Origin of the sequence: Actinophytocola sp. (assembly GCF_036402745.1) — a bacterium.
In the GTDB taxonomy this organism is placed as follows: domain Bacteria; phylum Actinomycetota; class Actinomycetes; order Mycobacteriales; family Pseudonocardiaceae; genus Actinophytocola.
This window is the reverse complement of sequence record NZ_DASWSJ010000145.1, coordinates 1-51,438: the sequence shown is the minus strand read 5'-3', so window position 1 is coordinate 51,438 and position 51,438 is coordinate 1. Positions and strand designations below refer to the sequence as shown.

Genomic DNA, 51,438 nt, shown 5'->3' with positions numbered 1-51,438 from the left:
GAGGCGCCATCCGGCCTGTTCCACGCCACGGTCGAGTGGCACATCCTGCGCACCGGTCTGGAGTGGACGTTCCTGCGCGCCGGCGGGTTCGCGACCAACACCCTGGGCTGGGCCGAGGAGATCCGCGCGGCGGACCGCGTCACCTGGGTGTACGGCGGGGCGGGCCGGTCGATGATCCACGAGGCCGACATCGCCGCGGTCGCCGCGCGGGCGCTCACCGAGGACGGGCACGCCGGGGCGCGTTACGAGCTGACCGGTCCCGGGGTCGTGACGCAGGAGGAGCAGGTGCGGCTGATCGGGGAGGCGATCGGCCGGGACCTTCGCTGGGTGGAGCTGTCCGAACAGGACGCCCGGGAGCGGATGCGGGAGATGGGCTGGGCGCCGGAGTTCATCGACGGCGGGCTCGCGCACTGGGCCCGCATCGTCACCGACCCCGAGCCGGTGACCGGCACGGTCGAGGAGGTCACCGGGGCGCCCGCGCGCCCGTTCGCCCAGTGGGCACGCGAGCACGCGGACGTCTTCCGGTGAGTCAGCAGCGGACCTTGACCTTCTTCAGGTTCGCGGGCAGCACGGGCGGGCCGTCCAGCGGGGCCGGGTCCTCCGGTGTGGGCTGGACGCCGCCGGCCGCCACCTTGTCCACTGTGGCCAGGCCGCTGTCGCCGATGGTGCCGAAGATGGTGTAGTTCGGCCGCAGGTAAGCGTTGCCGTAGACGAGGAAGAACTGGCTGCCGTTGGTGTCCGGGCCGGCGTTGGCCATCGCGAGCGTGCCGCGCGGGTAGATCTTCCGCGCGCCCGTCGGGTCGGTCGGCGCCGGCTCGAGGCCGACCGGCAGTTCGTCCTTGTACTTGTAGCCCGGGCCGCCCTCGCCCGTCCCGGTCGGGTCGCCGCACTGCAGGACCTCGAGCGTCGGGTACGTCGTGAGCCGGTGGCAGGTGGTGCGGTCGTAGAACTCGTGCCGCGCCAGGTGGACGAAGCTCTGCACCGTGCAGGGCGCGATCGCGCGGTCGAGCCGCAGCGGCAGCGGGCCCTGGTTGGTGGAGACGTCGACGCGGACCGTGCCGCGGTCGGGCGTCCGATGTGGATCGGGCGGCAGCGGCACCGGTCGCGCGGCGGGCTCGTCGGGGGTCTTCGTGTAGCCGCAGGGGCCGTTCGTCGAGTCGTGCCGGTCCGCGGTGGCGGTGGTGGCACCGACGGCGAGCGCGGCCGACGCGAGTGCCGCGACGACGGTGGCGACGACGGCGGCGGTGGCGACCTTCCGGATCACAGGGATCTCCTCTCCCGGTTGGGGGCGAGGCAGTGTAGGACGCGTGAGCGATCGGGCACCAGGTGTGCCGGCCGGTCCCTATGCTGGCTCCCCATGACGAACGACGACATCGCCCGCGCCGTCCTCGACGGCAACTCCTACGTCGTGCTCGCCACCGCGGACGCGACCGGGCTGCCATGGGCGTCGCCGGTGTGGTTCGCGCACGAGGACTACCGCGAGCTGTTCTGGGTCTCGGCGCCCGGGACGCGGCACTCGGCCAACCTCGCCGTGCGACCGGAGCTGGCGATGGTCGTGTTCGACTCGACGTGCGCGTCCGCCGACGCGCAGGCCGTCTACCTGACCGGCACCGCCGCGCAGGTCAGCGACCCGGCCGTGGTCGAGCGCGGGATGGCGGTCTTCTCCCGGGTGGCGGTCTCCCAAGGGATGGCGCCGTGGGGGACCGACCGGGTCACCGGCGACGCGCGGCTGCGGCTGTACCGGGCCCAGGTCGCCGAGCACTCGATCCTCGACCCCGCCGCGACGATCGAGGTGCGGGTGCCGGTCAGTCCGTAGCGCCGGCTACCCGGGCTGACCGCCGGCGTCCCGGAGACCGTCGGCGTCGGCGCGCCGCCGAGCGGAACGCCTGGGACCCGCCGGCGATCCGGCGGATCGTCCGGGCGGGTCCCGACCGTCGTTCGTACCAGTCCGCGATCTCGTCATGGGCCGCGGTCGGCATGGGTCAGCGCGGTGGCTGCGTGCCGTTGGTGGCGTTGCGCACCTTGACCAGCGCGTTGTCGATCTGGCCGTGGTACTTGCCCTTGGTCCGCTTGTCGACGAACTCGCCGGCCTTGGCGGCCATCTTGTTGACCTTGTCCGGGTTCTTGCGGATGTAGCTGCGTGCCGCCACGGCGGTCCCGGCGAGAGCGGTCAGCTTCCTCAGCAGAGGCATGGGGCCCGTCCTTTCGTCTCACTACCCCAACGGACTACCCACCCCTCGGAGTTCCTAAGCCAACGTGTCGGAAAGAGTTGACATGTCGGAGATCTCCGACATATGTTGGTCCGGTGATCGACGACGTGCTGTTCACCGCCATGGCCAACCCGGTCCGCCGGCGGTTGCTGGAGCTGCTGCGCGACGGCTCGATGACCGCCGGTTCGCTCGCGGCCCGGTTCGAGCTGAGCCGGCCGGCCGTCTCCGAGCACCTGCAGGTCCTGCGCCGCGCGCGGCTCGTGCGTGAGGAGGTGCGTGGCCGCGAGCGCCACTACCACCTCACCGCCGCGCCGCTCGCCGCCGTGAGCGACTGGCTGCACCCGTTCGAGCGCTACTGGCGCGATCGCCTGCGCACCCTGGCCGACGTACTCGAGGAGGACACCGATGACTGAGACCATCCACGTGGACCAGTTCCTGCCCCGCCCGCCCGCCGCGGTGTGGCGCGCGCTCACGGAGCCGGACCGGCTCGCCCGCTGGTGGGCGGCCGGCGACATCGCGCCGGTCGTGGGGCACACGTTCACCCTCGACATGGGTGCCTGGGGCGCGGCCCGGTGCACCGTGACCGAGGTCGAGCCGGAACGCCGCCTCAGCTACACGTTCGCCGAGTCCACAATGGACTGGACGCTCACGTGGCGGCTCGTGGCCGAGGGCACGGGCACCCGCCTGTTCGTCGAGCACGCGGGCTTCGACCTGGCCGACCCCAAGCACGAGCAGGCGTTCCGGGGCATGTCCCGCGGCTGGGTGGGCACGGTGCTGCCGCGGCTGCTGCGCGAGCTGGAGCAGGTCAGCGCGCCGTGACCAGCCACGCGGCGCCGCCGAAGGACACGCCGTCCGGGGTCTCCCGGGCGGCGTAGGCCTCGCGCAGCGCCGCGCGCCCGGCCGCGGCCGGGTCGGCGGCGGTGAGCAGGTGGCGCCGCACCCGCCAGCAGACTCTCCTCAGTGTCCAAAGTGTACGGATCGGGCGCCGGTGCGGTGACCGCGCTCGACGGGGTCTCGATCGCCTTGCCACGCGGCACGTTCACCGCCGTCATGGGTCCGTCCGGCTCGGGCAAGAGCACCTTCCTGCACTGCGCGGGCGCGGGAGTTCGGGTTGACCGAGTCGCCGCTGCCGTCCGTGCCGCCGCTGGTGTACCTGGGGATCCTGGGCGTGACCGCACTGCTGGGCCTGCTGGCAATCGGCATCCCGGCCCGGGTGGCGTTGCGGGCCCGGCCGGTGGACGTGATCGGCCTGCGGGAGTGAGGGGCCTCACCCGCCCGGGCCGCCGGGTAACTGAATCGTGACAGTGGCGGAGCGTCCACGCAAAGGGGCGGCCGCAGGCTGGGCGCCATGGTTGACAGATCCGAGTCTTGGACCAGGGAGCTCGTCGAGCTCGCCGCGTTGTTCCTCGCCGTCGCGGTGGCGGACATGTTCGCCAACTCGCTGGCGCACCAGCCGGCCGGCGCGATCGTGCTCGTCGGGATGGGGGTGTTGCTCATCGTCTGCGCGGTGGTGCACCGGTGGTGGCGGCACCGGCCACCGCGGGTCGCCGCGGCCGGCGGGGAGGCGACCGGGGAGGCGAACGGGGAGGCGCGGGCAGAGGTGACCCGGGTGTGGCGGGTTCGGGCGACCGTGCGGGACACGCCCGGGTCGCTCGCCGCGCTCACCGCCAGCCTCGCCGGCCACGGCATGAACATCCTGTCCGTGCAGGTGCACGCCGTGCCGCACCGGGCGGTCGACGAGTTCCTCGTGGAGGGCCACGGCACGGCCGCCGAGATCGTCGCCGCCGCCGAGGCCGGGGGTGGGCGCGACGTCACCGTGGAGCCCGCCGACCCGCACGACCTCGTCGACATCCCCACCCGCGTGCTCACCATGGTCACCCAGGACGTCGTCGCCGGCGTCGACCTGCCCCGCTCGATGCGCACCCTCCTCGGCGACTGCGAGCTGCGCTGGGAGGCCACCGGCGAGCCCAGCGAGGGCCCCGACGGCACGACCCTCCGGCTGGCGGATCCTGAGGGCGGCCTGCTCACCGTCAGCCGGCCCGAGCCCGCGTTCACCCCGGCCGAGTTCGCCCGCGCGCGGGCGCTGCTCGACCTCGACCGGGTGCTCGCCGAGCGGATCCGGGAGCACCGCACGAGCGTGCTGCTCGCCTCCGGGGCCGAGCTGGCCGTGCGCCAGGCCGGTGGCGCCGACCTCGCCGGCATCGTCGCCATGCACGAGCGGTGCAGCGACCGGTCCCGCCGGCAGCGCTACCTCGTCGGCACGGCGCGGCCCTCGGTGGCCGACCTCGCGCGGATGGTCAACCGGCGCAACGGCCAGACCCTCGTCGTCGAGCACCCGGACGGGGACATCGTGGCCATGGCCAACCTCGTCTGGGACGGCGACACCGCCGAGGCCGCCCTCCTGGTCGAGGACGCGTGGCAGCGCCAGGGCATCGGCACCGCGATGCTCCGCCGGCTGACCACCGCGGCGGCCACCAGCGCGGCGGGCAGCGCCTACGCCGTCACCGAGCTGACCAACACCCCGATGATGCGCACGCTGCGCCGCGCCGGCGCCGAGCTGGACCGGGTCGAGCTGGGCCTCGCGCACATGACGATCCGACCCCGCTGAACGCGAGCGTGGGCAGCGTGGCCCGCGCGTCCGCGCCGCGGCGGGATCCATGCGTCACTCCGGGAGTTGCCGGCCCTTTGTCTCGGGGCAGAACGGGACCACGAGCATCCCCACGACGTAGATCAGCCCGACCACCGCAGCCGCCGTGCCGTAGCCGCCCAGCCCGGCGATGATCGAGCCGGCCAGCAGCGGGCCGAGGAACGCGACGAACCGCGCCGCGTTGAACACGAACGCGGCACCCGTCGCCCGCAGGTGGGTGGGGTAGAACTCCGGCAGCCACACCGGCATCCACGTGTACTGGCCCAGCGTGAAGAAGCCGTTCACCGCGCACAGCACCAGCACCAGCGTGAGATCCGACGTCCACAGGAACAGCACCGGCGTCATGATCAGCGACGCGGCGAAGTAGGTGAACACCGTCCCCTTGCGACCGAACCGGTCCGCCGCGAACCCCAGCGAGATGTAGCCGGCGATCGCGCCCACGTTGTAGATCATGCCGGCCGTCGACGCGTAGCTCTGCGGGTCGTGGCCCTCCGCGGCGGCCTTGCTGCCGACGTAGGCCGGCACCCACGTCGAGATGCCCCACCAGGCCAGCGTGGTCACCGTCGACATGATCGAGCCGAGGATCGTCAGCCTGCGCAGCGTGGGATCCGTCAGGATCTGGCGCAGCGTGAACCGGGTGTACCGGCGTTCCGCGGTGGACAGCGACGACCGGGCCTGCAGGTCGGAGCGCCGCCGCGCCACCTTCGTCCACTTCTCCGACTCCGGCACGCTGCGCCGCAACCACAACGCGAACAGCGCCGGCAGCACACCCAGCAGGAACATGTACCGCCACGACGAGGCACCGAGCGGTGCGATGAAGTGCCACGCCGCGGACGCCACGAAGAAGCCCAGCCCCAGCCCGCACTGCATCAGCCCGGCGGCCTTGGCCCGCGCGTGCGCCGGCCACATCTCCGCCACCAGCGACGTGCCGGTGCCCCACTCCGACCCGAGCGTCACGCCGGTCAGGAGCCGCAGGATGAGGAACGACTCCCAGTTCCACGCGAACGCCGACAGCCCGGTGAAGATCGAGTACAGCGTGATCGAGATCAGCAGCACCTTCCGGCGCCCGAGGTAGTCCGCGACGACGCCGCCGACGATCCCGCCGAAGCCCCAGCCCAGCAGGGTCATCGCGATCGTCAGTCCGATGTAGAACGGCAGGTTGCCGGCGGCCTGCGGGTGGAGCTGCTTGATCGCCACCCCGGCGGTGAGGATCAGCGCGTAGGTCTCGAAGCCGTCGAACAGCCAGCCGAGGTTCGCGGCGATCAGCGCACGCCACTTCGTCCGGTCCAGCGATCGGTACCAGGCCTGCTGCGTCTCCCGCACTTCGGTCATCGTCGACTCCTATGCCGTGCCACGCATGCGCCGGCTGACCGCCGTCTCCGCACGCGTGACGACCCAGTTCACCACGAACCCCAGCACCCCTGCGATCGTGAGCAGCCCGTACACCTGCGCGGACAGGAAGTTCGACTGCGCGGCGCCGAGCACGGCGCCCAGCCCGTTGACCCGCGTGACGATCTCCACCAGCAGCGTGATGATCAGCGCCAGCGGGGCCGCCACCCGCACGCCCAGCAGCACCGCGGGCAGCAGCGCCGGGGCGAGGACCTTCGTCAATCGGTCCCATGTGGACAGTCCCAGCGTGCGGGGCGTGTCCAGCAGCACCGGGCTCAGCGAGCGCCGGGCCGACCGGCAGGTCAGCAGGATCGGCCACATCGCCGGCAGCACCACGACCACCAGCTTCATCTGCGCCGTGTAGCCCAGCACCAGCGCGGCCACCGGCACCAGCGACGCCGCCGGCAGCGCGCGCAGGAACTCCAGGCTCGGCGACAGCGCGCGGTCCACCGGCCGGCTCGCGCCCACGAGCGTCCCGATCACCGAGCCGAGCACGGTCGCGATGGCGAGCCCCACCAGGAACGTCAGCGACGTCTGGCCGATGGCCGGCGCCAGCTTGTCCGCGGCCACCAGCGGCCGCACCCCGTCGACCCACGTGGACGGCGGCGGGAAGTACGGCGAGGCCGGGTCGCCGGCGAGCTGCCAGCTCACCAGCAGCACGACCAGCGGCAGGAGCCCGCGCACCGGCGTGCCGCCGCGCGACGGCTTCGGACTGGTCATGCTGTCTCCCCGGACGAGGCGAGCTGGCCCCGGAAGGCCACCCGCGCCAGACCCATCACGAGTCCGTTGAGGACGATCCCGGTGACGCCGATGACGAACACGGCGGCGAACATCTGCGCGGGCTGCAGCGCCTGGCCCTTCGCCACGAGCAGGAAGCCCAGCCCGGCCGGGTTGCCGACCATCTCCGCGACCAGCGTCAGCACCAGCGAGGTGGACAGGCCCAGCCGCAGCCCGACGACGATCGATGCCGTGGCCGCGGGCAGCCGGATCTTCCACAGCACCGCCGCCCGGGACAGCCGCAGCACCCGGCCGGCCTCCACCATCCGCTGTTCGGTGCGCATCCCGCTGATCGTGTTCAGCAGGATCGGCCACAGCGCGGCGTAGAAGCCGACCATGATCTCGGTCTGCACGGAGAACCCGTACAGCAGCACGGCCACCGGCACGAACGCGACGATCGGCAGCGCCCGCAACGCCTCCAGGCTCGCCATCGAGTACGTCCACACCGGACGGACGAGGCCGAGCACCGCGCCGGCCGCCACGCCGGCGACCCCGGCGATCGCCCAGCCGGACAGCGCCGCGAGCAGCGTGTGCCCGAGCGCGGTCACCAACTCGCCGCTGCCGAACAGCTCGCCGAGCCCGGTGGCCACGTTCGTCGGCGGCGGCAGGTAGGAGAAGCTCAGGACGCCGGTCCGCACCAGGAGCTCCCACAGCCCGAGCCCCAGCACGAACACCGCCGTGCCGGGCAGGTTCAGCCGCCTAGCCATGGGCGGGTTCGCCCACCGTGTGCCCGAGCGCCTCGTACACCTCGTGGCGCAGCGCCAGGTAGTCGGCGCGTTCCTTCGTGGTGATCTGGTGCCGGGGCCTGGGCAGCGGGATGTCCAGCGACAGCCCGATGTTCGCCGGGCTCCCGCGCAGCACCACCAGCCGGTCGGACAGGTACACCGCCTCCTCCACGTCGTGCGTGACGAACACGACCGTGGTCCCGGTGAGCGCCTGCACCTGCTGCAGCTGGTCCTGCAGCGACGCCTTCGTCATCGCGTCCAGCGCGCCGAACGGCTCGTCCATCAGCAGCACCCGCGGCCGCATCGCCAGCGCGCGGGCGATCTGCACGCGCTGCTGCATGCCGCCGGACAGCCGCCACGGGTACTCGCCGGCCCGGTCGAGCAGGCCCACCATCGTGAGCGCCTCGTCGACCCGCTCGTCCCGCTCGGACCTCGGCAGCGACGCCTCGATGCCCAGCGCCACGTTGCGCCGCACGGTCCGCCACGGCAGCAGCGAGTGCGCGTAGTCCTGGAACACGGTCACCACGCCCTCCGGCGGCCCGGTGATCACCGTGTCGTCGCAGCGCACCTGCCCGCCGGTGGCCGGCAGCAGCCCGCCGAGCACCCGCAGGAGCGTGGTCTTGCCGGAGCCGGACGTGCCGAGGACCGACACGAACTCGGCCTTGTCGATCGACAGCGCCACCCCGTGCAGGACGTCCACCGGGCCGGCCGCGCCGGGCAGCGTGACCGACAGGTCCGAGCAGGAGATCGTCGGAGTCATCGTGATCCCATCGGTTCGGTGGCCGCCAGGTTCTCGCGCACCCACGCGGTGTCCACAACGGACCCGTACTTCAGCTGGATGTCGAACAGGTTCGCCGCGTGCGCGAACGCGGACCGGTCGAAGCACGCGTCCTCCGCGACCAGCACCCGGTAGCCGTGCGAGGCCGCGTCCACGACCGTCGCCCGCACGCAGCCCGACGTCGTCGTGCCGGCCACGATGAGCGTGTCGACCTGGTGGCGGGTCAGGTAGGTCAGCAGCGGCGTGCCGAAGAACGCGCTCGCCTTCGCCTTGCTCACCACGTACTCGTCGGGGCGGGGCCGCAGCTGCGGCGGGAACGGCGCCTCGTGCACGCGCCGCGCGAGCTCGGGGTCCTGGCTCAGCTTCACCGCGCCGCCGACGAACACCGAGTCCGCCGCCGAGCCGCACGTGAGCACCCGGGGGATGCCCAGCTCCCGCGCGGTCTCCAGCAGCGAGACGATGGCCGGCAGCCGCGTCCAGCCCATCTGTCCGCAGCCGGTCGGGTACTCCGTGTCGAGAAAGGACAGCGTCACGTCGATCACGAGCAGGCAGGGCCGCTCGCCGAGGTCGACCGGCCCGCCGAACCCGTTGGCCCGCAACCGGTCCAGCTCGCCGGGCGGCACGAACTCGTCCCAGACGGCCATGATCAGTTCCGCGCCGCGGTGAGCGCGCCCAGGTCGACGTCGCCGGAGAACCCGTCGGCGTCCTTCATGGCCCGCAGCCAGACCTTCAGGTCGTCGGGGCGGATCTCGGTCGTGTAGGTCGGCAGCACCGCGGCCTTGATCGCCGCGTCCGGCAGGCCGGTGTACTTCTTGAGCACCTCGCGCGCCCTCGGGTCGTTGGCCTTGATGAACCGCTGGGCCTCGTCGAGCGCGGCCCGGAAGTCCTTCAGCACGCCGGCGTTGCGCGCGGCGAAGTCCTGCTTGGCGATCCACAGGATGGCCGACAGCTCCGGCGCGAGCTTGAGGTACGGGTCGCCGAGGTTCACCGCGTTCTCGTCCCGCAGCACGTTGGTGGCGAACGGCATCACGGTCTCCACCGCGTCGACCCGCCCGGCGGCGAGCTGGTCGGCCTGGGCAGGCCCGTCCACCTGGACGATCTTGACACTCGCCGGGTCGACGCCCTCCTGCTTGAGCCACGCCTTGGTGGCCGTGTGCGTGGTGCCGGTCTCGGTGAGCACGCCCAGGGTCTTGCCCGCGAGCTGCTTGATGTCGGTGACGCCGGACCTCTTCGAGCCGATGACGAAGCCGGTGGGGTTGTTCTCGACGTCGAGGGTGGCGCCGGACACCTGGGTGACCGGGATGCCCTGCTGGGCCGCGGCGATCACCGTGGTCGGCACCGACAGCGCGACGTCGAACGAGCGGCCGAGCGTGCCCGGCAGCGTGCCGATGTTCTCCACCTTCGTGAACTCGACCGTCAGGTTGTGCTTCGCGAAGATCCCCTCGGCGATCGCCACCTGGACGGGCAGGGCGGCGGCGTTGGAATTGTGGGCGATGCGCAGCGTGCGCGGGTCGCCGTCGTTGGCGTTGCCCTGGCCGGCGGCGCAGCCGGCCGCGCTCAGCGCGAGCAGGCCGGCGATCGCGATGGTGGCGAGACGGGGGATGGCCATGGGGAAGACTCCCTGGTCCTCTATACGACACTCGTTGTCTTGTGGAGCGGATGCTAGGAGTGGTAAACGGGGGAGTCAAGGTCTGTTTCGATCCTGTTTCGTCCTGCTTGACACTCCGGCGACCCGCTCTTAGTGTCTCGTTGACAGGACCACTCGTCTCCTATGGCGGTCTACATGAAACTTGCGTCCGAGTTCTCCGTCCCCGCGGCACCCGACAAGGTCTTCCCGCTCTTCTTCGACCCGGAGACCATGCGCGGCTGCATCCCGGGCTGCGAGGAGCTGGAGCGGGTCGACGAGAAGAACTACCGGGGCCGGCTGGTCAACGAGGTCGCGCACGTGCGCTTCTCCGCCGGGTTCTCCGCGGCCATCGCGTCGGTGACCGACGACGCGGGCGACAAGCAGGTCACCGCGGTGCTCAAGGGGGAGGACCGCAAGCTCGGCAGCTCGATCAAGATCGACGCCCGGCTGACCGTCCGGCCCACCGGCGCCGGCCGGGACGCCTCGGTCGTCGGCTACGAGATGGACATGGCGCTGTGGGGCAAGCTCGGCCGGCTCGGCGAGCCGATCATCCGCCGGCGCAGCCGCGAGGTGGAGCTGGAGTTCGCGAGGTCGCTGGCCATCGCGTGCGGTGCCCCGGTCGAGGACCTGCCGCCGACCAAGGCCGCGAGGAAGACCGCCCGCGTGGTCCCCACCGTCGCCGGCACGGCAACCGAGACGGTCGGCGCGCCGGCGGACACCCAGCTCGCGGCCGCGGCGACGCGGAAGCTCGCCGTGCTCGCGACCGTCACGTCCCTCGTGGCGCTCGTGGTCGCCGTGTTCCGGCGGGGGCGTTGATGCCCGCGCTGCACCGGCCGGGCTCGCTGGACGAGGCCGCCACCCTGCTGTCCACTTTGGACAACCCGATGGTGTACGGCGGCGGCACGGCCATCCAGATCCTGGTCAAGCAGGGCATCCTCTTCGCGGACAACTTCGTCGACCTCGCCACCGTGCCCGGCCTGCGGGACATCGCCGTGGACGCCTCGGGCGTCACGGTCGGGCCGATGGTGAGCCTGCGCCGGATGGAGACCGACGAGCGGGTCCGCGCGACCGCGCCGCTGGCCGCCGCGGCCTACCACCAGGTCGCCAACCCGCGGGTGCGCAACACCGCGAGCGCCGGCGGCAACCTCGCGCACGGCGACTACCGGCTCGACCCGCCCACCGCGCTGCTCGTGCTCGGCGCCATCGTGCGGGCCACCTCGGTGCGCGGCACCCGGGACATCCCGGTGCGCGAGTTCTTCACCGACTTCCAGCAGACCGCGCTCGAGCCCGACGAGCTGGTGTCCGGCATCCGGATCCCCAGCCAGCCGGCCGGGTCCGCGGGCCGGTTCGTGAAGAGCTCCTCGCTGGGGGAGAACGACTGGCCGTGCGCGTCGGCCGCCGTGCTCGTCGCCGGCCGCACGGTCCACATCGGACTCGGCGCGGTGGCGCCGACGCCGCGGTACGTCTCGTTCGACGCCACCGGGATGGACGACCAGCAGGCCGTGGACGCCGCGCTCGAGGTCGTCGAGCCGGAGCTCGACCCGATCCCGGACGTGCGGGGCGGGGCCGGGTACAAGCGCAGGCTCGCGCGGGTCACGGTCGAGGACGCGGTCCGGGCCGCGTGGAAGGACCCCGCGTGGAGGGACACAGCGTGGAGGGACACCGCGTGGAAGGACACAGGGAATGCTTGAGCAGGGGTGGGTCGGTGGCCGGCGGGCGCGGTTCGACATGGTCGGCCGGGTCCGCGGGCTCGTCTCGCACGTCGGTGACCAGCCGGTGGGCGCGGGCGCGCACGTGGCGCTGCACCGTGGCACCCGGCCGCACGCGCTGATCTCCGCGGTGCACGTCGAGGACGCGCTGGCCATGCCCGGCGTGTACGCCGTCGTCACCGGCGCCGACCTGCACAAGCAGCTCGGCGACCGGCTGCTCACCGGCCCGGCGTTCGCCGACCAGCCGGGGCTCGCCTACGACAAGGTGCGCTACGTCGGCGAGCCGGTGGCCGCCGTGCTCGCCGCCGACCTCGCCGCCGCGCGCGCCGCGGCCGACGCGGTCTGGGTGGAGTACGAGGAGCTGACCCCGGTCTACGACCTCGCCGACGCGCTCGAGGGCACCGCGTACGTCCACGACGAGCTGCGGCCGTCGTCGGTGTTCGGCGACCTGGGCCACCTGCGGGGCGTGCGGGACACCAACGTCAACTACGAGTACAACCTGCGCCACGGCGACGCGGCCGCCGCGCGGGCGGCCGGTGCGCACACGGTCACCGGCGAGTTCTGGGCGCCGCCGACCCACCACGTGCCGATCGAGCTGCCGTGCACGATCGCGTGGGTCGACGCCGGCCGGCTGGAGATGCTCTCCACCACGCAGACCCCGTCCTACGTCCGGCAGACGATCGCCGACCTGCTCGACCTGCCGCTGTCCCGGGTCCGGGTGACCACCCGCCCGCTCGGCGGCAGCTTCGGCGCCAAGATGTACGACCGGCTCGAGCCGCTGGCCGCCGCGCTCGCGTGGACCACCGGGCGCAAGGTCCGGCTCGTGGCCTCGCGCGAGGAGTCGTTCCTGCTCACCACCCGGCACGGGGTCGGCGTGACGTCGAGCATGACCGCCGACGCCGAGGGCGACCTGGTGAGCGCGATCGCCGACGTCCGCTACGACACCGGCGCCTACGCCGACGTCGGGCCGCGCATCGCCGCGAAGTCCGGCATGGTCGCGCCCGGCCCGTACCGGATCGCGAACGCGACCGTGCGGTCCCGCTGCGTCTACACGAACAAGCCCTCCGCGGGGCCGTTCCGCGGGTTCGGCGTGCCCCAGGTGACCTGGTCGCACGAGTCGCTGATCGACGAGCTCGCCCACTCCCTCGGCGAGGACCCGTACGCGTTCCGCCGCAAGCACCTGCTGCGCGAGGGCGACGAGGCGCCGATGGGCACGCGGATGCACAGCGCGGACTTCGTCGGCTGCCTCGACGCGGTCGCGAATGCGATCGGCTGGTCCGAGCCGCTGGACCGGGGCACCGGCCGGATCCGCCGCGGCCGCGGGGTCGCGGTCGGCGTGAAGGCCGTGCTGACGCCGACGATCGCGAACGCGGTGCTGCAGCTCAACCAGGACGCGTCGGCCACGCTGCTGATCAGCACGGTCGACATGGGCCAGGGCAGCGACACGATCATGGCCCAGATCGCCGCCGACGTGCTGCGGATGTCATCCGAGCGCATCCACGTGGTGCGTGCGGACACCGACGCCACCCCGTACGACACGATCACCGCCGGCAGCCGGTCGACCTACCACACCGGCAACGCCGTCCGCCGGGTCGCGGAAGCCATGCGGGGCAAGCTCCTCGGCCTGGCCGCCGAGCGGTTCGGCGTGCCGGCCGGGGAGGTCTCGCTGACGCCGGACGGCCTGCGTCACGCGGACGCCGAAGTGTCCATTTCGGACCTTGTGCACAGCCACTTCGGCGCGCGCGGCGCCACGCTCACCACCGAGGCCAACTACACCTCCGACTGGGTGCCCTACGACAAGGAGACCGGCCGCTCGGCGAAGGTCACCGAGCACTGGTTCGCCGGCGCGATCGGCGTGCGGCTCGCGGTCGACACCGCCACCGGCCGGGTGCACCTCGAGCATCTCGCGGTCGCCGGTGACGTCGGCAGGGCGATCAACCCGCGGCTGGTGGAGCAGCAGCTGTCCGGCGCGGCGATCATGGGCATCGGGCACGCGTTGTTCGACCAGCTGGTGCTCGACCAGGGCCAGCTGATCAACGGCACGCTGCTGGACTACCAGCTGCCGTCCATCAAGGACCTGCCCGACGAGCTGACCCCGATCATCGTCGAGAGCCCGCACGACACCGGCCCGTTCGGCGCGAAGGGCGTGGGGGAGACCGGAATCCTCGGCGTCGCCCCGGCCATCGCGAACGCGATCCGGGACGCGGTCGGCGTGCGGCTCACGACGTTGCCGATGACGCCGGAGTCCGTCGTGGCCGCGCTGGAGGAGAGGGCATGAACCGGATCACCCTGACCGTCAACGGCGTCCGGCACCAGGTGGCCGTCGCCGACGACACGCTGCTGCTCGACGTGCTGCGCGAGAAGGTCGGCACCACGAGCGTGCGCGAGGGCTGCGGGGTCGGCGCGTGCGGTGCGTGCACGGTGCTCGCCGGCGGGATGAGCGTGTCCAGCTGCCTCGCGCTGGCACTGCGCTACGACGGCGCGGAGATCACCACCGCCGAGGGCCTCGACGAGAACGACGACGTGGTGTCGTCCTTCGTGGACTGCGACGCGGCCCAGTGCGGCTACTGCATCCCCGGGTTCGTGCTGATGTCCCGCGAGCTGCTCGCGGAGAACCCGCGTCCGAGCGAGCAGGAGATCACCGACCACCTGGAGGGCAACATCTGCCGGTGCGGCACGTACCCGGAGATTCGCAAGGCCGTCGCGACCGCCGCCGAGCGGAGGTCACCCCGATGAGTACGGTGCTGCTCCTCCATTCCCTCGCGATGTCGGGTGAGCTGTGGCGGCCGCTCGTCGAGAAGCTCGAGCCGCACGCCCGCGTCGTCGCGATGGACGCGCGTGGGCACGGTGAGTCCGCATGGGACGGATCGGCGTTCGCCATCGAGGACCTGGCCGGGGACGCGGCCGGGCTGATCGCCCGGCTGGGCGACGGCCCGGTCGCGGTGGCCGGCATGTCGATGGGCGGCTGCGTCGCGGTCTCGCTGGCCGGCACCCACCCGGACCTGGTGAGCCGCCTCGTCCTGGCCGACACCACGGCGACCTACGGGCCCGGCAAGGCGGCCGCGTGGGCGCAGCGGGCCGGCGACGCGATCGGCAAGCCGCGGGACAAGCAGCTGGAGTTCCAGCTGGACCGGTGGTTCTCGCCGGACTTCCTGGAACGGGAGCCCGTCGAGGCCAAGCGGCTCGCGGACCTGTTCCTCGCCACCGACTCCGGCGCGCACGCGCAGGCCTGCCTCGCGCTCGGCGCGTTCGACGGCACCGCGATGCTCCCGTCGATCACCGCCGACACGCTGGTCGTGGTCGGCGAGCACGACTACGCCACGCCGCCGGCGATGGCGAGCGCGCTGGCCGACGGCATCCCGCGGGCGCGGCTGCGGGTGTTCGAGGGCGCGCGGCACTTCAGCCTGTTCGAGGCGCCCGGGGCACTCGACCTCGTGGCCGCCCACCTGCTCGGGGAGGTCCGATGACCGACCTGCGCGGCTGGCTCGAGCGCGTCGAGTCCTTCGGCGAGCTGCGGCACGTCCGCGGCGCGCACTGGGACACCGAGCTCGGCGCGATCGCGGAGCTGAGCTACCAGCGCCCGCACCCGAAGGCGATGCTCTTCGAGGACATCGCGGACTACCCGGCCGGCCGGGTGCTCACCGGCAGCACCGGCTCGGCCCGCCGGCTCGGCCTCACCCTCGGCCTCGGCGACGACCTCGACGACGCGGGTCTCGTGGCGGCGCTGCGCGGCAAGCCATCGACCTGGGCGCGGGCCGCCGCCGACCATCCCACCGAGACGGTCACCGACGCCCCGCTGCTGGCCAACGTCGTCGAAGGCCCGGACGTCGACCTGCTGTCGCTGCCGGTGCCGCGCTGGCACGCCGGCGACGGCGGCCGCTACGTCGGCACCGGCTGCCTGGTGGTCACCCAGGACCCGGAGACCAAGGACATCAACGGCGGCTGCTACCGGATGGAGGTCGTCGACGAGGGCCGCTCGGCCACGATCAACGCCGTCCCCGGCAAGCACGGCGCCCAGCACGTCCAGCGCTGGTTCGACCGGCACGGCAAGGCCCCGGTCGCCGTCTCCTTCGGCCACCACCCGGTGCTGCTGGTCACCGGCGGCACCGAGGTCCCGGCCGGCACCTCCGAGCTCGAGTACGCCGGCGCGATCCTCGGCGAGCGGCTGCCGGTGCTGCACGGCGAGCACACCGGCCTGCCGATCCCCGCGGGCAGCGAGGTCGCGATCGAGGGCTGGCTGCGGCCGGACCACCTGCGCGACGAGGGCCCGTTCGGCGAGTGGACCGGCTACTACTCCGGCAAGCGCCGCCCGGCGCCCGCGCTGGAGATCACCCGCATGTACTACCGGGACGACCCGATCCTGCTCGGCGCGCCGCCCGGCAAGCCGCCGCACGACTACTCCTACATGCGCACGGTGATGAAGTCCGCGATGATCGAGGACGCGCTCGTCGGCGCCGGCGTGCCCGGGGTGCGCGGCGCGTGGGCGCACGAGGCGGGCGGCGGCCGGCTGTTCATCGCGGTGTCCATCGAGCACCGCTACGCCGGCCACGCGAGGCAGGTCGGGCACCTGGCCGCGCAGCTGCCGGCGGCGGCGTACATGAACCGGTTCGTGGTGGTCGTCGACGACGACATCGACGTGGCCGACCTCAACGAGGTCGTGTGGGCGATGTGCACCCGCTGCGACCCCAAGCGGGACATCGACATCATCGACGGCACGTGGGGCAGCAAGCTGGACCCGATGCTGGTCGAGGGTGCGCCGCCGTACAACAGCAGGGCCGTCATCGACGCCTGCCGGCCGTTCGAGCGGCGCGCCACGTTTCCCGCGGTGTCCACAGGCGACCCCGACTACCTAGAGTCGGTGCTGACCAAGTGGGCGGAGGTACTCGCACCGTGACCCGGGCGAGCTGAGCAGACAGGGGAATGCGACTGTGGCGAGCGACGTGCCGGCGGTGTCGTCGGCGGTGCGGATCCTGGAGCGGCTGGCGGCGGAGTGGCCGCATGCGGTGGCGCCCAAGGATCTCGTGACCGAGCTGGGCCTCAACCGCAGCACCTGCTACAACATCCTCGCCACGCTGCAGCGCGCCGGCTGGGTCACCACCACCGGCGAGCGGGCCGGCTGGATGCTCGGGCCGAAGCTGCTCACGCTCACCGGCGTCACCGACACCATGGGCAACGCCGTGGCCCAGCAGGAGATCGACGAGCTGGCCCGGCGGCTCGGGTTCGTGGTGTTCGTGGTCGAGCCGGACGGCTCCGGCGGGTACGTGGTGACGGTCAAGGCCGAGCGGCAGCTGGGCGTGCGGGTGACCGTCGGCGTGGGGGAGACGTTCCCGTTCTCCGCGCCCGCGCTGATGCAGGCCTACCACGCGTGGCAGCCGGCGGACCAGGTCGACGAGCTGGTGGACCGGTTGGGGCTCAAGCACTTCACCCCGCACACGATCACCGACCGGGAGGCGCTGCGCGAGGCGCTCGCGAGGACCCGGGAGCGCGGGTTCTCCACCAGCATCCAGCAGTACGACATGGCGCAGAGCGGGGTCGCGGCGCCGGTGTTCGACAAGCGCGGGCAGGTGGTGCGGGTGGTGTGCTCGCTCGCGTTCTTCACCGAGCTGCACCAGGACAACGCCGCCCGGATCGGCGCGCAGGTCAGCGCGTGCGCCGAGCGGATCACCGCGCGCACCGGAGGACGGCGGCCGGTGTCATGAGCGAGCTTGCGAGCGAATCGGTTTCACTGAGCGAGCTTGCGAGCGAATCGGTGTCAGAGGGCGAGCTTGCGAGCGAATCGGTGCCACAGGGCGAGCTTGCGAGCGAACCAATGTCACTGAGCGAGCTTGCGAGCGAACAATCAACACAGGGCGACCGCGAGCGGCTTCACCGAGCCCCCGAGGGGTCGTCGTGAGCCCGGCCGCGCGCCGCCGTCCCTGGCTCGTCGGTGTCACCGGCGCGAGCGGCACGCCCTACGCGGCGGCGATCCTGCGTGGCCTGCTCGACGCGGGCGAGGACATCGACGTGATGGTGAGCCAGGCCGCCCGCCTGACGCTGCTGGACGAGACCGGGCGGTCGGTGCGGGACAAGCACTGGCAGGCGGATCTGGCCGGCTGGCTGGGCCGGGACGTGGCGGGGGTGCGGTACTGGCCCGCCGGCGACCTCGCCGCCGGTCCGTCGTCCGGGTCGTACCGGACGAAGGGGATGATCATCGTGCCGGCCACGACCGCGACCGTGGCCGCGGTGGCCACCGGTGCCACGTCGAACCTCATCCAGCGGGCCGCGGACGTGACGCTGAAGGAGCGCCGCCGGCTCGTGGTCGTGTTACGTGAGACACCCCTGCGTTTGTCCACTTTGGACAACCTGCGGGCGCTGGCGGCGGAGGGCGCGGTGATCATGCCGGCCAGCCCGGCGTTCTACGCGGGCGCGCGGGACGTGGCCGCGTTGGTGGACTTCATGGCCGGGCGGGTGCTCGACCAGTGTGACGTCGACCATGACCTCTACCTGCGCTGGGAAGGTACGTTGGGGGCGGCCCGTTCGGGGGCGGAGTGGGGAGCGCGTGTCGAGCAGCACTGAGCAGACGACTGTGCCGGCGGAGGCCGCGCGCTCGTTGCGGCTGTTGCAGGTGGCGGCGTTCACCAGTTCGTTCGACCGGCTGATGATCGCGTCGATGCTGGTGGTGATCGCCACCGAGCTGCACGGCTCGGTGGAGTCGGTCAGCCAGGCGGCGGCGACGTACTTCCTCTGCTACGGCATCGCGCAGATCTGCTGGGCGATGGTCTCCGACCGGCTCGGCCGGGTCCGCACGATGCGGCTGGCGCTCGCGTTCGCCGCGGTCGGCGGCCTCGCCTCGGCGGCGGTGCCGGACGTCGGCTGGCTGGTGGCCGCGCGGGGGTTGACCGGCGCGTGCTTCGCCGCCGCGATCCCCAGCGCGCTGGTCTACATCGGCGACACGGTGCCGGTGCGGGTGCGCCAGGCGCCGTTGACCGACCTCATGACGAGCACCGCGGTGGGCATGTCGCTGGCCACCGTCGGCGCGGGTGCGCTGGCCGACTTCACGAGCTGGCGGGTGGCGTTCGCGTTGACCGCCGTGGTCGCCGCGGTGCTGTCGGTCGTGATGCGGCGGCTGCCCGAGCCGGTGGTGGCGGCGCCGGCGCCGGTGTGGACGTCGCTGCGCGCGGTGCTGGTGAACCGGCCGGCGCTGCTCGTGCTGCTGCTGGCGCTCACCGAGGGGCTGGTGCTGCTCGGGCCGCTGACGTTCTTCCCGGTGGTGCTGCACGCGAGCGGGCTGAGCGTCACCGTGGCCGGCCTGCTGACCACGGCGTACGGCGCGTCGGTGCTGGTGTTCGCGCGGGTGGTGAAGGCCCGGTCGCGGAAGATGGCGCCGGCGATGCTGATCCTGGTGGGCGGCTCGCTGGCGGTGCTGGCCTACCTGCTGCTGACCGTGTCGCACGCGGTCGTGCCGGTGGTGGCCGGCACGGTCCTGCTCGGCGCGGGGTGGGCGTTCATGCACTCGACGCTGCAGACGTGGGCCACGGACATGGCGCCGAATTCGCGGGCCACGGCGGTGTCGCTGTTCGCGACGATGCTGTTCACGGGCAGCGCGCTGGGCGCGGCGTTCTTCGGCCCGCTGGTCGACGCGGGCAGCTTCCAGCAGATCTTCGTGATCACCCTGGTGGTCGCGGTCCCGCTGACGATCACCGCCACGATCGGCCGCCACCGGTACGCCACCCGCGGCCACTGACGCGGCTCAGGACTGGCCCAGGTTGGTCACCAGGTTGACGGCCACGGCGAGGATCCCGGTCCCGAACACGTAGGACAGCATCGCGTGGCCGACGGCGACCTTCCGGATCCTGGTCTGCGTGAGCTCGGTGTCGGACACCGCGAAGGACATGCCGACCGTGAAGGCCAGGTAGGCGAAGTCGCTGTAGGCCGGGGGCTCCTTCTGCTTGAAGTCGATCCCGCCGGCGTCCGGTTCGTCGACGTAGTACAGGCGGGCGTACTTCAGCGCGAAGACCGTGTTCACCAGCGCCCACGACAGCGCCACGCTCACGACACCGAGGATCACCGAGACCACCGCGATGCCGTCCTGGCGGCTGCTGGACTGGACCAGGGCGGCGACCACGGCGGAGAGGCTGGCCACCGCCGCCAGCAACACCCAGGTGTCGGTGGTCCGGGACGTGGCCTCCTCCTCGGCGAGCTGTTCGGTGCCGGTCTCGTCCTGCCCCCAGCAGACCCGCCACACCCAGGTCACCGCCACGGCCGCCGCGATGATCCAGCTGACGAGCGGCAGCAGCTGCGGCGCCCCGAGCAGCGCCACGCCGGCACCCGCGACGAGCCCGGCACCGACGCTGACCAGGGCGCGCCGGGCGGAGAGGATCGGACCCGAGTGGAGCGGGGGAGTGGACTGCGGCTGCGTCACGGCGGACTCCTTGGGGTGGATCCCTGGCACCTGGTCGAGGCGTGCTGGGGGGTGTACCCACCGGAGGCCGTCCGGATCGTGGCAGCGCCCACCGACGGTTTTCGTGCCCCGGCGCAGTCCGCCGGGGCGGAGTTGTCTCCCGGATGACAAGAAACAGCCCGCGGGATATCCGTGACCGACGGTTGCGCCCGACCGGCCTAGCATCGGATGATCTGTGCGGCTCCCGGGAGGCTCGATGATGCGCCGTCTGTCCAGTGTCGTGGTCGCGGTGGTGTCCGTGTTCGTGGTCGTGTTGTTCGCCCTCGCCACGCCGGCCGCGCAGGCGGCCCCCGCGGCCGGGCCGGAGACGTCCAGCTTCGTCGTCGCGGCGGGCTACTCGCTCGGCCATCCCGACGCGAGCCCACCCGGCGCCAACGACTGGTCCTGCCGGCCGGGTGCCGCGCACCCGCGGCCGGTCGTGCTCGTCCACGGCACCTGGGAGAACCGGTACGACAACTGGGCCAAGCTGGCGCCCGTGCTGAAGCGGGACGGCTACTGCGTCTTCGCGCTGAACTTCGGCGACACCGACGAGGACCTGGCCAGCGTGCCGCCGGTCCTGAAGGGCACCAGCGACATCCGCCGGTCGGCCAAGGAGCTGGCCACCTACGTCGACCAGGTGCTCGCCGCCACCGGCACGTCCCAGCTGGACATCGTCGGGCACTCGCAGGGCGGCATGATGCCCCGCCAATACCTGCGGTTCGAGGGCGGCACCGGCAAGGTCGCGACCCTGGTCACCCTCGGCTCGACACACCACGGCACCACGCTGGACGGCATCGGCACGCTCGCCCGCACGCTGGGCGTCATCGGGCTCAGCGGCCCGTTCATCGGCGTCGCCGGCGAGCAGCAGGTCCGCGGCTCGCAGTTCCTCGCCGACCTCAACGCCGGCGGCGACACCGAGCCCGGCGTGCACTACACGGTGATCGCGACCCGGTACGACGAGATCACCACGCCGTACGACTCGACGTTCCTCACCCCCGGCCCCGGCGCGACCGTCGACAACATCACCCTCCAGGACGGCTGCCCGCTCGACCTGTCCGACCACCTCTCGATGTCCTACTCGCCGCGCGCGATCGGCTACGTGCGCCGCGCCCTCGACCCGGCCGCCGGCGCGCCGCCCTGCCTGCCCAACCTTCCGGTCGTCTAACGGCAAACCTGATGTGAGGGAGCCGCACGGGAAGGGCCGGACCCTCGGCGTGCTCGACGCGTCGACCAGCGCCGAGGGGCTGCTCGACGGCGACGTGACCGCCCTCGGCACGTGGGTCCGCCCCGCCGCCGCGGCCGAACCGCCACCCGCCGCCGGTTGCGGTGCCGGTCGGCAAGCGTTTGCTGGTTCTCGGGGCGGTGGTCGGGTCGGTGGTGGTACTTGCCCGGCGGCTGCGGCGATGATCGGATGGTCGTCGACATGACCGCGACCCATCCGAAGCCGACCGTGCCCGCCGTCGCGCGCGCGGCGCGAATGCTCGAGGTGGTGTCCGCCAGTGCGAGCGGCATGACGCTGAGCGAGATCGCCCGGGCCATCGACGCACCCAAGAGCAGCTGCCTGTCCGTGTGCACCACGCTGGTCGAGTCCGGCCTGCTCGTGCGCTCCAGCGCCGGGACCTACCAGCTCGGCTGGAAGGTCGTCCAGCTCGGCCGGGCCTACCTCGCCCGCTCGGACATCGCCACCGAGTTCCGGCGGGTGGACACCGAGCTGGGCCTCCTCGCCGAGGACACGATCGTCCTGTCCCTGTTGGACGGTCGCAACGTGCTCTACGTCCACACCCGCGCCGGCAGCCGCCCGGTGGCCATCCACTACGAGATCGGCATGCGCCTCCCCGCCCACTGCACGGCCAGTGGCAAGGCCCTGCTCGCCGCCCTACCGCCGGCGACCGCCGCCGCGTTGTACGCCGACGACACCTTCGATTCCCTGACCCGGCACAGCATCACGTCGATGCCCGTCCTCGCCCCCGAGCTGGAGCGGATCCGCCAGCGGCGCTACGCGATCGACGACGAGGAGACCGCACTCGGGATGGTGTGTTTCGGGGCGGCCATTCTGGGGGCTGGGGGGCCGGTCGGGGCGTTGAGCGTCTCCATGGTCAAGGCCGCGGCGGACGGGGGGCGGGCGTTGCGGGCCGTGGAGGCGTTGTTGCGGTTGGCACAGGCGTTGACGGCTCGGCTGGGTGGGCCTGTCCTGGAGCTTGGTCCTGTGGAGCCGCCCTCGCTTTACCTGGGCTCCCGCCACTGAGTTCCTTGCTCGCTCTGGCGTAGCAAGCTTGTGCTGCTCGCTTCGCGTCGCTCGGGTGTTGGCTACTCGGCCTCTGCCAAATCGCTCGGGCGGATGCGGAACACCTGTAGGTGCAGGTTGTAGTACTTGTCCGTCTCACCGACCCAGGCCATGCCCAGCCGTTTGGCGGTGCCGATCGCCCGCGTGTTGTTGGGGCGGGCCACCGCGAACAGCTCGTCGATCTCCTGGGTGAAGGCCCACTTGATCAGCGCGGTCCCGGCCTCCGCCGCGTAGCCGTGGCCCCACTCCTCCGGGCGCAGCTGCCAGCTCAGCTCCAGGTCCTCCTCGTACGGCGGCAGCAGCCTGATGCCCAGCCCACCGACCACCGCACCGTCATCCTGGCGCTGGACGGCCCAGCGGCCCCGGGGCGGCATCATGTTCGGCTGCGCCTCGATCCACGCCTGGAGCACCGCGCTCATCGCCGACTCGTCGTCGACCTGGCCCATCGCCGGGGTGAGCCACCGGGTGACCTTCTCGACGCCGTAGATGGCCAGCGCGGCCGGGGCGTCGGCCGGCTCCCACTCGCGCACGACGAGCCGCTCGGTGGTCAGCTGATTCATGACCCCGAGATTACTCAGTTCAGACCCCCGGCGGAGGCGACGCAGCCCGCGGGGTCGTCCGTGCTTGACACCGGGCACCGGACCCTGTAGACAACTCCTCGGTTATAGAACTAGGCGGTTATGGAAGGTGTGCGATGAACTGGACGCTCGAGGTGGTCGTGGTGCCGGTGTCCGATGTGGACGATGCCAAGGAGTTCTACGCGTCGCGCATGGGCTTCGGCGTCGACCATGACAGTGACTTCGGGCCGGAGCTGCGGATCGTGCAGCTGACGCCCAAGGGGTCCGGCTGCTCGATCGTCATCGGCAAGGGGGTGGGGGAGATGGCGCCGGGCTCGCTGCAGGGCCTGCAGCTGGTGGTCCGCGACCTGCGTGCCGCCCGCGCCGAGCTGGTCGAGCGCGGCGTGGACATCGGCGAGGTCCAGGTCGCCGGGCCGGGTGGCTTCCGCCCGGCCAGGGACGACGACGACCTCAACAACCAGGGCTTCGCCTTTTTCGCCGACCCGGACGGCAACCGCTGGTCGGTCCAGCAGATCACGGCCCGCTAGTCCACCTCCCTGGGATTTAAAGTGTGCGTTGCGTTCCGGCGGATGGTGCGGGTTTCGGGGTGGGTGGTGGCTGGGTGCCGTCACGGTCCAGTCCGCCTCCCCGGGATTTAAAAGTGTGCGTCGCGTCCCAGCTAATAGTGCGGGTATCGAGGTGGATGGTGGTTGGGTGCCGTCACGGTCCCCTGAGGGTTCCGGTGGTCAGTGGATGACTTCAACACGATGATCTACGAGACAGGCCTTGGTGACCGCGACAGGCTTCGTCGCCGGGCTCGCTGAGCTGAGCACCCGGCGGCTGGCTCCGCGCGGCCGGCGCGAAGGACCGGGCGCGGCTGCTGACGTTCCTCGACACCCACGCGGCGGCGATGCCCCGGACCACGCTCCGGCACGCGATGGAGCACCTCGGCCCGACCCTGCGCACGCACTGCCGCGGTCTCACGTCCTAGGCGCGGGCGCGGAGGCGGCGCAGCATCCGGGCGTCCTCGAAGCCGACCGCGCGGGCGGCCGCGTCCATCGTCGCGCCGTGGCCGAGGAGGTGTTCGGCCCGCTCCAGGCGCAGCAGGTGCTGGTAGCGCAGTGGCGTGAGGCCGGTCGCCCGGCCGAACTGGCGGGTCATCGTGCGCGGGCTGCACCCCGCCGCGGACGCCAGCTCGGTCAGGAGCAGCCGGGACGCGAACCGGGCGTCGATCAGGTCCTGGACGCGGTGCACGGTCTCGTCGACGTGCGAGCGGTGCCGCAGCAGGGCGCTGGCCTGCGGCTCGTCGCCGTTGCGGCGGGCGTAGACGACCATCTCCCGCGCGACCCGGGCCGCGTCGCCCGGGCCGTGCCGGGTCGCGATCAGGTGCAGGGCGAGGTCGATGCCGCTCGCGATGCCGGCCGAGGTCGCCACCCGGCCGTCGACCACGTAGAGCACGTCGCGCACGACGCTCGCCTTCGGGTGCCGGGCGGCCAGCTCGTCCTGCAGGTCGTGGTGGGTCGTGCAGCGCCGGCCGTCGAGCAGGGCCGCCCGGCCGAGGGCGTCGGCACCCGCGCACACGCTCGCCACCGTGCCGCCCGCCGCGTGGTGGGCACGCAGCCGGTTGAGCGTGGCGCGGCTCAGCCGGCCGGTGCCGCTCAGCTCGGGCGCCCGCCAGCCGGGAACGACGATCAGGTCATCCGCGGACAATTCGGGCCAGGAAAGCGACGCGGCGATCGGCAAACCCTGGGCGGTCACGATATTCGTTCGCTCGGCCACGTAGTGCAACGAATACTCGTGCCCGAGATCCGCCGCGGCGAAGAACGCCTGGGCCGGCCCGGCGAGGTCGAGCAGGTGCACACCCGGCACGAGGAGAAAGACGACGTTGCTCACGATCTGGTCAGGATACCGCCGATCACACCGGCCACCGTCGACACCGTGGCGAACCGGCCGGCGAGGGCGTACTCGGTGCGCTCGACGACGGCCGCGGCGGGCAGCGTGCGCGGGTCGGCGAGCAGCTCCTCGACGGTCCGGTCGGCCGGCGCGGACCAGTGCGGGATCGGGAACGTCGCGGTCGCGTCGGTCACGAAGGTCACCGCGTACCCGAGGTCCGAGCCGACCCGCGCGGTCGTCTCGCAGCACTGCTCGGTGCGGATCCCGCACACGGCCAGCTCACGCACACCGCGGCTGACCAGCAGCTGCTGCAGGTTGGTCGTCGTGAAGGCGTTGTGCGCGGTCTTGGTCAGCATCGGCTCGCCGGCTCCCGGGCGAAGGCCGTCGATCGGGCGCACGTGCCCGGCGGCGGGGTCGAACACCGTGCCGGTGCCGGGCTCGGCGTGCAGCACCCAGACCACCAGGTCACCGGCCGCCCGCGCCGCGGCCACCAGTTCGTCGACCCGGTCCACGATCGCCGGGTTGGACACCGTGCGCCACAGCGGCCGGACGCGGAAGGACTCCTGGACATCGACGACGAGAAGGGCTCTGTTCACCCGGAAAGTGTGCCGCCGCAAAGGCGCCGCGGGAAGGTATCATCGAGCCATCGGCCGGACCGATCTGGTCAGAATCCGGAAAATGCGAATGTAGCCAGCAGGTTACGGAACCGTCGATTCTGAAACTAATCTGAAGGCTCGAGCGACATTCGTAGCGGGATCCTTTGGGGAACACATGGCGACAAGCGGGTGGGAGTGGCCGGTGGAGCCGGTATACGAACGGATGCCGGATTTCGGCATTTTGCTCCTCGAACGGGTCGACCCGGACGCGGCGGCCTGCTGCTGGTCGATCATCGCCGACTGGGAGTGGGAGAACCGGGTCCGGCAGGACGCCTGAACTCCGTGAGCGCAGCCCGTGGCCTGGCATTTTGGCCACGCAGGAGCGCCGCGCGGTAGGAGCTTTCGGCCCTACGGTCCAAAACCGGCCCGTCGCGCTGGCGCGCGGCGGGCGGGTTCGCCATGGTGGTGTCGAAGCGCCCTGTCGAGGAAGGCGGCGACGTGATCTTCATCTGTGTCAAGTGGACGATCCGGCCGGAGAAGGCCGACAGCTGGCTCGAGCTGGTGGACGAGTTCACCCAGGCCACCCGCGGCGAGCCGGGCAACATCTTCTTCGAGTGGTCCCGCAGCGTCGACGACCCGAACCAGTTCGTGCTGGTGGAGGCGTTCCGCGACGGCACGGGCGAGGCACACGTGACCTCCGACCACTTCAAGAAGGCCATGGGCTGGATGCCGGACGTGGTCGCGACGAAGCCGTCGATCGTCAGCGTGTCGACCGAGGGTGAGGGCTGGGGCGAGATGGCCGAGGTCACGCCCCGCTAGGCCCCCGTGAGCGCCATCGGGTCGGGGCGGGGGCAGGTGCTCTCGATTTTCTCCGCGCGGCCGGACTCCGCGGCGCGCAGCAGTGACTCCATGACGTCCAGCACGTGCAGGGCCAGCTCGCCGCTCGCCCGGTGGGCGTGGCCGCCGGCGATGGCGGCCGCGAGGTCGGCCACGCCGCAGCCGCGGCCGGCGTCCCGGTAGCCGGCCGACGCCGGCACCTCTGTCCACTCCGGACTGTCCCGGTGGAACAGGCGCACCGGGCCGCCGAAGCCGTTGGGGTCCGGCACGGACAGCGAGCCCTCGGTGCCGTACACCTCGATGCGCGGGAGCTCGGCGGCCCACACGTCGAAGCTCATCAGCAGCGTCGACACCGCGCCGTTCGCGTGCTCCAGGGCGCCGGTGACGTGCGTGGGCACCTCGACCGGGAAGTCCGTGCCCGCCAGCGGGCCGCTGCCGACCGTCCGGGTGGCCCGTGGGGTGGCGGTCATGCCGGAGACTCGGCGGACCGGGCCCAGCAGCGTGACCAGCGCGGTGAGGTAGTACGGGCCCATGTCCAGCAGCGGCCCGCCGCCCGTGCGGTAGAAGAACTCCGGGCTCGGGTGCCAGCGCTCGGGGCCGGGCGAGACCATGAACGCGGTGGCCGCGACCGGGACGCCGATGCCGCCCGCGTCCAGCCGCTGCCGCGCGGTCTGCGTGCCGGTGCCGAGCACGGTGTCCGGCGCGCAGCCCACCCGCACCCCGGCCGCGTCGGCGGCGTCGAGCACCCGCCGGCCGTCGGCGGTGGTCAGGGCCAGCGGCTTCTCGTTGTAGACGTGCTTCCCGGCGGCGATCGCGGCCAGCGCCACCTCGGCGTGCGCCTGCGGGACGGTGAGGTTGAGCACGAGGTCCACGTCGGCCGCGGCGAGCAGCTCGGCGGGCGCGGCGGCCCGCACGCCCTCGTGCGCGTCGGCGACGGCGACGGCCCGCGCGTGGTCCAGGTCCGCGACGGCCGTGACCCGCACGCCGTCGAGGTGGGGGAGCGTGGCGAGGTACTGCCCGCTGATGTTCCCGATCCCGACGATGCCGACCCTCAACGCGTCGCCCACGCGAGCCCCCTGGTGATCATCGTGTGTACGGCCGGCACCTCGAGGTCCGCGAGCCGGTGCCCGATCGTGGTGACGAACACCCGCCCGGCGCCGTGCCGCCGCACCCAGGTGACCGGCATCGTCGGGTTGCCGAGCCACGGCCGGTCCGGGTCGTCGACGTAGTCGGTGACCGCGAGCACCTCGTTGCCCGGGTCCGCGTGCACGTAGTACTGCTCGCTGTGCACCTCGAACGTCCCGAGCCCCGCCACCACCTCGTGCTCGGCGACCACGCGCACCGGGTAGCGCACGAACTCCTTGTGGTGGTGGATGAACTGCCCGCCGGTGAGCAGGTGGTAGGCGGGCCTGTCGCGGAAGGCGTCGACGATGCCGCCGTGCCAGCCGGCGAGCCCGGTGCCGGCCCGGACCGCCTCGGCCAGGCCCGTGACCTGCTCCTCCGTGGCGGACCCCATCGACCAGCACTGCACGACGAGGTCGGTGGCCGCGAGCCGCTCGGCGTCGAGGTACACGTCCAGGGTGTCCGAAGTGGACACTTCATGGCCGGCCGAGGTGAGCACGGCCGCGTACCGGTCGGTGGCCGCCACCGGCTGGTGGCCCTCCCAGCCGCCGCGGACCATCAGCACCTGTGCCATCCGGGTCACCGCCAGCCGTGTCGCGGGTGGTAGTCGAGCAGGTCGTAGCCGCGCGTGACGTCGAACACCGTGTCGAAGCCGGCGGGCTCTCGCTCGATCTTCGTGTTCGGATGGAAGCGGCGCAAGAGGTCTGCCGTCGGCTCCAGCGCGGTGGTGTCCGGCGCGGCCACCGTGACGACCGGCGCGCCGGTGACGTCGGCGGTCAGCGCGGCGGCCACCGCGCGGGCCGCGTCCAGGGTGTGCAGCCAGGCCCACAGGCCCGCGCGGTCGGCCCCCGGGTCGGCGTGGATGGGCTCGAGGTGGCGGCGCAGCCGTTCGCCCGAGCCGATGAACGGGAACCGCAGGCTCACCACGGTCATGTCCCACTGCCGGCTCGCCGTCGCCGCGATCAGCTCACCGACCTGTTTGGACAGCCCGTAGACGTCGTCGCCCACGTACGGGTGCTCGTCGGTGACCGGCACCGACACCGGCGACACCGACCGCGACGACCATGCGAACCCGAACGCCGAGGCCGACGACACGTTGACGACCCGGCGGATCCCGGCCCGGCCGGCCTGGTCCAGCACGTGGAACGTGGTCTCCACGTTGTTGCCGAACGTTTCGTGCGGCGGGTGGCTGATCGGCTCGGGGATGGCCGCCGCGTGCACCACCGCGTCCACCCCGTCGAGCGCCGCGGCCACCACGGACCGGTCCCGCAGGTCGCCCGAGTCGCCCGCCCGGTCGTGCGTGCGCACGTCGAGGCCGACCGACCGCAGGTGCGCGACCACCTCGGTGCCCAGCGTGCCGCTGGCCCCGGTGACCAGGACCTTCACGAATGCCCCTCTCAGCCCTTGACCGCGCCGATCAACCCGTTGACGAAGTACCGCTGCACGAAGATGAACAGCACGACCACCGGCAGCACGATGATCAGCGAGGCGGCCATGATCACGTTGTACTCCGGCGCGGTCATCGCGGTGAGGCTCTGCAGGCCCAGCGGCAGCGTGAACGCGTTCTGGTCCGACAGCGACACCCGGCTCAGCACGTACTCGTTCCACGTCGGCACCGCGGTGAGCAGCGCGATCGTGACGAGCGCGGGCCGCGACACCGGCAGGTAGATCGACCAGAACGTGCGCAGCTCACCCGCGCCGTCGCAGCGCGCGGACTCCCGCAGCTCGGCCGGTACCGCGCGGAAGCTGTTGGTGAGCAACAGGATCGACAGCGGCGCGGTGCCGTTGACGAACGGCAGCACGATGCCGAGGTGGGTGCCGAGGATGCCCAGCTCCTGCTGCAGGATCACCACCGGCAGCAGCACGGTGATGCCCGGCACGAACAGCAGCGAGATGAACCCGGCGTAGATCGCCCGGCGGCCCGGGAAGTTCAGCACCCCGAACGCGTACGCGGCCAGCGAGTACACGACCAGCACGCCGAGCACGGTGGACCCGGTGACGATCAGGCTGTTCAGGAAGTACCGCGGGAAGTCCAGCTCACCCCACGTCTTCGCGAACGTGTCCAGCGTGGGCCGGGCGGGGATGAGCCCGCCGCCGGCCAGCACCTCGCGGTTGTCCTTGAACGCGCCGGACAGCATCCACGCGAACGGGTACAGGCTGACGAGCGCGTAGAGCGCCAGCAGCACGTAGGCGCCGGCCCGGCCCGGCAGGCCGCCGGCGTGCCGGGTGCCGGCCCGCCGCGGGGCCAGCACGTCCGCCGTCACCTCCGCCGTCACGTCCGGCTCCGCAGCAGCCGCAGGTTCAGCGCGGCGAGCAGCACGGCCGCGACGAACAGCAGCCAGCCCAGCGCGCTCGCGAGCCCGAGGGTGGGCCGCAGGTCGGCGAAGAACGCCAGCTTGTAGGCCTGTAACCCCAGGACGTTCGTGGTGCCGCCCGGCCCGCCGTTGGTCATCAGCAGGAACACCTGGAAGCCGTGCAGGCTGTCCCGCAGGTTCAGCAGGATCACCGCGGCCGTCGTCGGGCGCAGCAGCGGCCAGATGACCGACGACAGCACGCGTGCGCCGCCCGCGCCGTCCACCCTGGCCGCGTCGAGGATCTCCGGGTCGATCGCCTGCAACGCGCTGAGGTAGAGCAGGATCGACACCGGGATCGACGACCAGGCCATCACGGCGATCAGCGTGGGCAGCGCGGTCGACGGGTTGCCGAGGAAGCCCTGCGGCTGCTCCAGCGAGCCCAGCCCGAGCGCGCCGAGCATCGCGTTGAGCGAGCCGGTGGGCTGTAGCACGTAGGTCCACGCGTAGAACACCGCGATACCCGTGGTCACGTACGGCAGGAAGAAGACCGTCCGCAGCGTGGTCCGCAGCAGCCGGATCCGGTTGAGCGCCAGGGCGATCGGCAGGCCGACGAGCACGGCGAGCACCGGCACGCCGATCATCACCAGGCCGGTGTTCCACGCCGCGTCCCGCACCAGTGGGGCCAGCGCCGGGTCGCGGTAGAGCACGTCGAGGTAGTTGTCGAGGCCGACCCAGATCCACTTCGGTGCGAACCCGTTCCACCGGGCCAGGCTCAGCAGCAGGCCGTAGCCGACGGTGTAGACGCCCAGCACCGCGAACAGCACGGTCGCCGGCAGGATGAAGGCGTAGCCGGTGAGCGACTCGCGGAGGCGGAACCGGCGCGGCGCCGGGCGGGACACGCGGCGCGTGGCCCGCCCGACCGCCGGCTCGAGAACGGCGGGGCTCAGCACGTCGGCCCGCTCAGCTCTGCCAGGACGTGGCCACGATCGACCCCAGCTCGCGGTTGGCCTTGGCCGGGTCGCTCTGGTTCAGCGGGGACATCCGGATCAGCGCGTCGCCGGCCTGGGTGTCCACATAGGCCGGACTGAAGAAGGACACGTCCGCCGGGTCGTAGGCGCCGTCCGCCGCGCTGCCGAAGATGTCCTGCATGCCCGCGAGGTCCGGGCCGAGCAGGTCGGCCGTGTCCGCGCCGAGGTCGGTGCCGGGCAGGTCGAGCGAGGCCTGGGCGAACGCGCCGGCCTGCTGCTGCTTGGTCAGGAAGTCCAGCCATCGCACGGCGGCGTCGGTCTTCTCGGTCTGTGCCGAGACCGCGAGCCCGGTGAGCGCGAGCGGGGCGAGGCCGAGCTCGCTGCTCGCGCCGCCCTCGGCCGGCGGGACGCCGAAGTAGACGACGTCGCTCGGGTTCATGCCGTTCTGCTCGATCGCCGCGAGCGTGAACGTGCCGCCGAGCACGAACGCGGACTTGCCCTGCGCGAACGACCGGTCCGCGTCGTCGATGGCCAGCGTCTGCGTGCCGGGCGTCCAGTAGGGCGTGAGCTGGTCGTACAGGCTGAGCACGCGCTTGCCGTTCGGGCTGCCCCACGCCTTGCCCGGGTCCTCGCTCCACAGCGCCTGGTAGGCGTCCTTGCCGAGGTAGGCGTACGCGAGCGGCTCGAGCATCCAGTTGAACCCGGTGGTCGGCGACTTCAGGCCGACGGTGAGCCCGCCGGTCGCGGCGTCCTCGGCGTGCGTGGCCTCGAGCCAGGAGATGAACTCACCCCAGGTCTTCGGTGGCTTCGCGGGGTCGAGTCCCGCGGCCTGGAGCTTGCTCCTGCTCGCGTAGATCACGCCGAACGTCCCGATCGTGAACGGCAGGCTGAACAGCTGGCCTTTCTCGATGCCCGCGTCCGGTGCCTCCGGCTTGAGCGAGCGCTGGTAGCGGTCCTCGCTGACCTTGCCCGCGTCGGCGACCCCGTCGACGAACCGGGCCCGCCACGCGGCGTCCACATTGGACGACAGGTCGGCGAGGATGCCGGAGCCGCCGAGCACGAAGTCCTCGCCGGCCGCGTGCACCTCGAACACGTCGGCGAGGGCGTGGCTCTGCGCGGCGCTCTGGATCTTGCTCTTGAACGCGTCGTCCGGGGTGTAGGGGGTGATGTTGACCGTGATCCCGGTCTGTTCCTTGAACTTCGCGGCCGCCGCCTTCAGCGGCTCGACGTGTGCCTGCTTGAAGGTCCACATCTCCAGGGTGGTGGCGCCACCGCCGGCGTCGCCGGCGCAGGCGGTGGTGCCGGCGGCGAGAGCGGCGGAGGTGGCCAGGGCGAGCAGGAGCCTCAGACGACGTGTACGCACGTGTCCTCCAACCTCGATGTCGAAGACTGACCCACGTGGAAGTGACAGGGACGATACGTCCGATGAATTTAACATGTCAATGGCCTTTGACATGTTAAAGTCGAGGCATGGCCGACGGTCCGCAGCCGCTCTACCAGCAGGTCAAGCAAGCGCTGCTGGCTGACATCGCCACGGGCAGGTACTCAGCGGGCCGACGTTTCGTCACTCAGCGGGAGATCTGCGAGCGGTTCGGGGTCAGCCACGCCACCGCGGTGCGCGCGCTCAACGACCTCGCCGCGGAGGGGCACCTGGTGCGCCGGCGGGGGCAGGGCACCTTCGTCGCCGACCGCGCGGAGTCCGAAAGCGACGGTCCGGTCCGGTCCGGCACCATCGCCTGCATCCTCCAGAACCACGGCCCGCACGTGTCGCAGGTGCTCGCCGGCATCGAGGCCGCGTCCGCCGAGTTCGGCCACCGGGTGTTCCTGCGGCACTGCGAGGGCGACCCGGAACGCGAGGAGCAGGCGCTGCGCCAGGCACTCGAGCACGGCGTCGACGGGATCATCGTCTACCCGGCCGACGGCGGCACCAGCGTCAGCGCGTACGCCGAGGCGCGCCGGCGCGACGTGCCGCTGGTGATGGTCGACCGGTACCGCCCGGACCTGCCCACCGACTCGGTGATCGCGGACAACTTCGCCGCCGGGCGGCTGCTCACCGACGAGCTCGTCGCCGCGGGGCACCGGGTCATCGCCACGCTGTGGGACGAGGTCGACGTCACCAGCGTCCGCGACCGGCTCGCCGGGCACGTGGAGTCGTTGCGGGAGCACGGGATCGCGGTGCGCCCGGACCTCACCGTGCTGCAGCCGTACCGAAACCAGCCCGCCGAGCGGCGCCGGGAGGTGCTGGCGCGCCTGCTGGAGGATCCGCATCCGGCCACGGTCCTGCTGTGCGCCAACGGTTACGTGCTGGCCGACGCGGCGCAGGACCTGATCGCGCTCGGCTACGAGATTCCCGGCGACGTCGACCTGGCCGGCATGGACGACGCCGGCCCGTTCGACGTCCTGCCGATCACCGCCGCGGCCGTCGTGCTCCCGTCCCGGGAGATGGGCGACCGCGCGATGCGCCTGCTCCAGGAGCGCATCACCGGTTCGGCCGGCCCGGAGCAGATCGTGCTCCCCATCGCCGTCCGGACCCGCCAGTCCGCGCCCGCGCACCTGCGCGTGGTCGGTGCCCGCGAGGGCAGCTAGACCCGAGAGATTTCACCCTGCACATGGTCTACGAAGGAGTAGATGATGGAAATTTCGAGGCGTTCGTTCGTCGGCATGGCAGCCGCCGGCGCCGCGCTCGGGGCGTTCCCCGCCACGGCGGCGGCCGGCACGTCACCCAGCCCGATGGCCAGCCCACCCGGTGACGTCGTCGGCAAGATCACCGTCGGCTACCAGGGCTGGTTCGCCTGCATCGGCGACGGCTCGCCGATCAACGGCTGGTGGCACTGGGCCAACAACTGGGGCCAGCCGCCGTCGCCCAGCAACAACTCGATCAAGGCCTGGCCGGATGTCCGCGAGTACACCCGCACGTACCGCACGGCCTACAACAACCTCAACAACGGCCAGCCCGCCGCCCTGTACTCGAACTACGACCAGCAGGTCACCGACACGCATTTCCGGTGGATGCAGCAGTACGGGTGCGACACCGCGGCCCTGCAGCGGTTCAACCCGACCGGCGGCGAGGGCCCGATCCGGGACGCGGTCGCGGCGATGGTGCGCACGTCGGCGGAGCGGTACGGCCGCAAGTTCTACATCATGTACGACGTCACCAACTGGACCAACATGCAGTCCGAGATCAAGGCGGACTGGACGAACAAGATGAAGGCGTACACGTCGTCGGGCGCGTATGCCAGGCAGAACGGCAAGCCGGTGGTGTGCGTCTGGGGCTTCGGCTTCAACGACGGCGGCCGGCCGTTCACCCCGGCGCAGTGCCAGGACGTGATCAACTGGTTCAAGGGCCAGGGTGTGTACCTGATCGGCGGCGTGCCCACGTGGTGGCGCACCGGCGGCGGTGACTCGCGGCCGGGCTTCCTCGACGTGTACCGGTCGTTCAACATGATCTCGCCGTGGATGGTCGGCCGGATCGGCAACGCCGCGGACTCGGACAACTTCTACAACGTGGCGAACAGCCCGGACCAGGCCGACTGCAACGCGCACGGGATCGACTACCAGCCCTGCGTGCTGCCCGGCGACATCGCCGGCCGCCAGCGCGCCCACGGCGACTTCATGTGGCGGCAGTTCTACAACATGGTTCGCGTTGGCGCGCAAGGGATCTACATCTCGATGTACGACGAGTTCAACGAGGGCAACCAGATCGCGAAGACCGCGGAGAACGCGGGCATGGTGCCGAGCGGCTCGGGTCTGTGGGCCCTGGACGAGGACGGCACCCCCTGCTCGGCGGACTACTACCTCCGCCTCACGGGCGACGGCGGCCGGATGCTGAAGCGCCAGCTAGCGCTGACCGCGACCAGGCCGACGCGGCCGGTGCCGTGAGCTGTGCCGTGGGTGCCCCCAGGCGCGGGCGGGGCACCCACGGCACCGGTCAGCCGGCGGTGTATCCGACGTCGTCGACCAGCCAGTCGTCGCCTGTGGGGATGGTGCCTGCCGAGGACAGCTCGAACCTGCCCAGGCCCGCGGCCGGGTCGGTGGGCGCGACCGTCGCGACCAGCTGGCCGTTCGCGTACAGGCGGGCCGTGCCGCCGGCCGTCGCCTCCACGCGGAGGGTGTTCCACGCGTTCGCCACGAGCGCGGTCGCGTTCAGCTGGGTGCCCCACGACTGCAGGGCGGCGTCCCACCGGTACAGCCGGCCGGCCGCGTTCAGGTGGAAGTGGTACGCGGCGGTCCCGTCCGCGCCCCTCATCGTGAAGCTGACCGAGTTGTTCGCCTGCCCGTACGCGCGGACCCGGAACTCGACCGTGGCGGCGGTCGACGACGCGTGCGTCCACCCGACCACCGACCCGGCGGAGGCGCTGTCGTCGCGCAGCCGGAGGAACCGCGAGGAGATCCGGTCGGCCGCGCTCACCGTCGACTGGTCGACGACGGTGGCCATCGTCGAGGACGTGAGGCCGTTGCCGCGCGGGGCCTGGCCCGGGTAGTCGTGCTCGAAGCCGTCGAGCGTGGTGTACAGCTCGACCTCGTGCAGGAACGCCGCGGTGGGGTCGGTGATCGGGTTCGGGTCGCTGATCCGCACGTACTGCGCGCGGACCGGCGCGGTGAACGGCCGGACGATGCCGTCGCGCGCGCCGCGGGCCGGGGTCGACCACGTCGTGCCGTCGAGGGAGGTCTCGAGCCGGACGTCGGTGCTGCCCTGCAGGTTCACGTGCAGGCCGAGCCCGGTGACGTCGACGGGACGGGGCAGGCGCATGGTCACACCGCGGTTCGGCGTCACGAGGCTGGCGTCGGTGCGCGGGTCGCCGTCGAACGCGTACGCGGCCAGCGACGCGCGGCACCCGGCGGTGTCGCCGGGGCAGTAGCCGTACCGGCTCAGCGTCGGGTCGAGCACGGTCAGCTCGCCGCGGCGGAACATCGTCGTGAGGTCGGCCTTGCCCCACTGGTCGGTGTCGACCTCGACCCAGGACTTCCACAACGCGTTGGTCGCGGTGTAGTTGGGGCCGCCGACGTCGGCCGGGCAGCCCCAGCCGGACGCGCAGTTGTCCCCGGTCGCGAGCAGCCGGTTGCCGCCGATCGGCATGATGCCGACGGTGCCGCTGGAGCCGAGGTGGCGCATCGGCCGGTCCGCCGCGCCACCGCCCTCGTGCCAGCCGTCGGGCCGGCCGCCGGTGGTCGGGTTGTTCTTGTAGACGGTCACCGGCGCGGTCCAGCTGGTTCCCTTGCCGTCGAAGGAGATCCGCAGCAGGTTGTCGGGCCGGCCGGAGGCCAGTGCGAGCGAGCCGTTGCCGAGCATCTTCACGCTCGGCGAGTTGCCGCCGTCGCTGGACAGGCGCACCGCCGCGCCCCAGCCGGTGCCGCTCTGTGTGGGCGCCTTGCGGGTGTACAGCGCGACGTTGGCCGGGATGCCCGCGACCGGGTTCTCGTCCTTGCGCTGCACCGCGATGAGCCCGCCGTCGCTGGTCGGCGCGAGGTTGGCCTCGTTCCAGCCGGCGCCGGTGGCCAGCTGCGCCACCTCGGTCCACGTCACGCCCGCGTCGGTGCTGCGGACCACCACGGTGAACGGCACCGAGCCCGCGGTGTAGATGCCGTACATCGTCGCGAGCATCGTCTTGCCGTCGCCGAGCAGGAGGGGCCCCTGGTTGAACCGCGACCACGCGATGGCCTGGGAGAACGTCACCGTGGCGGTGCCGGCGTCGACCCAGCTGGTGGGGGTCATCATCCGGCGGTTGAACTGGCGCCGGCAGATGGACAGGTCCGTGCACGACGGCTGGGTGACGCTGAGGTCCTCGAAGTCGATGGTGATCACCCCGCCGGACGCGATCGCGAGGCGCACCAGGTTGGACACCTGCAGCGCGCCGTCCGCCGACGGGTAGTCGGGCCAGGTGACGCCGCCGTCGGTCGACTGGCGGATCCGGTTCCCGCGCTCGCCGGGCAGGTCGCGCTTGCTGTTGTAGGCCAGCATGATCCGCGAGCTGCGGGAGCCGTCGGGCGCGGTCGAGCCGGCGTCGAACACCGCCGGGTAGCCGGCGTAGTCCTCGGTGCTCGCGGCGGTGTAGAAGATCGAACCTGTCGGTATGTGTGAGTGGTCGACACCCGGCTCGGCGGCCGCGGGTGACGGGACCTGGAGGACGGAGAGGGCCAGTACGGCGAGGAAGACGGCACGAAGGCGACTCATGGCAGGGCTCCTTTGCGTCCGTCCCGTTATAAATGAAAGTGCGTTCCATGTACAGATCTGTTGACATGAAACGCGCTTCCATACATATTTCCGCTGATCCGAACAGGGAGGTGCCCATGGGCCAGCGGAAGATCAGGCTCGGTGCGGTGGTCGTCGGCGTGCTGTGCTGCCTGACCCTCGTGGCCGGCGCGCAGGTGCAGGCCGAGCCACCGCCGCTCGCCGACGGCGCGCCCGGCGGCCAGCACGCCGTGTCGGCAGGCGCCGAGTGGACCGTCTGGAGCCCGGGCCCCGGGATGGTCGCCAACTACCCGCAGACCTTCGCCACCGACGTCGTCGTCGACGGGGTCACCCGCAAGAAGGTCTTCACCTACTGGAACAACACCGTCGACGGCGCCGCCTACGCCACCGCGGGCGGGCTCGGCGTGTCCAGCGACAACGGCCTGACCTTCGACACCTCCCGCGTGCAGGGCTCGGTCACCGGCGGCACCAGGCTCGACGACGGATCCCTGCTGGCCGCCCACTTCCTGCTCGACCAGGCCGGCCCGACCACGTTCAGGATCAAGACCTCGCGCTCGACCGACCTCGGCGCCACGTGGACCGACGGCTGGGCACCGCTCGACCCCGGCAAGTACCGGTTCTCCTGGCTGCGCGTGCACCGCGGCTTCGTCCGCACCGGCGACGGCACGCTGCTCATGCCCCTGTACGGGCGCACCACCACCGAGACCGTCGACAGCAGCTTCCTCGCGGCCAGCACCGACAGCGGGGCGAGCTGGACCGTCCGCTCGCGGATCAGCGACGCGGACAAGCCCGGCACCAACGAGACGGCCATCGCGCACACGTCCGACGGCCGGCTGATCGCGTTCCTGCGCAACGTCAACGAGGTCGACCTCATGCAGGCCTACTCCGACGACGACGGTCGCACGTGGACGAAGCCGACGGTGATCGTGGTGCCGAGCGGGGCGCCGACCGGCCTCGCCGACCCCGGTGTCGTGCTCCAGCCCAACGGGATGCTCGTGCTCACCTACGGCCGGCCGGACAACACCGTGCTGGTCAGCCGGGACGGCACCGGCCGGACCTGGGACGACTACGAGAACGTGTTCGTCAACAAGCCGCGGCAGACCTGGCCGGGCAACACGCACGGCTCCAGCGGCAACACCTCGATCGCGAACGTCGGCGCCAACCGCAGCATGGTCTTCGGCGACACCTGCGGCCACCAGTGGATGTGCCGCGAGAAGGGCCAGCAGTACCGGATCTGGGCCCGCCGCGTCGACGCGGTGACCCCGGGCACCGGCAAGATCGACCTCGCCGCCAAGGTGCGGGCCGGCACGGTCAAGCTCGCCGGCACGGTCACCCCGGCCGACCCGGCGTTCCCGGAGACCCGGCTCGAGGGCGCGGTCGACGGCAGCGCCGAGCGGTACGCGGCGGCCCGCCTCACCGGCAAGCCCGAGCTGACGATCACCCTGGACCGGGCGTACCGGCTGAACCGGGTCGGCCTCATGCTGGGCTACGGCCTCCCGCAGGACGCCGACGTCGCGTTCTCGGTGGACGGCGAGCACTGGGACAGGCCGGTCGTGAAGGCCAGGAACAGCACGGACTTCGCGCTGCGCTACCAGGACTTCAGGCCCACCTGGGCGCGGTACGTCAAGATCACCGGGCCGAAGGACCGGCTCGCCGCGGTGACCGAGCTCGAGCTGTACTCGGCGGACACCCTGACCTTCGAGAACGACGCGACGAACGCCCCGCCGCGCGGGTTCGTCGACACCCGCTACGCGTTCGTCAACGACACGATCATGTCCGGCGCCACGAGCGGCCGCTGGCTGAGCCTGGTCGACGCGGACGGCGACGCGGCCGCGACCGCCACGCTGCCGACCAGGCAGGTGGGTGCGCAGCGGCTGGACTACGCCTACGCGGCCACCCAGTACGCGTCCGGGATGCGGATGCTGGTGCGCGGCAAGGACCCGGCGGGCAACGACGTCAACCCGTGGCAGTTCACCCTGGTCCCGTCCGGCCCGGGCTTCAAGCTCACCGCGTTCGACGGCACGGCCTGGCGCGACGTCGGCGTGACCAGGACCCGCCCGCCGAACCAGGTCTGGACCACCGTGCGTATCGACACCACCCGGACCACGGCCACGATCACCATCGGCGGCGAGACGCTCACCACGACCGTGCGCGCGGCGGAGGCGAAGGGGTTCACCGGCGTCACGTTCGACACGGCCGTCCCGAACACCCCGGTCCAGTCCGGCATGCAGCACGACTTCGACGACATCCAGGTGACCGCGCTGGACTGAGCCCGACAGACCCCGCGGCCGGCGGGTCGCCGGCCGCGGGGTCGTGCTCAGGCGGCGCCGACCGTGGCCGGCTCGGGCCGCTGCTTCGGGGTGGCGTAGGCGCGGCCGTAGGTGAGGCGGCGGTAGACCACCTCGGCCGGGCCGCGGATGTCCCGCCGGCGCATCACGTCGGCGATCACGACCGTGGCCACCCACACCGCGACCCCCGTGCCCAGCGCGGCGAGGTCGGACATCGTGTTGCCCAGGCCCAGCAGGTACGGCGCGCCGAGCCCCAGCCAGGCCACCGACTGCAGCAGGTAGCAGGTCATCGACCGCTGGCCGGTGGCCGCGAGCGCGGTGACCACCGGTCCGCGCCGGTTGCCGAGCCGGATGGCGATGAGCGCGATGACCGCCGCGTAGCCGAAGCCACCCGCGTAGCTGGCGATGAGGTTGAGCCAGTACGCGCCGATGTAGGCCAGCGGCGACGCCTCGCCCAGCACGCCGGTGTTGATCAGCGCGTAGGGCAGGCCGCCGAGCGCCGTGCCGACGATGCCGAGCACCGCGACCTTGCGCAGGAACGCGCGGTGCCGCTCCGGCTCGTCCAGCAGCCGCCGGCGGGCCGCCCAGATGCCGATCAGGAACGGGAAGACGGTCGTGCCGATCACCAGCGGGATCATCAGCGGCCAGCCGAGCCGGTAGATCAGGTCGTCGGCCGGGTTCGTCGGGACCGAGCCGTCGCCGGACACGACCTGGTACAGCATCGGCACGCCGATCGAGTAGACGAGCGTCCCGACCGCGAGCCAGGTGAACGCGCGGGTCAGCAGCTTGCGCCCGGTGAACCGCAGCGCACCCGCGAACAGCAGCGCGACCAGGCCGTACACCGACAGGATGTCGCCGAAGGCCAGCAGCACGGTGTGCAGGAGGCCGATGACCATGAGCCAGCGCCCGCGCCGGCGCAGCAGCGCCCGCACGACCGGCCACTCGCGTCCCTCGGCGGTGCTGCGCAGGTAGATCTGGGCCACGCCGTACCCGAAGAGCCCGGCGAACAACGCGAACCCGCGGTCGTCGGCGAACAGCGTGACCAGGCAGCTCAGCACCTGGGAGAGCGGGTCGGACACCGCGTACCCCGGGCCGCCCGCGCTGGCCCACGCGGACCGGAACACCGACGCGTGCACGAGCGCGATGAGCAGCAGCATGAGGCCGCGGGACAGGTCGGGGGCGAGGGAGCGCAGCGCGGTCGACCGCGGCCCCATCGCCCCCAGCGGTGGCGAGTTCTCGGTCTGTCTTTCGGACATGTGGGCTTCCGTTCGGTCAGCCGCTCATGGCGGAGCTACCCCAGTGGTGCACGTCAGAGGCAAATAGACCGCTGCGAACTCGAAGCCCGCTCAAGATCCAGTCGAGATTGGTTCAGCCAATCTTGTGCCGCGCGACCTCGTTGCGTAGTGGCGCGCCGGCCGCGAAGCGGGACACGTTGTCGGCGAACAGGTCCCACAGGCGGGGCAGGAAGTAGGTGCTGCCGGTCGACCCGGACACGTGCGGGCTGAGCACTGTGTTCGGCGCGGTCCAGAACGGGTCGTCCGGCGGCATCGGCTCGCGGTAGTGGACGTCGAGGGCGGCGCCGGCGATCGTCCCGTCCCGCAGCGCCGCGAGCAGGGCCTGCTCGTCGACGAGGTGCGCGCGGGCCGGGTTCAGCAGCACCGCGTGGCGGGGGAGCCAGCCAAGCTCCTCGGCACCGAAGCGGCCGGCCGTCTCGTCGGTCAGCGGGGCGGTGAGCACCAGGAAGTCCAGCCCCGCCAGGAACTCACGCAGCTCGGCCGGGGTGAAGAAGCGGTCCGGCCCGGCCGGCAGTGGGCCGGGCACCGAGTAGCGCGGGGTGCGCCGGGACAGCGCCCACACCTCGAGCCCGAGCGCGCGGCAGACCCGGGCGACCTCGCCGCCGATGCTGCCGTAGCCGAACACGCCGACCCGCCGGCCGCGCAGCTCCGCCTGGTACACCCGCTCCCGCGTGTACGTCGCGCCGGCCTGCGCCCGCAGCATCCCCGGGTAGTCGCGGGCGAAGCTGAGCATCATCAGCACGCACCACTCGGCGATCGGGATGTCGTTGACCCCGCTGGCGTTCGTCACCCGCACCCGCGGGTCGAGGCCGAGCCCGGCGAGCTGCCGGTAGCCGGCCGAGCCGAGCTGGATCCACCTCAGCGACCCGAGGTCGGCGACGTTGGCCGGGCAGTTGTCGGCGAACAGCACGGTCACGTCCCCGACGTCCGGGACGGTCTCGCCCGGCCCGATGGGCCCGCGCCGGGTGATCACGGCGTCCGGCAGGAGCTCCTCGACCCGGCGGAGCCCCGCGGGGTCCACCGGCTGCGCGACCAGCACCTCCACGTCCACGTGGCTAGCTCCTCATCAGCTTGCCGGGCACGCTCGAGAACTCCTCCGCGCCGGGGACGAACGGGTAGGTCTCCTTGACCCGGTCGGACAGCGTGATGCCGAGGCCCGGCGTGTCCGGCGCGGTGAGGAACCCGTCGTGGAACCGCAGCGAGTCGCCCCAGATCTCGGTGTGCAGCGGTCCCGGGTCGGGTGGCAGCTCGACGATGGCGGTGTTCGGGGCGGCGAACGCGGCATGCACGTTCTGCATGACCGCGCCGCCCGCACCCCACGCGTGCGGCGCGACCCGGTCGAACATCCGGGCGACCTCGCCGAACTGGGACATCCCGAGCCACGCGGCGTCCGGCTGGGCGATGTCGAGGCAGCCGCGCTCGGCGAAGCGCGCGAACTCGTCCGGTGTGGACAGCTGCTCGCCGCCGGCGACCGGCACGGGGGAGCGCAGCCGCGCGTACCCGGCGAGGTCGCCGTAGGGCAGCGGCTCCTCGAACAGGTAGACGTCGTGCGGCGCCAGCGCGTCGAGCACCGCGCCCGCCGTGCCGGCGTCCCACCGGTCCGGGCCCTCCCGGTGTCCCATGTGGCCGTCCAGCAGGATGCCCACGTCCGGGCCGAGGTGCCGGCGCAGCGCCTCGACCTTGGCCGCCTCGAGCGCCACGGGCTCGCCGCCGACCTCCTGCCGGCTGACCGGGTCCACGTAGCCCGAGGAGACCTTGACCGCGGTGAAGCCGAGCCCGAGGTAGTGGTCGAACTTCCGGAGCAGGTCGGCCGCGGGCCACGGGGACGGCCCGCCGGTCGCGTAGGCCGGCAGCCGGCCGTGCCGCGCGCCGCCGAGCAGCGCGTGCACCGGCACGCCGAGGAGCTTGCCCTTCAGGTCCCACAGCGCGGCCTCGACCCCGGCGAGCACGGCCGCGCCGAGGCCGACCCGGCCCCAGTAGGCGCAGCACAGCCGCATCCGCGCGCACAGCGCCGGCACATCGAGGTCGGCCGGGTCGGCGAAGGGCTCGGCGCCGGTGAGGATCGGCCGCACGTAGTCCACGACCAGCGGCACGCTCTCCGGGAAGAAGTAGCCGGCGTAGGTCTCGCCGACGCCGACCTCGCCGGTGCTCAGCCGGATCTCGACGAACGCCGCGCTGCGCAGCCGCTTGAACGGGAGCAGCCACGGGTCCGCCGTGCAGGGACCGGTGAGCAGCACGGTGGTCACGTCCGCCAGGCGCACGGCCTCAGAGCTCGCGCATCAGGGTGAACACGGCGTCGTCGTGGCCGGGCAGGTCCTCGTGGGCGAAGTCGGGGTAGAGCACGTAGGACTTCTCGCCGCCGAGCTTGTTGTAGGCGGCGAACTGGGTGGACGGCGGGCAGACCTCGTCGCCGAGGGCCACGGTCATGACCGTCCGCGCGGTGACCCGCGGCGCGAGGTGCTGGATGTCGACGTAGCCGAGCCGGGTGAAGATCTCGTCCTCGCGCAGGTGCAGCGGGTCGCGGCGGCGGAAGTACTCGGCGATCTCGGCGTACGCCGAGTCGTCGAGGTCGAGCTCCCACGCCCGCCGGTAGTCGGACAGGAACGGGTACGCGGGCGCGGCGATCTTGATCCGCGGCTCCAGCGCCGCACAGGCCAGCGTCAGCGCGCCGCCCTGGCTGTTGCCGGCCGCCCCGACCCGGTCGGCGTCGACGTCGTCCATCGCGCCCACGATGCGGGCCAGCCGCACGGTGTCGAGGAAGACGTGCCGGTAGAGCATGGTGTCCGGCTCGTCGTCGACGCCGCGCAGCAGGTAGCTCGCCATCGTCCAGCCGGCCGGCGACAGCCGTTCCTCGGAGAGCCCGGCCTGGGCCCGCACGTCCAGCGCGGCCACCGTGTACCCGAGCGCGACGTAGGGCAGCAGGTCCACCCAGCTGCCGGAGTCGCCGCGGTAGCCGTGGAACCGCAGCAGCGCGGGGTGCGGCTCGCTCGCCGCCAGGGGCGCCAGCAGCTTCGCGTGCACCCGGGCGCCGCCGGTGCCGGTGAAGTACAGGTGCGCGCAGCGCGCGTAGGGCGCCTGGAACTCCGCCGGCACGATCTCCACGTCGGCGGGCAGACCGTCCAGTTCGGACAGCGCGCGGGCCCAGTACGCGTCGAAGTCGGCCGGGCGCGGGTTCCTACCGGGGTAGGTCAGCAGCTGCTCGAACGGCATGTCGAAGGTCAGTGGCACGCGCGCTCCCCGAGGTCGTCGTGGCGGTGGTCAGAGGTAGTCCCCGAACCGGGTGTACGTGCCGCCGATGATCTTGCGGGCGGCGTCGTAGTACACGGTGAAGAACCTAGCCGGGCCGAGCTGGACGCTGCTCGGGTAGCTCTCGTCGAACGCGCCGCCGGAGTACAGGAGCCTGGCCGGGTGCCGCACGCCGTCCGCGGTGATCAGCTGGCCGACGGTCGGCCGCCCGGGGCCGAACACGCCGGACGTGTCACCCCACGTGTGCAGGATGGTCCGGCGGTCGCCCTGCGGCAGGGTCAGCAGGTCCGACGCCTGCTCGCGGTAGGCGCCGACCGTCGTCGCTGGTGCCCAGGTTCGGCCGCCGTCCGTCGAGGACGTCCAGTAGCCGACGCCGGTACCGCGGATGGCCAGCTGGATCGAGCCGTCGCCCAGCCGGGTGAGCGCGGGCTCGTTGAACTTGTCGCCGGCCGCGTGCCGGGCCACCAGCGTCTCGGCCGGCCAGCTGCGGCCGCCGTCGCGCGAGCGCAGCACCGAGATCGACGGACTCGCGTCGTCCGGGGTGTTGCCGTACACGGGCAGCAGCAGCGTGCCGTCCGGCAGCTCGAGGATCTTCGCCGAGGTGGCGGCCCACGGCGTGGAGTAGCCGACCGGCGGGATCGTCCAGGACCCGTTGCCGAACAGCTGCGAGCGCGCCCGCACCGGCGCGGACCAGCTGCGGCCGCCGTCGGTGGACCGGGCCGTCCACACGCCACCCGGGGTGGGCAGCGGCTTCGTGGACCAGTCGGTCTCGAACCAGCTCATGACCAGCGTGCCCGAGGCCAGCTCGACGATCGACGGGTCGCGGTCGTCGAGCGCGGTGTCGACGGCGACGGCCGGCGTGCTCCACGTGCGGCCGCCGTCGTGGCTGCGGGTCATCGCGATCCGGCCGTCGGGTCCCAGGTGGCTGGTCGAGTCGTAGTACACGACCAGCAGGTCGCCGTCGCGCAGCCGCTCGACGGTGGGGAACCAGGTGGAGCGCGCGCCGGACGCGCTCGCGACCACCACGTCGGGCCCTGCCGGGTCGGTGGCCGCGGCGGCCGGGCCGGCACCCGCGGCGATGCCCCCGAGCAGCGCGGCCGCGAGGGCGAGCACACCGAGCTGTGTCCGCATCGTTCTGACCTCCAGGCACGGTAAGGAATCTCGCTGCACACCCGAACAGGAACAGCGTTCCATGTCAACGCGGTGGGTTGACATCCGGCGCGCCGGGGCAGGAGTATCCCAATGTGAAACGGGATTTCGCAGGGGCGACCCGGTCGACGCTGCACACGCACGCGCTGACCCGCGGCCTGTCCATGCTGGAGCTGCTGGCCAGGGGGACCGTGCCGCGCACGCTGGGCGAGATCCACCAGGAGACCGGCCTGCCCAAGAGCACCCTGGTCCGGCTGCTCGCCACGCTCACCGAGCTGGAGTTCGTGGTGCGGGTGGACGAGCGGCCCGCGTACCGGCTGGGGTACAAGGTCATGGAGCTGGCCAGGGCGCACGTGCGTGGCCTGGATCTGTCCGAGGTGGCCGGTGGGCAGCTCGCCGGCCTCGCCGAGCGCACCCAGCAGACCAGCAACCTCGGCGTGCTCGACGGCGAGGTCGTGCTGCACGTGTGCGTCGCCCAGCCCGACCGGCCGCTGCGGTTCCGCACAGTGGCCGGCGCCCGCGCGCACACGCACTGCACAGGCCTGGGCAAGATGCTGCTCGCCGCGCTGCCCGAGGCGGAGGTCGACGACCACCTGCCCGCCGGCCCGCTGACCCGGTCCACCGCACGCACGCTGACCAGCCGGGACACCCTGCGCCGCGAGCTGGCCGCCACCGCCGAGCGGGGCTACGCGCTGGACGACAACGAGAACAGCGAGGGTCTGCGCTGCCTCGCGGTGCCCGTCGCGGCGGGCGGTACCGTGCTCGCCGCGGTGAGCGTGGCCGGGCCGGCCGCGGAGTTCGAGCCGGCGCACCACGCCGGCCTGCTGGCGCAGCTGCGGGCGACGGCGACCGAACTGGCCGGCGACCCCGCCGTGGTCGCGGCCTTGCGCGAGCTCGTCGGGGAACGATCGTGAAACGTCGTTCCGAGAGTCTTTACCTCAGGCTTCGCGATGGCTAAGTTGTGCTCACTTGAAACACGGTTTCGGAAAGCCCTGGCGTCACTCCGGGAGGTGCCAGCCGACGTGAGAGGCGAAGGTATGAAGTCACCCGCACGCCATCTGAGGTGGGCCGTCGCGGTCCTGCTGGCCTCCGGGCTCGCGGCCGGCTGTGCCGGCCCGCAGACCGACAACTCGGGCGGCTCCGGTGGAGGCGCCGTCAACATCGTGCTCTACCAGAAGCCCACGCTGTTCAGCCCGATCGAGCCGGCGCAGGGCGCGAACCAGCAGGTCATGTCGCTGATCTACCAGAGCCTCATGGTCGCCGACCCGAACCTGAAGCTGGTGCCGCAGCTCGCGGAGAGTGTCGACGTCTCGCCGGACGCCACCACGTTCACCTTCCACCTGACGAAGGGTCTGAAGTGGAGCGACGGTGAGCCGTTCACGTCCGCGGACGTGCTGTTCACCCACCAGCTGCTGGCCAACCCGAAGACCACCTCGGCCTCGGTCGGCTCCTATGCCGACGTCAAGGGCGCCAAGGAGGTGACCGACGGCAAGGCCGAGACGCTGTCGGGCCTGACCGCGCCGGACGACTCGACGTTCGTCGTCACCACGACCAAGGCCAACTACGGCATCATCGCCCAGATCGGCGTCTACCCGATCATCCCCAAGCACATCCTCGGCGACAAGCCGCTCGACCAGGTGGCCAAGGACCCGTTCTTCACCAAGCCGACCGTCGGCCTCGGCCCGTTCCAGTTCGTCACCTACAAGACCGACCAGTACGTCGAGCTGAAGGCCAACCCGAACTTCCCGACGAAGCCCGGCGTCGACAAGGTGTACCTCAAGCCGCTGACCGCCGACGTCGCCACCGCGCAGCTCGGCACCGGTGAGCTCGACATCGCGCCGATCGCGCCCACCGACAAGGACGCGCTCGACGCCGCCAAGCTCGACTTCAAGCCCTCGCCCGACGGCGGCTTCGTCCGGATCGGCGTGAACCACACGCAGGCCCGGTTCAAGGACAAGCGGATCCGCCAGGCGCTGCTGTACGGCATCGACCGCAAGTCCATCATCGACAGCGCGCTGCCCGGGGTCGGCAAGCCCCGCAACTCCGCGTTCGACCCGTCGGTGTCCGGCAAGGACATCGAGCAGTACGCCTACAACCCGGACAAGGCCAAGCAGCTGCTGTCCGCGGCCGGCTGGGATCCCAACCAGACCGTGCGGCTGTCCTGGATCCCGGGCAGCAACCCGGACCGGGACGCGGCGGCCATCGCCGTGGAGAGCCAGCTCAAGGAGATCGGCGTCAAGATCGAGCTCAAGCAGATCGATCCCAGCGCGGTCACCGACGTCCTCGACAAGATGGACTTCGACCTCTACCTGTTCGGCGGCGGCAACTACGCGGTGGACTCGTGGAACGTCAACGCCATCGAGGGCTGCGACACGTTCTACCCCAACGGCGGCAACATCGTGAAGTTCTGCGACCAGGGGCTGGACGCGAAGCTGAAGCAGGCCAACGGGACCGCCGACGCGTCGGCGCGCATGGCGCTGTACAAGGACGCGGCCAAGATCGACAACGACCTGGTGCCGTACCTGTGGCTCTACACCCCGGGCGGGTTGTGGGCGGTCAACAAGCGGCTGCAGAACTTCCAGCCGCTCAACCCGACCGGTAGCGGCTTCTGGCAGCCGGAGAAGTGGAGCATCGCCGCCGGTTAGTTCCCGCCGTGGCCGGCCCGGGCGCGACCCCGGGCCGGCCGCTCGGCCGCTCGGCAGAGAGGTTGGTATGGCCGCATATCTGGTGCGCCGCGCGCTGATCAGCGTCGTGGTCCTGCTGCTGGTCTCCGTGGGGATCTTCTGGCTCATCCGGCTCGCGCCCGGCGACCCGGTCGAGATGATGCTGCCGGCGGTGAACCGCGGGCCGGGCGCCGAGGCCTACATCGAGGCCAAGCGCGCCGAGCTCGGTTTGGACAAGCCGATCTTCGTGCAGTACTTCATCTGGCTGTCCGACGCGGTGCGCGGCAACCTCGGCTACTCGCTGGACTCCAGCCGGTCGGTGCGGGAGCTGATCGGCGAGCGGATGGGCCCGACGGTGTACCTGATGGGCCTGAGCCTGCTGCTGGCGCTGGTGATCGCGGTCCCGCTCGGGCTGCTCGCCGCCGTGCGCAAGGGCCGGCTCGCCGACTACGCGGCCAGCGTCGTGAGTCTCGGCGCGGTGTGCACGCCGCCGTTCTTCCTCGGCATCCTCGCCATCTACGTGATGTCGCTCAAGCTGGGGCTGCTGCCGTCGGCCGGGATGTCCACGCCGGGCGACGGCAGCGTCGGCGACTCGTTGCTGCACCTGGTGATGCCGCTGTGCATCCTGGGCTTCGCCCAGTCCGGCGTGTTCACCCGCTACATCCGGGCCAGCGTGATCTCCGAGCTGCACAGCGACTACGTGCGCACCGCCGAGGCCAAGGGCGTGAGCACGGTCGGGGTCGTGACCCGGCACGTGCTGCGCAACGCGATGATCCCGGTGATCACGATCGTCGCGCTGTCGCTGCCGGGCCTGCTCGCGGGCGCGGTGGTGATCGAGACCGTGTTCGCCTGGCCCGGCATGGGCCAGATGGCGATCGCCGCGGTGGTGGGCCGGGACTACCCGGTGATCATCGGGTTCGCGCTGGTGGTGGCGGTGCTGGTGCTGCTGTCGAACCTGATCGCCGACCTCCTGTACACGCTGGTGGATCCCCGGGTGAGCTTGCGATGAGTGAGACGATGACCCCACTGGCCACTGTGGACACTGCCGGTGCCGCGCCCGCGTTGCGCTCGCCCGGGCGGATGGCCGTGCGCCGGTTCCTGCGCCACCGGCTGGCCGTGGCCGGGCTGGTCGTGCTGGTGCTGATCGTGCTGGCCACCGTGTTCGCCGGGGTGCTGTCCGGGCACGACCCGACCAAGGTGGACCTGTCCCAGGTGCGCCGGGCGCCGGGCGCCGAGCACTGGCTCGGCACCGACGGCTCCGGCCGCGACGTGCTGGCCCGGCTGCTCTACGCCGGCCGGGTGTCGCTGCTCGTCGGGGTGGCGTCCTCGCTGCTCGCGGTGACGATCGGGACGCTGCTGGGCGCGCTGGCGGGAATCGCCGGCGGCTGGGTGGACAGCACGATCATGCGGGTGGCCGACGTGCTGCTGTCGTTCCCGGTGCTGGTGGTGATGGTGGTGATCGCCGGCATCGTCGGCTCGAGCGTCACGATGATGGTCGTCGCGATCGGTGTGTTCACCTGGCCGACCGCGGGCCGGGTGGTCCGCGGCGTCACGTTGTCGTTGCGGGAGCGGGAGTTCATGCACGCGTCCCGGGCGTTCGGCGCGCGCACCCGGTGGCTGGTCCTGCACCACGTGGTGCCGGCGGTGCTCGGCTCGGTCGTCGTCGTCGCGACGCTGGCCGTGGCGACGGGCATCATGCTCGAGGCGTCGCTGTCCTTCCTCGGCCTGGGGGTCCAGCCGCCGCAGCCGAGCTGGGGCAACATGCTCACCGACGCGCAGCGGCTCACGGTGATCAGCCAGATGCCGTGGCTCTGGATCCCGCCGGGCGTCGCGGTCGCGATCACCGTGCTGAGCGTCAACTTCGTCGGCGACGGCCTGCGCGACGCCGTCGACCCGCGGGAGGGCTGACGCCGTGAGTGAGTTCGCGAGCGAACCGTCGGCACAGGGCGAACCCTTGCTGTCCGTCTCGGACCTGGCCGTCGAGTTCCGGACCGAGGACGGGGTGGCGCGCGCCCTCGACGGGGTGAGCTTCGACGTGCACGCCGGCGAGGTCGTGGCGATCGTCGGTGAGTCGGGGTCGGGCAAGAGCGTCACCGCGTTGTCCGTGCTGGGCCTGCTGCGCCAGCCGCCGGCCAGGGTGCTGGGTGGCGAGGTGCTGCTGCGGGGCCGCGACGTGCTCGCGATGTCGCGGCGGGAGCTGCGGGCGGTGCGGGGCACCGAGGTCGCGATGATCTTCCAGGACCCGATGACCGCGCTGAACCCCGTGCACCGGGTGGGCCGGCAGATCGCCGAGATGATCCGGCTGCACTCGCGGGTGTCCGCGCGCGCCGCGAACGCGCGGGCGGTCGAGCTGCTGGACCTGGTGGGCGTCGCGCAGCCGGCGACCCGGGCGCGGCAGTACCCGCACGAGTTCTCCGGCGGCATGCGCCAGCGCGCGATGATCGCGATGGCCATCGCCAACAACCCGGCGCTGCTGATCGCGGACGAGCCGACGACCGCGCTCGACGTGACGATCCAGGCGCAGGTGCTGGAGCTGCTGCGCACCGCCCAGCAGGAGACCGGCGCGGCCACGGTGCTGATCACGCACGACCTCGGCGTCGTCGCGGAGATGGCCGAGCGGGTGCTGGTGATGTACGCGGGCCGGATCGTCGAGCGGGCCGACGTGCGCCAGCTGTTCGCGCGGCCGCGGCACCCGTACACGGTGGGGTTGCTGGAGAGCGTGCCGCGGCTGGATGTCGAGACCCAGGAGCTGACGCCCATCCCGGGCAGCCCGCCGAGCCTGCTGGTGCGCCGGCCGGGCTGCCCGTTCGCGCCGCGCTGCGCCCTCCGCCGATCCCTTTGCGACGAGGAACGCCCGCCGCTGGTCGACATCGGCGACGGCCGGGCGAGCGCCTGTCACTTCCACGAGGAGCTGGAGGCCGCGCATGCCGGATGAGGTGCTCCGGGTCGAGGGGCTGACGAAGCACTTCCCGATCCGCGGCGGTGTGCTGCGCCGGCAGCGGGGTGCGGTGCGCGCGGTCGACGGCGTGTCGTTCTCGCTGGCGGCGGGGGAGACGCTTGGCCTGGTCGGCGAGTCGGGCTGCGGCAAGACGACGACGAGCCGGCTGGTGGTGCGGCTGCTCGAGCCCACGTCGGGGCGGGTGTTCCTGCGTGGCGAGGACATCACCCGCGCGGGGGCCGAGGAGCTGCGGGCGGTGCGCCGGGAGCTGCAGATCGTGTTCCAGGACCCGTACTCGTCGCTGAGCCCGCGGATGACCGTGCACGATCTCGTCGCCGAACCGCTGCGCATCCAGGGCCGGTACTCCTCCGGTGGCCGCGAGCGGGTGTCGTCGCTGCTGGAGCTGGTCGGCCTGCAGCCCGAGCACGCGAACCGGTACGCGCACGAGTTCTCCGGTGGCCAGCGGCAGCGGATCGGCATCGCGCGCGCCCTCGCGCTCGGCCCGTCGATCCTCGTGCTGGACGAGCCCGTGTCGGCGCTGGACGTCTCGATCCGGGCGCAGGTGATCAACCAGCTGTCGGCCCTGCAGGACGAGCTGGGGCTGGCGTACGTGTTCGTCTCGCACGATCTGTCGGTGGTCCGCCACGTGTGCGACCGGGTGGCGGTGATGTACCTGGGCAAGATCGTGGAGCTGGCGTCCACTTCGGACCTCTACGCGCGGCCGGCGCACCCGTACACCCAGGCCCTGCTCTCGGCGATCCCGATCCCCGACCCGACCCAACGCGGGAAGCGGGAACGCGTGGTGCTGACGGGGGACGTGCCGAGCGCGTCGGCGCC

Annotated in this window: 53 protein-coding genes and 3 pseudogenes; 31 read left to right on the top strand and 25 right to left on the bottom strand. The window is 72.1% G+C overall.

The annotated features are described in order from the left end of the window. Positions 1-528: pseudogene (locus VGD70_RS14445) on the top strand (NmrA family transcriptional regulator); the annotation flags it as partial. A 1-nt stretch (position 529) separates the two neighbouring features. On the opposite strand, the gene VGD70_RS14440 reads toward VGD70_RS14445, so the two are convergent. Beyond that, positions 530-1,264: a peptidylprolyl isomerase gene (locus VGD70_RS14440; protein WP_331081953.1), complete on the bottom strand. Its 735-nt coding sequence runs from the start codon at positions 1,262-1,264 to the stop codon at positions 530-532. A gap of 93 nt (positions 1,265-1,357) precedes the next feature. Between VGD70_RS14440 and VGD70_RS14435 the strand changes: the two genes are divergently transcribed. Beyond that, positions 1,358-1,816, top strand: coding sequence for a pyridoxamine 5'-phosphate oxidase family protein (locus VGD70_RS14435; RefSeq protein WP_331081952.1), 459 nt, complete (start codon positions 1,358-1,360; stop codon positions 1,814-1,816). Between the two features lie 166 nt (positions 1,817-1,982). On the opposite strand, the gene VGD70_RS14430 is transcribed toward VGD70_RS14435, so the two are convergent. Then, positions 1,983-2,192, bottom strand: a complete 210-nt coding sequence (locus VGD70_RS14430) for an antitoxin (protein WP_331081951.1) — start codon at positions 2,190-2,192, stop codon at positions 1,983-1,985. 113 nt (positions 2,193-2,305) lie between these two features. Here VGD70_RS14430 and VGD70_RS14425 point away from each other — a divergent pair, with 113 nt between their 5' ends. Both VGD70_RS14425 and VGD70_RS14420 read left to right on the top strand, forming a co-directional pair. Further along, positions 2,306-2,623, top strand: coding sequence for an ArsR/SmtB family transcription factor (locus tag VGD70_RS14425; RefSeq protein ID WP_414637965.1), 318 nt, complete (start codon positions 2,306-2,308; stop codon positions 2,621-2,623). Continuing rightward, entirely contained in the window at positions 2,616-3,029 is a 414-nt protein-coding gene (locus tag VGD70_RS14420; protein WP_331081950.1) for an SRPBCC domain-containing protein, read from the top strand. Before VGD70_RS14425 ends, VGD70_RS14420 begins: the two co-directional genes overlap by 8 nt. On the opposite strand, the gene VGD70_RS14415 is transcribed toward VGD70_RS14420, so the two are convergent. Further along, positions 3,016-3,150 (bottom strand): hypothetical protein, encoded by a 135-nt coding sequence (locus tag VGD70_RS14415; RefSeq protein WP_331081949.1) that lies wholly within the window; start codon positions 3,148-3,150, stop codon positions 3,016-3,018. The two genes, VGD70_RS14420 and VGD70_RS14415, sit on opposite strands and share 14 nt — an antisense overlap. Before the next feature lie 20 nt (positions 3,151-3,170). Here VGD70_RS14415 and VGD70_RS14410 point away from each other — a divergent pair. The 3 genes and pseudogenes from VGD70_RS14410 to VGD70_RS14400 all read left to right on the top strand — a co-directional run. Next, positions 3,171-3,305: pseudogene (locus VGD70_RS14410) on the top strand (ATP-binding cassette domain-containing protein); the annotation flags it as partial. Positions 3,306-3,321: 16 nt separating this feature from the next. Continuing rightward, positions 3,322-3,471 carry a hypothetical protein gene (locus tag VGD70_RS14405; protein WP_331081956.1) on the top strand — a complete coding sequence of 50 codons (150 nt, stop codon included), beginning with the start codon at positions 3,322-3,324 and terminating at the stop codon, positions 3,469-3,471. Between the two features lie 87 nt (positions 3,472-3,558). Then, positions 3,559-4,818 (top strand): GNAT family N-acetyltransferase, encoded by a 1,260-nt coding sequence (locus VGD70_RS14400; RefSeq protein WP_331081948.1) that lies wholly within the window; start codon positions 3,559-3,561, stop codon positions 4,816-4,818. 54 nt (positions 4,819-4,872) lie between these two features. On the opposite strand, the gene VGD70_RS14395 is transcribed toward VGD70_RS14400, so the two are convergent. From VGD70_RS14395 to VGD70_RS14370, 6 genes are read right to left on the bottom strand one after another with little or no spacing between them, the layout of a single operon-like run. Beyond that, positions 4,873-6,189 carry an MFS transporter gene (locus VGD70_RS14395; protein ID WP_331081947.1) on the bottom strand — a complete coding sequence of 439 codons (1,317 nt, stop codon included), beginning with the start codon at positions 6,187-6,189 and terminating at the stop codon, positions 4,873-4,875. Between the two features lie 9 nt (positions 6,190-6,198). Beyond that, positions 6,199-6,966 (bottom strand): ABC transporter permease, encoded by a 768-nt coding sequence (locus tag VGD70_RS14390; RefSeq protein WP_331081946.1) that lies wholly within the window; start codon positions 6,964-6,966, stop codon positions 6,199-6,201. Next, positions 6,963-7,730: an ABC transporter permease gene (locus tag VGD70_RS14385; protein ID WP_331081945.1), complete on the bottom strand. Its 768-nt coding sequence runs from the start codon at positions 7,728-7,730 to the stop codon at positions 6,963-6,965. Before VGD70_RS14385 ends, VGD70_RS14390 begins: the two co-directional genes overlap by 4 nt. Next, the gene (locus VGD70_RS14380) at positions 7,723-8,508 is read right to left on the bottom strand and encodes an ABC transporter ATP-binding protein (protein WP_331081944.1); all 786 of its coding nucleotides are present in this window, start codon (positions 8,506-8,508) and stop codon (positions 7,723-7,725) included. The genes VGD70_RS14385 and VGD70_RS14380 overlap by 8 nt, the downstream gene beginning before the upstream one ends. Beyond that, positions 8,505-9,170, bottom strand: a complete 666-nt coding sequence (locus VGD70_RS14375; protein ID WP_331081943.1) for an isochorismatase family protein — start codon at positions 9,168-9,170, stop codon at positions 8,505-8,507. The genes VGD70_RS14380 and VGD70_RS14375 overlap by 4 nt, the downstream gene beginning before the upstream one ends. A gap of 2 nt (positions 9,171-9,172) precedes the next feature. Further along, positions 9,173-10,135 carry an ABC transporter substrate-binding protein gene (locus VGD70_RS14370; RefSeq protein ID WP_331081942.1) on the bottom strand — a complete coding sequence of 321 codons (963 nt, stop codon included), beginning with the start codon at positions 10,133-10,135 and terminating at the stop codon, positions 9,173-9,175. Positions 10,136-10,309: 174 nt separating this feature from the next. On the opposite strand from VGD70_RS14370, the gene VGD70_RS14365 reads away from it, so the two are divergent. The 9 genes from VGD70_RS14365 to VGD70_RS14325 all read left to right on the top strand — a co-directional run bounded on the left by VGD70_RS14365 (position 10,310) and on the right by VGD70_RS14325 (position 19,585). After that, positions 10,310-10,969, top strand: coding sequence for a CoxG family protein (locus VGD70_RS14365; protein WP_331081941.1), 660 nt, complete (start codon positions 10,310-10,312; stop codon positions 10,967-10,969). Next, on the top strand, positions 10,969-11,844 hold the full coding sequence (locus tag VGD70_RS14360; protein ID WP_331081940.1) for an FAD binding domain-containing protein: 876 nt from the start codon (positions 10,969-10,971) through the stop codon (positions 11,842-11,844). Before VGD70_RS14365 ends, VGD70_RS14360 begins: the two co-directional genes overlap by 1 nt. After that, positions 11,837-14,140 (top strand): xanthine dehydrogenase family protein molybdopterin-binding subunit, encoded by a 2,304-nt coding sequence (locus VGD70_RS14355; RefSeq protein ID WP_331081939.1) that lies wholly within the window; start codon positions 11,837-11,839, stop codon positions 14,138-14,140. The genes VGD70_RS14360 and VGD70_RS14355 overlap by 8 nt, the downstream gene beginning before the upstream one ends. Then, positions 14,137-14,598, top strand: a complete 462-nt coding sequence (locus VGD70_RS14350; protein ID WP_331081938.1) for a (2Fe-2S)-binding protein — start codon at positions 14,137-14,139, stop codon at positions 14,596-14,598. Before VGD70_RS14355 ends, VGD70_RS14350 begins: the two co-directional genes overlap by 4 nt. Then, the gene (locus VGD70_RS14345) at positions 14,595-15,329 is read left to right on the top strand and encodes an alpha/beta hydrolase (protein WP_331081937.1); all 735 of its coding nucleotides are present in this window, start codon (positions 14,595-14,597) and stop codon (positions 15,327-15,329) included. Before VGD70_RS14350 ends, VGD70_RS14345 begins: the two co-directional genes overlap by 4 nt. Then, entirely contained in the window at positions 15,326-16,756 is a 1,431-nt protein-coding gene (locus VGD70_RS14340; protein WP_331081936.1) for a UbiD family decarboxylase, read from the top strand. Before VGD70_RS14345 ends, VGD70_RS14340 begins: the two co-directional genes overlap by 4 nt. A 34-nt stretch (positions 16,757-16,790) precedes the next feature. Then, the gene (locus tag VGD70_RS14335) at positions 16,791-17,561 is read left to right on the top strand and encodes an IclR family transcriptional regulator (protein ID WP_331081935.1); all 771 of its coding nucleotides are present in this window, start codon (positions 16,791-16,793) and stop codon (positions 17,559-17,561) included. 190 nt (positions 17,562-17,751) lie between these two features. Further along, a complete protein-coding gene (locus VGD70_RS14330; RefSeq protein WP_331081934.1) occupies positions 17,752-18,417 on the top strand; it encodes a UbiX family flavin prenyltransferase in 666 nt (221 codons plus the stop codon). Beyond that, positions 18,401-19,585, top strand: coding sequence for an MFS transporter (locus tag VGD70_RS14325; protein WP_331081933.1), 1,185 nt, complete (start codon positions 18,401-18,403; stop codon positions 19,583-19,585). Before VGD70_RS14330 ends, VGD70_RS14325 begins: the two co-directional genes overlap by 17 nt. A gap of 6 nt (positions 19,586-19,591) precedes the next feature. Here VGD70_RS14325 and VGD70_RS14320 read toward each other — a convergent pair whose 3' ends face one another. Then, the gene (locus tag VGD70_RS14320; RefSeq protein ID WP_331081932.1) at positions 19,592-20,263 is read right to left on the bottom strand and encodes a DUF1345 domain-containing protein; all 672 of its coding nucleotides are present in this window, start codon (positions 20,261-20,263) and stop codon (positions 19,592-19,594) included. A gap of 235 nt (positions 20,264-20,498) precedes the next feature. On the opposite strand from VGD70_RS14320, the gene VGD70_RS14315 reads away from it, so the two are divergent. Beyond that, positions 20,499-21,446, top strand: a complete 948-nt coding sequence (locus tag VGD70_RS14315; protein WP_331081931.1) for an esterase/lipase family protein — start codon at positions 20,499-20,501, stop codon at positions 21,444-21,446. Positions 21,447-21,704: 258 nt separating this feature from the next. Continuing rightward, positions 21,705-22,526: an IclR family transcriptional regulator gene (locus tag VGD70_RS14310; protein ID WP_331081930.1), complete on the top strand. Its 822-nt coding sequence runs from the start codon at positions 21,705-21,707 to the stop codon at positions 22,524-22,526. Between the two features lie 62 nt (positions 22,527-22,588). Here VGD70_RS14310 and VGD70_RS14305 read toward each other — a convergent pair whose 3' ends face one another. After that, a complete protein-coding gene (locus VGD70_RS14305; protein WP_331081929.1) occupies positions 22,589-23,125 on the bottom strand; it encodes a GNAT family N-acetyltransferase in 537 nt (178 codons plus the stop codon). A gap of 134 nt (positions 23,126-23,259) precedes the next feature. Here VGD70_RS14305 and VGD70_RS14300 point away from each other — a divergent pair, with 134 nt between their 5' ends. Together VGD70_RS14300 and VGD70_RS14295 are read left to right on the top strand one after the other, a co-directional pair. Beyond that, a complete protein-coding gene (locus VGD70_RS14300; protein WP_331081928.1) occupies positions 23,260-23,670 on the top strand; it encodes a VOC family protein in 411 nt (136 codons plus the stop codon). Between the two features lie 296 nt (positions 23,671-23,966). Beyond that, positions 23,967-24,113: pseudogene (locus VGD70_RS14295) on the top strand (DNA alkylation repair protein); the annotation flags it as partial. Here the strand turns inward: VGD70_RS14295 and VGD70_RS14290 are convergent. Next, positions 24,110-25,015, bottom strand: a complete 906-nt coding sequence (locus VGD70_RS14290) for a GlxA family transcriptional regulator (RefSeq protein ID WP_331081927.1) — start codon at positions 25,013-25,015, stop codon at positions 24,110-24,112. The pseudogene VGD70_RS14295 and the gene VGD70_RS14290 sit on opposite strands and share 4 nt — an antisense overlap. After that, on the bottom strand, positions 25,012-25,611 hold the full coding sequence (locus tag VGD70_RS14285) for an isochorismatase family protein (RefSeq protein ID WP_331081926.1): 600 nt from the start codon (positions 25,609-25,611) through the stop codon (positions 25,012-25,014). The genes VGD70_RS14290 and VGD70_RS14285 overlap by 4 nt, the downstream gene beginning before the upstream one ends. A gap of 202 nt (positions 25,612-25,813) precedes the next feature. Here VGD70_RS14285 and VGD70_RS14280 point away from each other — a divergent pair, with 202 nt between their 5' ends. Both VGD70_RS14280 and VGD70_RS14275 read left to right on the top strand, forming a co-directional pair. Beyond that, positions 25,814-25,948: a hypothetical protein gene (locus VGD70_RS14280; RefSeq protein ID WP_331081925.1), complete on the top strand. Its 135-nt coding sequence runs from the start codon at positions 25,814-25,816 to the stop codon at positions 25,946-25,948. A 128-nt stretch (positions 25,949-26,076) separates the two neighbouring features. After that, complete coding sequence (locus VGD70_RS14275; RefSeq protein ID WP_414637963.1) at positions 26,077-26,430, top strand: putative quinol monooxygenase; 354 nt, start codon at positions 26,077-26,079, stop codon at positions 26,428-26,430. Here the strand turns inward: VGD70_RS14275 and VGD70_RS14270 are convergent. Genes VGD70_RS14270 through VGD70_RS14245 form a run of 6 tightly spaced genes read right to left on the bottom strand, consistent with a single transcriptional unit; the run spans position 26,427 to position 32,195 of the window. After that, positions 26,427-27,515, bottom strand: coding sequence for a Gfo/Idh/MocA family oxidoreductase (locus VGD70_RS14270; RefSeq protein WP_331081924.1), 1,089 nt, complete (start codon positions 27,513-27,515; stop codon positions 26,427-26,429). The two genes, VGD70_RS14275 and VGD70_RS14270, sit on opposite strands and share 4 nt — an antisense overlap. After that, the gene (locus VGD70_RS14265; protein ID WP_331081923.1) at positions 27,500-28,144 is read right to left on the bottom strand and encodes a ThuA domain-containing protein; all 645 of its coding nucleotides are present in this window, start codon (positions 28,142-28,144) and stop codon (positions 27,500-27,502) included. Before VGD70_RS14265 ends, VGD70_RS14270 begins: the two co-directional genes overlap by 16 nt. A 5-nt stretch (positions 28,145-28,149) precedes the next feature. Further along, positions 28,150-28,956, bottom strand: a complete 807-nt coding sequence (locus VGD70_RS14260; protein WP_331081922.1) for an NAD(P)-dependent oxidoreductase — start codon at positions 28,954-28,956, stop codon at positions 28,150-28,152. Between the two features lie 11 nt (positions 28,957-28,967). After that, positions 28,968-29,846 (bottom strand): carbohydrate ABC transporter permease, encoded by an 879-nt coding sequence (locus tag VGD70_RS14255; protein WP_331081921.1) that lies wholly within the window; start codon positions 29,844-29,846, stop codon positions 28,968-28,970. Then, the gene (locus tag VGD70_RS14250; RefSeq protein ID WP_331081920.1) at positions 29,843-30,814 is read right to left on the bottom strand and encodes a sugar ABC transporter permease; all 972 of its coding nucleotides are present in this window, start codon (positions 30,812-30,814) and stop codon (positions 29,843-29,845) included. Before VGD70_RS14250 ends, VGD70_RS14255 begins: the two co-directional genes overlap by 4 nt. Positions 30,815-30,824: 10 nt before the next feature. Then, positions 30,825-32,195 (bottom strand): ABC transporter substrate-binding protein, encoded by a 1,371-nt coding sequence (locus VGD70_RS14245; protein WP_331081919.1) that lies wholly within the window; start codon positions 32,193-32,195, stop codon positions 30,825-30,827. Between the two features lie 107 nt (positions 32,196-32,302). Between VGD70_RS14245 and VGD70_RS14240 the strand changes: the two genes are divergently transcribed. Both VGD70_RS14240 and VGD70_RS14235 read left to right on the top strand, forming a co-directional pair. Next, positions 32,303-33,418: a GntR family transcriptional regulator gene (locus tag VGD70_RS14240; protein WP_331081917.1), complete on the top strand. Its 1,116-nt coding sequence runs from the start codon at positions 32,303-32,305 to the stop codon at positions 33,416-33,418. A gap of 75 nt (positions 33,419-33,493) precedes the next feature. Continuing rightward, positions 33,494-34,711: a glycoside hydrolase family 71/99-like protein gene (locus tag VGD70_RS14235; RefSeq protein WP_331081915.1), complete on the top strand. Its 1,218-nt coding sequence runs from the start codon at positions 33,494-33,496 to the stop codon at positions 34,709-34,711. A 49-nt stretch (positions 34,712-34,760) separates the two neighbouring features. On the opposite strand, the gene VGD70_RS14230 is transcribed toward VGD70_RS14235, so the two are convergent. Beyond that, positions 34,761-37,004, bottom strand: a complete 2,244-nt coding sequence (locus VGD70_RS14230) for a hypothetical protein (RefSeq protein WP_331081913.1) — start codon at positions 37,002-37,004, stop codon at positions 34,761-34,763. A gap of 116 nt (positions 37,005-37,120) precedes the next feature. On the opposite strand from VGD70_RS14230, the gene VGD70_RS14225 reads away from it, so the two are divergent. Next, positions 37,121-39,292 carry an exo-alpha-sialidase gene (locus VGD70_RS14225; RefSeq protein WP_331081911.1) on the top strand — a complete coding sequence of 724 codons (2,172 nt, stop codon included), beginning with the start codon at positions 37,121-37,123 and terminating at the stop codon, positions 39,290-39,292. A 47-nt stretch (positions 39,293-39,339) separates the two neighbouring features. Here VGD70_RS14225 and VGD70_RS14220 read toward each other — a convergent pair whose 3' ends face one another. From VGD70_RS14220 to VGD70_RS14200, 5 genes are all read right to left on the bottom strand, one after another. Beyond that, on the bottom strand, positions 39,340-40,566 hold the full coding sequence (locus tag VGD70_RS14220; protein WP_331081909.1) for a DUF418 domain-containing protein: 1,227 nt from the start codon (positions 40,564-40,566) through the stop codon (positions 39,340-39,342). 112 nt (positions 40,567-40,678) lie between these two features. Then, the gene (locus VGD70_RS14215; protein WP_331081907.1) at positions 40,679-41,656 is read right to left on the bottom strand and encodes a D-2-hydroxyacid dehydrogenase; all 978 of its coding nucleotides are present in this window, start codon (positions 41,654-41,656) and stop codon (positions 40,679-40,681) included. A 4-nt stretch (positions 41,657-41,660) separates the two neighbouring features. Next, positions 41,661-42,866 (bottom strand): mandelate racemase/muconate lactonizing enzyme family protein, encoded by a 1,206-nt coding sequence (locus tag VGD70_RS14210; RefSeq protein ID WP_331081905.1) that lies wholly within the window; start codon positions 42,864-42,866, stop codon positions 41,661-41,663. A 4-nt stretch (positions 42,867-42,870) separates the two neighbouring features. Continuing rightward, positions 42,871-43,833 (bottom strand): acetylxylan esterase, encoded by a 963-nt coding sequence (locus tag VGD70_RS14205; protein WP_331081903.1) that lies wholly within the window; start codon positions 43,831-43,833, stop codon positions 42,871-42,873. Between the two features lie 30 nt (positions 43,834-43,863). Further along, positions 43,864-44,982 (bottom strand): sialidase family protein, encoded by a 1,119-nt coding sequence (locus VGD70_RS14200; RefSeq protein ID WP_331081901.1) that lies wholly within the window; start codon positions 44,980-44,982, stop codon positions 43,864-43,866. Between the two features lie 113 nt (positions 44,983-45,095). On the opposite strand from VGD70_RS14200, the gene VGD70_RS14195 reads away from it, so the two are divergent. The 6 genes from VGD70_RS14195 to VGD70_RS14170 form a co-directional block, all read left to right on the top strand. Next, positions 45,096-45,914 (top strand): IclR family transcriptional regulator, encoded by an 819-nt coding sequence (locus VGD70_RS14195; protein WP_331081899.1) that lies wholly within the window; start codon positions 45,096-45,098, stop codon positions 45,912-45,914. Positions 45,915-46,037: 123 nt separating this feature from the next. Continuing rightward, positions 46,038-47,645 carry an ABC transporter substrate-binding protein gene (locus VGD70_RS14190; protein WP_331081897.1) on the top strand — a complete coding sequence of 536 codons (1,608 nt, stop codon included), beginning with the start codon at positions 46,038-46,040 and terminating at the stop codon, positions 47,643-47,645. A gap of 67 nt (positions 47,646-47,712) precedes the next feature. Then, a complete protein-coding gene (locus VGD70_RS14185; RefSeq protein WP_331081895.1) occupies positions 47,713-48,672 on the top strand; it encodes an ABC transporter permease in 960 nt (319 codons plus the stop codon). Continuing rightward, entirely contained in the window at positions 48,669-49,571 is a 903-nt protein-coding gene (opp4C, locus tag VGD70_RS14180) for an oligopeptide ABC transporter permease (RefSeq protein ID WP_331081893.1), read from the top strand. The genes VGD70_RS14185 and opp4C overlap by 4 nt, the downstream gene beginning before the upstream one ends. A gap of 4 nt (positions 49,572-49,575) precedes the next feature. Continuing rightward, complete coding sequence (locus VGD70_RS14175; protein ID WP_331081891.1) at positions 49,576-50,598, top strand: ABC transporter ATP-binding protein; 1,023 nt, start codon at positions 49,576-49,578, stop codon at positions 50,596-50,598. Further along, positions 50,588-51,438 (top strand): oligopeptide/dipeptide ABC transporter ATP-binding protein (locus tag VGD70_RS14170; RefSeq protein ID WP_331081889.1); only part of this gene is annotated, 851 nt, incomplete at its 3' end. The genes VGD70_RS14175 and VGD70_RS14170, both read left to right, overlap by 11 nt.

What these genes read in the sequence shown, in the direction of transcription:
- VGD70_RS14235 (WP_331081915.1), top strand. Translation starts at nt 33,494, where the DNA reads ATGGCAGCCGCCGGCGCCGCGCTCGGGGCGTTCCCCGCCACGGCGGCG.
- VGD70_RS14380 (WP_331081944.1), bottom strand. Translation starts at nt 8,508, where the DNA reads ATGACTCCGACGATCTCCTGCTCGGACCTGTCGGTCACGCTGCCCGGC.
- VGD70_RS14430 (WP_331081951.1), bottom strand. Translation starts at nt 2,192, where the DNA reads ATGCCTCTGCTGAGGAAGCTGACCGCTCTCGCCGGGACCGCCGTGGCG.
- VGD70_RS14225 (WP_331081911.1), top strand. Translation starts at nt 37,121, where the DNA reads ATGGGCCAGCGGAAGATCAGGCTCGGTGCGGTGGTCGTCGGCGTGCTG.
- VGD70_RS14365 (WP_331081941.1), top strand. Translation starts at nt 10,310, where the DNA reads ATGAAACTTGCGTCCGAGTTCTCCGTCCCCGCGGCACCCGACAAGGTC.
- VGD70_RS14315 (WP_331081931.1), top strand. Translation starts at nt 20,499, where the DNA reads ATGATGCGCCGTCTGTCCAGTGTCGTGGTCGCGGTGGTGTCCGTGTTC.
- VGD70_RS14350 (WP_331081938.1), top strand. Translation starts at nt 14,137, where the DNA reads ATGAACCGGATCACCCTGACCGTCAACGGCGTCCGGCACCAGGTGGCC.
- VGD70_RS14420 (WP_331081950.1), top strand. Translation starts at nt 2,616, where the DNA reads ATGACTGAGACCATCCACGTGGACCAGTTCCTGCCCCGCCCGCCCGCC.
- VGD70_RS14390 (WP_331081946.1), bottom strand. Translation starts at nt 6,966, where the DNA reads ATGACCAGTCCGAAGCCGTCGCGCGGCGGCACGCCGGTGCGCGGGCTC.
- VGD70_RS14345 (WP_331081937.1), top strand. Translation starts at nt 14,595, where the DNA reads ATGAGTACGGTGCTGCTCCTCCATTCCCTCGCGATGTCGGGTGAGCTG.
- VGD70_RS14185 (WP_331081895.1), top strand. Translation starts at nt 47,713, where the DNA reads ATGGCCGCATATCTGGTGCGCCGCGCGCTGATCAGCGTCGTGGTCCTG.
- VGD70_RS14240 (WP_331081917.1), top strand. Translation starts at nt 32,303, where the DNA reads ATGGCCGACGGTCCGCAGCCGCTCTACCAGCAGGTCAAGCAAGCGCTG.
- VGD70_RS14230 (WP_331081913.1), bottom strand. Translation starts at nt 37,004, where the DNA reads ATGAGTCGCCTTCGTGCCGTCTTCCTCGCCGTACTGGCCCTCTCCGTC.
- VGD70_RS14395 (WP_331081947.1), bottom strand. Translation starts at nt 6,189, where the DNA reads ATGACCGAAGTGCGGGAGACGCAGCAGGCCTGGTACCGATCGCTGGAC.
- VGD70_RS14265 (WP_331081923.1), bottom strand. Translation starts at nt 28,144, where the DNA reads ATGGCACAGGTGCTGATGGTCCGCGGCGGCTGGGAGGGCCACCAGCCG.
- VGD70_RS14220 (WP_331081909.1), bottom strand. Translation starts at nt 40,566, where the DNA reads ATGTCCGAAAGACAGACCGAGAACTCGCCACCGCTGGGGGCGATGGGG.
- VGD70_RS14360 (WP_331081940.1), top strand. Translation starts at nt 10,969, where the DNA reads ATGCCCGCGCTGCACCGGCCGGGCTCGCTGGACGAGGCCGCCACCCTG.
- opp4C (WP_331081893.1), top strand. Translation starts at nt 48,669, where the DNA reads ATGAGTGAGACGATGACCCCACTGGCCACTGTGGACACTGCCGGTGCC.
- VGD70_RS14370 (WP_331081942.1), bottom strand. Translation starts at nt 10,135, where the DNA reads ATGGCCATCCCCCGTCTCGCCACCATCGCGATCGCCGGCCTGCTCGCG.
- VGD70_RS14300 (WP_331081928.1), top strand. Translation starts at nt 23,260, where the DNA reads ATGAACTGGACGCTCGAGGTGGTCGTGGTGCCGGTGTCCGATGTGGAC.
- VGD70_RS14340 (WP_331081936.1), top strand. Translation starts at nt 15,326, where the DNA reads ATGACCGACCTGCGCGGCTGGCTCGAGCGCGTCGAGTCCTTCGGCGAG.
- VGD70_RS14375 (WP_331081943.1), bottom strand. Translation starts at nt 9,170, where the DNA reads ATGGCCGTCTGGGACGAGTTCGTGCCGCCCGGCGAGCTGGACCGGTTG.
- VGD70_RS14190 (WP_331081897.1), top strand. Translation starts at nt 46,038, where the DNA reads ATGAAGTCACCCGCACGCCATCTGAGGTGGGCCGTCGCGGTCCTGCTG.
- VGD70_RS14385 (WP_331081945.1), bottom strand. Translation starts at nt 7,730, where the DNA reads ATGGCTAGGCGGCTGAACCTGCCCGGCACGGCGGTGTTCGTGCTGGGG.
- VGD70_RS14200 (WP_331081901.1), bottom strand. Translation starts at nt 44,982, where the DNA reads ATGCGGACACAGCTCGGTGTGCTCGCCCTCGCGGCCGCGCTGCTCGGG.
- VGD70_RS14305 (WP_331081929.1), bottom strand. Translation starts at nt 23,125, where the DNA reads ATGAATCAGCTGACCACCGAGCGGCTCGTCGTGCGCGAGTGGGAGCCG.
- VGD70_RS14355 (WP_331081939.1), top strand. Translation starts at nt 11,837, where the DNA reads ATGCTTGAGCAGGGGTGGGTCGGTGGCCGGCGGGCGCGGTTCGACATG.
- VGD70_RS14310 (WP_331081930.1), top strand. Translation starts at nt 21,705, where the DNA reads ATGACCGCGACCCATCCGAAGCCGACCGTGCCCGCCGTCGCGCGCGCG.
- VGD70_RS14435 (WP_331081952.1), top strand. Translation starts at nt 1,358, where the DNA reads ATGACGAACGACGACATCGCCCGCGCCGTCCTCGACGGCAACTCCTAC.
- VGD70_RS14400 (WP_331081948.1), top strand. Translation starts at nt 3,559, where the DNA reads ATGGTTGACAGATCCGAGTCTTGGACCAGGGAGCTCGTCGAGCTCGCC.